43 protein-coding genes and 1 pseudogene are annotated in these 47,516 nt (G+C 72.7%); 34 read left to right on the forward strand and 10 right to left on the reverse strand.

Annotated features, from left to right (window positions below):
* Positions 1-141 precede the first annotated feature (141 nt).
* A complete protein-coding gene (locus tag CCO04_RS25955; RefSeq protein ID WP_215817085.1) occupies positions 142-1,677 on the forward strand; it encodes a PucR family transcriptional regulator in 1,536 nt (511 codons plus the stop codon).
* Position 1,678: 1 nt separating this feature from the next.
* On the opposite strand, the gene CCO04_RS25960 is transcribed toward CCO04_RS25955, so the two are convergent.
* Positions 1,679-3,055: a glycoside hydrolase domain-containing protein gene (locus CCO04_RS25960; RefSeq protein WP_215817086.1), complete on the reverse strand. Its 1,377-nt coding sequence runs from the start codon at positions 3,053-3,055 to the stop codon at positions 1,679-1,681.
* 280 nt (positions 3,056-3,335) lie between these two features.
* Between CCO04_RS25960 and purL the strand changes: the two genes are divergently transcribed.
* Entirely contained in the window at positions 3,336-5,609 is a 2,274-nt protein-coding gene (gene purL, locus CCO04_RS25965; RefSeq protein ID WP_215817087.1) for a phosphoribosylformylglycinamidine synthase subunit PurL, read from the forward strand.
* A 4-nt stretch (positions 5,610-5,613) separates the two neighbouring features.
* Here the strand turns inward: purL and CCO04_RS25970 are convergent, their stop codons facing one another.
* Together CCO04_RS25970 and CCO04_RS25975 are read right to left on the reverse strand one after the other, a co-directional pair.
* Positions 5,614-6,654 (reverse strand): hypothetical protein, encoded by a 1,041-nt coding sequence (locus CCO04_RS25970; RefSeq protein WP_215817088.1) that lies wholly within the window; start codon positions 6,652-6,654, stop codon positions 5,614-5,616.
* A 71-nt stretch (positions 6,655-6,725) separates the two neighbouring features.
* The gene (locus CCO04_RS25975) at positions 6,726-7,985 is read right to left on the reverse strand and encodes an MFS transporter (RefSeq protein ID WP_215817089.1); all 1,260 of its coding nucleotides are present in this window, start codon (positions 7,983-7,985) and stop codon (positions 6,726-6,728) included.
* A 68-nt stretch (positions 7,986-8,053) separates the two neighbouring features.
* Between CCO04_RS25975 and CCO04_RS25980 the strand changes: the two genes are divergently transcribed.
* Both CCO04_RS25980 and CCO04_RS25985 read left to right on the forward strand, forming a co-directional pair.
* Complete coding sequence (locus tag CCO04_RS25980) at positions 8,054-8,653, forward strand: helix-turn-helix domain-containing protein (protein ID WP_215817090.1); 600 nt, start codon at positions 8,054-8,056, stop codon at positions 8,651-8,653.
* The gene (locus CCO04_RS25985; RefSeq protein ID WP_215817091.1) at positions 8,653-9,018 is read left to right on the forward strand and encodes a sterol carrier family protein; all 366 of its coding nucleotides are present in this window, start codon (positions 8,653-8,655) and stop codon (positions 9,016-9,018) included. The genes CCO04_RS25980 and CCO04_RS25985 overlap by 1 nt, the downstream gene beginning before the upstream one ends.
* Here CCO04_RS25985 and CCO04_RS25990 read toward each other — a convergent pair.
* Positions 9,005-9,649, reverse strand: a complete 645-nt coding sequence (locus CCO04_RS25990; RefSeq protein ID WP_215817092.1) for a hypothetical protein — start codon at positions 9,647-9,649, stop codon at positions 9,005-9,007. The two genes, CCO04_RS25985 and CCO04_RS25990, sit on opposite strands and share 14 nt — an antisense overlap.
* A 44-nt stretch (positions 9,650-9,693) precedes the next feature.
* Here CCO04_RS25990 and CCO04_RS25995 point away from each other — a divergent pair, with 44 nt between their 5' ends.
* The 5 genes from CCO04_RS25995 (at position 9,694) to CCO04_RS26015 (ending at position 15,420) form a co-directional block, all read left to right on the forward strand.
* Positions 9,694-11,046 (forward strand): dipeptidase, encoded by a 1,353-nt coding sequence (locus CCO04_RS25995; protein WP_215817093.1) that lies wholly within the window; start codon positions 9,694-9,696, stop codon positions 11,044-11,046.
* A gap of 65 nt (positions 11,047-11,111) precedes the next feature.
* Entirely contained in the window at positions 11,112-12,503 is a 1,392-nt protein-coding gene (locus CCO04_RS26000; RefSeq protein WP_215817094.1) for an FAD/NAD(P)-binding protein, read from the forward strand.
* 33 nt (positions 12,504-12,536) lie between these two features.
* A complete protein-coding gene (purF, locus tag CCO04_RS26005) occupies positions 12,537-13,997 on the forward strand; it encodes an amidophosphoribosyltransferase (protein WP_257752460.1) in 1,461 nt (486 codons plus the stop codon).
* A gap of 27 nt (positions 13,998-14,024) precedes the next feature.
* On the forward strand, positions 14,025-15,086 hold the full coding sequence (purM, locus tag CCO04_RS26010; protein WP_215817095.1) for a phosphoribosylformylglycinamidine cyclo-ligase: 1,062 nt from the start codon (positions 14,025-14,027) through the stop codon (positions 15,084-15,086).
* A gap of 142 nt (positions 15,087-15,228) precedes the next feature.
* On the forward strand, positions 15,229-15,420 hold the full coding sequence (locus CCO04_RS26015) for a DUF3073 domain-containing protein (RefSeq protein WP_215817096.1): 192 nt from the start codon (positions 15,229-15,231) through the stop codon (positions 15,418-15,420).
* 40 nt (positions 15,421-15,460) lie between these two features.
* On the opposite strand, the gene CCO04_RS26020 is transcribed toward CCO04_RS26015, so the two are convergent.
* Positions 15,461-16,786 (reverse strand): hypothetical protein, encoded by a 1,326-nt coding sequence (locus tag CCO04_RS26020; RefSeq protein WP_215817097.1) that lies wholly within the window; start codon positions 16,784-16,786, stop codon positions 15,461-15,463.
* A 288-nt stretch (positions 16,787-17,074) separates the two neighbouring features.
* On the opposite strand from CCO04_RS26020, the gene CCO04_RS26025 reads away from it, so the two are divergent.
* From CCO04_RS26025 to CCO04_RS26035, 3 genes are read left to right on the forward strand one after another with little or no spacing between them, the layout of a single operon-like run.
* On the forward strand, positions 17,075-17,827 hold the full coding sequence (locus CCO04_RS26025; RefSeq protein WP_215817098.1) for an ABC transporter substrate-binding protein: 753 nt from the start codon (positions 17,075-17,077) through the stop codon (positions 17,825-17,827).
* The gene (locus CCO04_RS26030) at positions 17,824-18,720 is read left to right on the forward strand and encodes an amino acid ABC transporter permease (RefSeq protein ID WP_215817099.1); all 897 of its coding nucleotides are present in this window, start codon (positions 17,824-17,826) and stop codon (positions 18,718-18,720) included. Before CCO04_RS26025 ends, CCO04_RS26030 begins: the two co-directional genes overlap by 4 nt.
* Positions 18,717-19,478: an amino acid ABC transporter ATP-binding protein gene (locus tag CCO04_RS26035; RefSeq protein ID WP_252373935.1), complete on the forward strand. Its 762-nt coding sequence runs from the start codon at positions 18,717-18,719 to the stop codon at positions 19,476-19,478. Before CCO04_RS26030 ends, CCO04_RS26035 begins: the two co-directional genes overlap by 4 nt.
* 78 nt (positions 19,479-19,556) lie before the next feature.
* Here CCO04_RS26035 and CCO04_RS26040 read toward each other — a convergent pair whose 3' ends face one another.
* Positions 19,557-20,693: an FAD-binding oxidoreductase gene (locus CCO04_RS26040; protein WP_215817100.1), complete on the reverse strand. Its 1,137-nt coding sequence runs from the start codon at positions 20,691-20,693 to the stop codon at positions 19,557-19,559.
* Between the two features lie 130 nt (positions 20,694-20,823).
* Between CCO04_RS26040 and fdxA the strand changes: the two genes are divergently transcribed.
* Genes fdxA through CCO04_RS26060 form a run of 4 tightly spaced genes read left to right on the forward strand, consistent with a single transcriptional unit; the run spans position 20,824 to position 24,902 of the window.
* Positions 20,824-21,162, forward strand: a complete 339-nt coding sequence (gene fdxA / locus CCO04_RS26045) for a ferredoxin (RefSeq protein WP_215817101.1) — start codon at positions 20,824-20,826, stop codon at positions 21,160-21,162.
* A 14-nt stretch (positions 21,163-21,176) separates the two neighbouring features.
* Positions 21,177-22,436: a Gfo/Idh/MocA family protein gene (locus CCO04_RS26050; RefSeq protein WP_215817102.1), complete on the forward strand. Its 1,260-nt coding sequence runs from the start codon at positions 21,177-21,179 to the stop codon at positions 22,434-22,436.
* Positions 22,423-23,640 carry a hypothetical protein gene (locus CCO04_RS26055; RefSeq protein WP_215817103.1) on the forward strand — a complete coding sequence of 406 codons (1,218 nt, stop codon included), beginning with the start codon at positions 22,423-22,425 and terminating at the stop codon, positions 23,638-23,640. Before CCO04_RS26050 ends, CCO04_RS26055 begins: the two co-directional genes overlap by 14 nt.
* Positions 23,637-24,902 carry an amidohydrolase gene (locus CCO04_RS26060; protein WP_215817104.1) on the forward strand — a complete coding sequence of 422 codons (1,266 nt, stop codon included), beginning with the start codon at positions 23,637-23,639 and terminating at the stop codon, positions 24,900-24,902. The genes CCO04_RS26055 and CCO04_RS26060 overlap by 4 nt, the downstream gene beginning before the upstream one ends.
* An 8-nt stretch (positions 24,903-24,910) precedes the next feature.
* On the opposite strand, the gene CCO04_RS26065 is transcribed toward CCO04_RS26060, so the two are convergent.
* On the reverse strand, positions 24,911-25,627 hold the full coding sequence (locus CCO04_RS26065; protein ID WP_215817105.1) for a GntR family transcriptional regulator: 717 nt from the start codon (positions 25,625-25,627) through the stop codon (positions 24,911-24,913).
* A 160-nt stretch (positions 25,628-25,787) separates the two neighbouring features.
* On the opposite strand from CCO04_RS26065, the gene CCO04_RS26070 reads away from it, so the two are divergent.
* Both CCO04_RS26070 and CCO04_RS26075 read left to right on the forward strand, forming a co-directional pair.
* Positions 25,788-27,128 (forward strand): MmgE/PrpD family protein, encoded by a 1,341-nt coding sequence (locus tag CCO04_RS26070; RefSeq protein WP_215817106.1) that lies wholly within the window; start codon positions 25,788-25,790, stop codon positions 27,126-27,128.
* A 58-nt stretch (positions 27,129-27,186) separates the two neighbouring features.
* Positions 27,187-28,464, forward strand: a complete 1,278-nt coding sequence (locus CCO04_RS26075; protein WP_215817107.1) for an FAD-dependent oxidoreductase — start codon at positions 27,187-27,189, stop codon at positions 28,462-28,464.
* Here CCO04_RS26075 and CCO04_RS26080 read toward each other — a convergent pair.
* Entirely contained in the window at positions 28,443-29,168 is a 726-nt protein-coding gene (locus CCO04_RS26080) for a GntR family transcriptional regulator (RefSeq protein WP_215817108.1), read from the reverse strand. The two genes, CCO04_RS26075 and CCO04_RS26080, sit on opposite strands and share 22 nt — an antisense overlap.
* 442 nt (positions 29,169-29,610) lie before the next feature.
* Between CCO04_RS26080 and CCO04_RS26085 the strand changes: the two genes are divergently transcribed.
* The 7 genes from CCO04_RS26085 to CCO04_RS26115 all read left to right on the forward strand — a co-directional run bounded on the left by CCO04_RS26085 (position 29,611) and on the right by CCO04_RS26115 (position 37,797).
* Positions 29,611-30,666: an aromatic ring-hydroxylating dioxygenase subunit alpha gene (locus tag CCO04_RS26085; protein WP_215817109.1), complete on the forward strand. Its 1,056-nt coding sequence runs from the start codon at positions 29,611-29,613 to the stop codon at positions 30,664-30,666.
* Between the two features lie 10 nt (positions 30,667-30,676).
* A complete protein-coding gene (locus CCO04_RS26090; RefSeq protein ID WP_215817110.1) occupies positions 30,677-31,711 on the forward strand; it encodes an L-2-amino-thiazoline-4-carboxylic acid hydrolase in 1,035 nt (344 codons plus the stop codon).
* Positions 31,712-31,734: 23 nt separating this feature from the next.
* A complete protein-coding gene (locus CCO04_RS26095) occupies positions 31,735-33,021 on the forward strand; it encodes an alpha/beta hydrolase domain-containing protein (protein WP_215817111.1) in 1,287 nt (428 codons plus the stop codon).
* 188 nt (positions 33,022-33,209) lie between these two features.
* Complete coding sequence (locus tag CCO04_RS26100; RefSeq protein ID WP_215817112.1) at positions 33,210-34,205, forward strand: BMP family protein; 996 nt, start codon at positions 33,210-33,212, stop codon at positions 34,203-34,205.
* A gap of 2 nt (positions 34,206-34,207) precedes the next feature.
* Positions 34,208-35,776: an ABC transporter ATP-binding protein gene (locus tag CCO04_RS26105; protein ID WP_215817113.1), complete on the forward strand. Its 1,569-nt coding sequence runs from the start codon at positions 34,208-34,210 to the stop codon at positions 35,774-35,776.
* Entirely contained in the window at positions 35,769-36,863 is a 1,095-nt protein-coding gene (locus CCO04_RS26110; RefSeq protein ID WP_215817114.1) for an ABC transporter permease, read from the forward strand. Before CCO04_RS26105 ends, CCO04_RS26110 begins: the two co-directional genes overlap by 8 nt.
* Before the next feature lies 1 nt (position 36,864).
* Complete coding sequence (locus CCO04_RS26115) at positions 36,865-37,797, forward strand: ABC transporter permease (protein ID WP_215817115.1); 933 nt, start codon at positions 36,865-36,867, stop codon at positions 37,795-37,797.
* A 94-nt stretch (positions 37,798-37,891) separates the two neighbouring features.
* Here CCO04_RS26115 and CCO04_RS26120 read toward each other — a convergent pair whose 3' ends face one another.
* Both CCO04_RS26120 and CCO04_RS26125 read right to left on the reverse strand, forming a co-directional pair.
* Positions 37,892-38,494, reverse strand: a complete 603-nt coding sequence (locus CCO04_RS26120) for a TetR/AcrR family transcriptional regulator (RefSeq protein WP_215817116.1) — start codon at positions 38,492-38,494, stop codon at positions 37,892-37,894.
* Positions 38,491-39,090 carry a TetR/AcrR family transcriptional regulator gene (locus tag CCO04_RS26125; protein ID WP_215817117.1) on the reverse strand — a complete coding sequence of 200 codons (600 nt, stop codon included), beginning with the start codon at positions 39,088-39,090 and terminating at the stop codon, positions 38,491-38,493. Before CCO04_RS26125 ends, CCO04_RS26120 begins: the two co-directional genes overlap by 4 nt.
* 233 nt (positions 39,091-39,323) lie before the next feature.
* On the opposite strand from CCO04_RS26125, the gene CCO04_RS26130 reads away from it, so the two are divergent.
* From CCO04_RS26130 to CCO04_RS28960, 9 genes and pseudogenes are all read left to right on the forward strand, one after another.
* Entirely contained in the window at positions 39,324-40,181 is an 858-nt protein-coding gene (locus tag CCO04_RS26130; RefSeq protein ID WP_215817118.1) for an SDR family NAD(P)-dependent oxidoreductase, read from the forward strand.
* Between the two features lie 34 nt (positions 40,182-40,215).
* Positions 40,216-41,049, forward strand: a complete 834-nt coding sequence (locus tag CCO04_RS26135; protein WP_215817119.1) for a mycofactocin-coupled SDR family oxidoreductase — start codon at positions 40,216-40,218, stop codon at positions 41,047-41,049.
* A 42-nt stretch (positions 41,050-41,091) separates the two neighbouring features.
* Positions 41,092-42,345 carry a PLP-dependent aminotransferase family protein gene (locus CCO04_RS26140; protein ID WP_215817120.1) on the forward strand — a complete coding sequence of 418 codons (1,254 nt, stop codon included), beginning with the start codon at positions 41,092-41,094 and terminating at the stop codon, positions 42,343-42,345.
* A 102-nt stretch (positions 42,346-42,447) separates the two neighbouring features.
* A complete protein-coding gene (locus CCO04_RS26145; protein ID WP_215817121.1) occupies positions 42,448-43,593 on the forward strand; it encodes a sugar ABC transporter substrate-binding protein in 1,146 nt (381 codons plus the stop codon).
* A gap of 28 nt (positions 43,594-43,621) precedes the next feature.
* Positions 43,622-45,145 (forward strand): sugar ABC transporter ATP-binding protein, encoded by a 1,524-nt coding sequence (locus CCO04_RS26150; protein WP_215817122.1) that lies wholly within the window; start codon positions 43,622-43,624, stop codon positions 45,143-45,145.
* Positions 45,108-46,145: an ABC transporter permease gene (locus tag CCO04_RS26155; RefSeq protein WP_215817123.1), complete on the forward strand. Its 1,038-nt coding sequence runs from the start codon at positions 45,108-45,110 to the stop codon at positions 46,143-46,145. The genes CCO04_RS26150 and CCO04_RS26155 overlap by 38 nt, the downstream gene beginning before the upstream one ends.
* A gap of 42 nt (positions 46,146-46,187) precedes the next feature.
* Complete coding sequence (locus tag CCO04_RS26160; protein ID WP_215817124.1) at positions 46,188-47,021, forward strand: mycofactocin-coupled SDR family oxidoreductase; 834 nt, start codon at positions 46,188-46,190, stop codon at positions 47,019-47,021.
* Positions 47,018-47,404 carry a RidA family protein gene (locus tag CCO04_RS26165; protein ID WP_215817125.1) on the forward strand — a complete coding sequence of 129 codons (387 nt, stop codon included), beginning with the start codon at positions 47,018-47,020 and terminating at the stop codon, positions 47,402-47,404. The genes CCO04_RS26160 and CCO04_RS26165 overlap by 4 nt, the downstream gene beginning before the upstream one ends.
* Positions 47,401-47,516, forward strand: a pseudogene (locus tag CCO04_RS28960) (pyridoxal 5'-phosphate synthase lyase subunit PdxS); the annotation flags it as partial. The gene CCO04_RS26165 and the pseudogene CCO04_RS28960, both read left to right, overlap by 4 nt.

Consider the following 47,516-nt stretch of genomic DNA (forward strand, 5'->3'; position numbering starts at 1 on the left):
TCGTCGGTGATCATCCTGCGTCCTCCCAACGGGAAGTGGGGTCTACGTGTCGCCGATCACACCACCAGAGGCGGACCTGCCCGACAAGGGACATACTGTCCGGCATGAGGTGCATTCTGACTGACACCATGGACGACTGACGTGGGCGCGAGCCTGGCCGAGGTGCTCTCGCTGCCGTCCTTCCGGGCCGCCGGGACCGAGGTCGTCCACGGGGACGTCGGCCGGGTCCAGGTGCGCTGGGTGCACTCCTCGGAGGTCTTCGAGATGGGCTCGCTGCTGGCCGGCGGCGAGGTGCTGCTGACCTCCGGGCTGGGCCTGCACGGACGCACGGCCGAGCACCTCGCGGCGTACGTCGACCAGCTCGCCGATGCCGGCGTCGCCGCGATCGGGCTCGAGGTCGGCCGGACGTTCTTCACCGTCCCCGACTCGATCCTGGAGGCCGTCCGGCGCCGGGACGTGCCGCTCCTGGTCTTCCACCGGGTGGTGCCCTTCGAGCGGATGGTCGAGGACTTCCACGAGTTGCTGGTACGCCGCAAGGTCGAGGCCGGCACCGGGGACGCCGGGTGGCGGGCGCTCACCCAGACCGTGATCGAGGGCCGGGGCCTGCGCGCCCTGCTCGACGAGACCTCCCGGCTGGCCGGGTGCGCGGTCGAGCTGCGCGACCCCGAGGGGCAGACCGTCGAGCGCAGCCGGATCGCGTCGGTCAGCGGCGAGGCCGGCGTCCAGGTGCAGGTACGCGGTGAGGCCGGTGTGCACGGCACCCTGCGCCTGCTCGGCGCGGAGACCTCGCACCGGGTCCGCGTCGCCGAGGCGGCCGGGATCGCGGTGGCGCTCGAGCTCGCCCGCGGCACCGGGGGAGGGCACCGGCCCGGCCTCGCCCAGTCGCTGGTCGCCGACCTCGCGGCGGGCGTGGTGGTCTCGCGCGCGGACGTCCTGCACCGGCTCGGCGACCTGGGCTGGCCGCCGCTGGAGGGGCGTCACCTCATCGTCGCCGCCGTCGAGGTCGACGCCGCCGTCCCGCTCACCGACGCGGCCGCCGCCACCGAGCAAGCCCTCCTGGACGACGGCCGCGCCGACCCCGCCGTCCTCGTCGGCACGAGCGGCGGGCACGTCGTCGTGGTGCACCGCGGGGGACGCCGGGCGGTGCCGGCCCAGGTCCGCGACGACCTCACCGCGGCGGCCGAGCGGATCGCCGCACGGCTGCCGGGTCGGGTCCTGCTCGGCGCGGCCACGCCGGTCGCGGACCCCGGTGACCTGTCCGCCGCGGTGGGGCGGGCACGCCAGGTGGTGCGCACCGCGCGGCGCTACGGCCGTCGTACCGGGGTCGTGATGGAGCGCGACGTCGCCCCGCACCGGCTGGTCACCCGGGCCATCGACCCGCAGGTGCTCAGCGACTTCGTGCACGAGCAGATCGGGCCGCTCATCGACCACGACCGCGAGCACCGCAGCGAGCTGCTGCGCACGCTCGACGCCTACCTGGCCTGCTCGCTGTCGAAGGCCCGGACCGCCGACCTGCTCGGGCTGCGCCGGCAGTCGCTCTACGACCGGCTGGCCCGGATCGAGCGACTGCTCGGCGTCTCGCTCGACGAGGCCGACCACCGCACCGGGCTGGGACTGGCCCTGCTCGGCTGGCGGATGCGGACCGGGCTCGATCCGCAGGTCGGCTTCGGCGGCTGACTCAGCGGGCTCCGGCGGCCAGCTTGGCCCAGGTGGCGCTGTGCACGACGCCGTACGCCGGCAGCCCGACCTGCTTGCGGTAGGCGGTCACCGCCGAGGCCATCGTGGCGTCGTACACGCCGTTGACGACCACGCGCGAGCCCGGCACCGCGATCTGCAGCGCCCGCTGCACCCGCCGTACGTCGCTGCCGCGCGAGCCGATCTTGAGGACCGGGCGGGCGCCGGCGGCGTGGAGGCTGATCCAGTCCTTCTTGCGCCAGCTCGTGCTGACGCCGAGGCCCGAGGAGCGCTGCCAGGCCTGTGCCGAGGCCCGCGTCTTCTTGTTGAAGTTGCCGGTGAGCTTGCCGGCGTACCCGGCCTTCTCCTTGAGCAGGCACTGCAGCGCCTTCACCAGCGTCGGGTCCGCACGGTAGGAGCCGGTGCGCGGCATCACCTTGCGGTAGGCGACGTCGACGCGCACGCCGCCGCAGTGGGTCTCGGCCGCGGGGGTGGAGTTGCCGAGGTCGAGGTAGTTGCGGTCGATGTTGATCGTCACGCCGCCCCAGGTCTCGTTGTGGCCGCCCTGGTACTGCTTCATCCGGCGGCCGGGGAGCCACCCGTCCGAGCGCAGGTACGACGTCGAGGTGTTCGCGACGTTGTCCCACCGGGCGACCCAGATCTGGTCGGGCACGACGACGTCGGTACGCCGCGCCGCGCGGGCGTCGTCGAGGATCTTCATGCCGGAGCCGGCGCTGGAGTAGACGCCCGAGACGTAGCCGCGGTTGCGGATCCGCTGGGTCCACTTGGTCAGGAAGGCCAGCGCGGACTCGCGGCAGGTCGCGTTCTTGTAGTTGGACCAGCCCTCCAGGTCGTACCAGAGCGTGCTGCCCGGGACGATGCCCAGCGCCTGCGCCGCGGCGACGGCCGTGTCGGCCTCGGCCTTGCCCTGCGCGCGGGCGGCGGCGTAGCTGTTGGTGCTGGAGTTGCTGATCGTCGGGTCGATCTTGGCGCCGTAGCGCGGGAACCGGCCCACGCAGCTCGACTGCGGGCCGAGCGAGATCGGCAGCAGCCGCCAGCCCTTGGTGAGCTGGGTGCGCACCCAGGTGGGGGTGAGGTTCGGCTGGCTGCGGCAGGCGCGGGAGTTGCCGGAGATGTAGATGCCGACCGCCAGGAACGGCGAGTGCTCGAGCCAGGCGTCCATCTTCTTCTGGCTCGGCGCCAGGCACTGGTCGAAGCCGTAGCCGGTGAAGTTGCCGGGCGTGACCGGGTTCGTGCTCTTCGCGCTCAGGTCGACCGGGGCGTCCGTCGTGGGCGCGGCGTCCGGGCGCAGCGGCCCGAGCAGGGCGAGCGTGACGACGATCGCGAGGGCGCCCGTGGTGAGCGTGACGACGCTGGCCAAGGACGCTGGGAAGCGGCGGTGGGGACGAACGGTGACGGGCCGGGCAGGCATCGGAGATCTCCAGGGGAAGGTGGGGCGGTCCGGTGAGTGCCGAGTCACGATAACCACAACATTCACACGAGTAACAGGGGTTCACTTGAACTACAACCGTGTAATTCAGTCCTGGCCGAAGATCCTCCGGTCAGGGTTCCGATCGACCGGTCGGTCCCCGGACTGAGGTGAGCGGTCTCATGGGGGAGCGGCGGCGGCCCCGCGGAGCCGGAGCGATAGATTTGCCCCCGTGGCCGACACCGCTTCCGCACCTGCCCGTTCCACCCTCGACACCGTGGCCGTGGCGGCCGGTGACCCGGAGCGGGAGCAGCCCTGGGCCGAGCTCGGGCTCAAGGCCGACGAGTACGACCGGATCAAGGAGATCCTCGGTCGCCGTCCCACCAGCTCCGAGCTCGCGATGTACTCGGTGATGTGGAGCGAGCACTGCTCCTACAAGTCCTCCAAGGTGCACCTCAAGCAGTTCGGCGAGATCCCCCAGGAGACGCCCATCGGCCCGATGCTCGCGGGCATCGGCGAGAACGCCGGCGTCATCGACATCGGTCAGGGCTACGCGGTCAGCTTCAAGGTCGAGTCGCACAACCACCCGTCGTACGTCGAGCCGTACCAGGGCGCCGCGACGGGCGTGGGCGGCATCGTGCGCGACATCATCGCGATGGGCGCCCGCCCGGTCGCCGTGATGGACCCGCTGCGCTTCGGCCCCCTCGACGCCGACGACACCCACCGTGTGCTGCCCGGGATCGTGGCCGGCGTCGGTGGCTACGGCAACTGCCTCGGCCTCCCCAACATCGGCGGCGAGGCGGTCTTCGACGAGACCTACCTCGGCAACCCGCTCGTCAACGCGCTCTGCGTCGGCGTCCTGCGCCACGAGGACCTGCACCTGGCCAAGGCGTCCGGCACCGGCAACCGCGTCATCCTCTACGGCGCCCGTACCGGCGGCGACGGCATCGGCGGCGTCTCGGTGCTCGCCTCCGAGACCTTCGACGCCGACGGCCCGGCCAAGCGCCCCAGCGTCCAGGTCGGCGACCCGTTCATGGAGAAGCTGCTCATCGAGTGCACGCTCGAGCTCTTCCGGGCCGGCGTCGTCAACGGCATCCAGGACCTCGGCGGCGCGGGCCTGTCGTGCGCCACCTCCGAGCTGGCCTCCGCCGGTGACGGCGGGATGCGCTGCGAGCTCGACCGGGTCCCGCTGCGCGACTCCACGCTCTCGCCCGAGGAGATCCTCATGAGCGAGAGCCAGGAGCGGATGATGGCCGTCGTCGAGCCCGGCGACGTGGCTGCCTTCCTCGCGATCTGCGCCAAGTGGGACGTCGAGGCCGTCGACATCGGCGAGGTCACCGACACCGGCCGCCTCGAGATCACCTGGCACGGCGAGATCGTCGTCGACGTCCCGCCGCGGTCCGTGGCGCACGACGGGCCGACGTACCAGCGCCCGTTCGCCCGGCCCGCGTGGCAGGACGCCCTCCAGGCCGACGGCGCCGAGGCGCTCGCCCGGCCCGGCACCGGCGACGAGCTGCGCGCGACCCTGCTCCAGCTCGTGGCCAGCCCCAACCTGTGCGACAAGTCCTGGATCACCGACCAGTACGACCGCTACGTCCAGGGCAACACCGTCCTGGCCCAGCCGGCCGACTCCGGCATGGTCCGCGTCGACGAGGAGACCCACCTCGGCGTCTCCGTGTCCACCGACTGCAACGGTCGCTTCGCCAAGCTCGACCCCTACGCCGGCGCCCAGCTCGCGCTCGCCGAGGCCTACCGCAATGTCGCCACCGGCGGCGCCCTGCCGCTCGCGGTCAGCGACTGCCTCAACTTCGGCTCGCCCGAGGACACCGACGTGATGTGGCAGTTCGCCGAGGCCTGCCGCGGCCTCAAGGACGCCTGCCTCGAGCTCGGCATCCCGGTCACCGGCGGCAACGTCAGCCTCTACAACCAGACCGGCGAGACCGCGATCCTGCCGACGCCCGTCGTCGCCGTGCTCGGCGTGATCGAGGACGTCCGCCGGCGCACGCCGTCGAAGTTCCAGGCCGCCGGCGAGCGGATCGTGCTGCTCGGCACCACCCGCGAGGAGCTCTCCGGCTCCGAGTGGGCCCATGTCGTCCACGGCCACCTCGGCGGCACCCCGCCCCAGGTCGACCTCGCCGCCGAGCGCGCCCTGGCCCGCCTGCTCAAGGACCTGGTCGGCGTCGCCACCAGCGCCCACGACCTCTCCGACGGCGGCCTGGCCCAGGCGCTCGCCGAGGCCGCGATGGTCTCCGGCATCGGCGCCACCGTCGCCCTCGAGGGCGACGCGTTCGTCGGCCTGTTCGCCGAGTCGGCCGCCCGCGCGGTCGTCACCGTCGCGGCCGGCGACCTCGACGAGCTGCGCGCCCTGTGCGCGCGCCACGACGTCCCGCTGACCGAGCTCGGTACGACGGGCGGCGAGGCGCTGGTCGTCGAGGGGGCGTTCGACGTACCGCTGGCGGAGCTGCGGGACGCCTGGACGGCGACCCTGCCCGCCGCTCTGGGCTGAGGCCCTACTTCAGCGTGGTGGTCGCGGTCACCGGCAGGTCGAGGTTCTGCTCGGTGTCGGTGCCCGTGCCCCACGCGGAGGTCAGCAGCAGCGTGTAGTCCTGCTCGATCCGCAGCTTCTTGGGCGCCTTGTCCCCGACCGGGAAGATCACGTGGAACTCGGTCGTGCAGCTGCCGCTGGTCGTGCTCGGGCAGGTGGTCTCGCCGTTGTCCTGGTAGGCCTGCGCGGCCTCGACGTCGCCGAGGCGGAAGCTGCCCACGACGCCGGTGGCGTAGTAGACGCCGCCCGACTTGAGGTCCTTGGCGACCTCGTTCCAGCGGCCGAGCGTGGTGCGGACGGTGACCGCGAGCCAGCCCTGGCCGTCCTCGGCCCAGGCGTCGCCGGCGTAGGGCAGGCGCACGGGGCGGGTGACCGAGCAGGTGAACGTCGAGGAGCCGACGAGCTTGCGGCCGTACTCGATGGCGCCGGTGCAGTCGGTGCGCTTGGTCTTGGGGGAGGGCAGGTCGTAGAGGGCCTCGGCGGCGCCCGCGTCGCGGTCGCCGGTGGTGAGGTCGACGGTCTGGGTGACGCCGTCGAAGTCGATCTTGAGGCTGGGGTCCTTGCCAGGGCCGCCGACGACGACGTAGAAGGACGTCGAGCCGGTGCCGGAGTCGTCCGGCGGGGGGATCCGGTAGGTCGCGCCGTCGGCGATCAGGTCGACGTCGGGGGTGGCTTCGGTGTCGATGAAGTCGGCGTAGCGGCCGAAGGAGCTCGCGTCGTACTGCCAGGTGATCGGGACGAAGGTGCCGCCGTCGGGGGCGTCGATGGCCTCGGCCTGGCGGGTGTCGTCGGCGCTGAGCTTGTCGGTCGGCTTGCCGAGGGTGATCTCGAGGCTGCCGATGGGCAGGGCGACGATGGACTCGTTGCCGGCGCCGGAGAATTGCGCGTCGTCCCGAGCCGGTACGACGTCGCCCACCGCCACGCCCGTGTCTCCCCCGCACGCGACGAGAGCAGGGGCGAGGGCGATCAGGCCGGCAACGGCCACGGCGCAACGGCGAGGGAGCATGGGCCCCATTGTGACGGGCGGAGCCCGGCGGCGTGCGGAAGCGTCCGGGAAAGCCGTGGTGTCCGGGTCGGTCAGGGGCCGGCGAGGGTGAGCGTGTCGTCGTACCGGGGCCATGCGGAGGGGCGGGGGACCGACCGCACCGAGCGCGACAGCGTCGGCGCGAGCGCGGCCAGCCCGGTCAGGACGGCGAGGGTGAGGATGGCGTCGCGGCCGCCGAGCCCGGCGAGCAGCAGGCCGGCCAGGACCGGCGCGAGCGGCATCGAGATCATCGAGACGAACTGCATCGCCGACTGGACCCGGCCGATGAGCGCGGGCGGCGTGGTCGCCATCCGGTAGGCGCTGACGCCGGCATTGCCCGCGGGGTTGAGGAACATCCCGAGCGCACCGGCCAGGGCCATGCTCAGCGGGTGGTTCCACAGCGCGAGCGGGATCGCCAGCGGGACCCAGCTCCACGCGACGAGCACGGTCAGGGTGCCGGTGGCGAAGCGCTCGACCAGGACCGGCGCGACGATCGCGCCGAGGACGCCGAAGCCGCCGATCGCGGCCTGGGTCAGGCCGATCTGGGGTGCGGAGAAGCCCGCCTCGATCAGCCGGAGCAGGGCGACGAAGAAGAGCGCGTTGATGGTGAGGTTGACCGTCGGCGACCAGAACAGCAGCACCCGCAGGAACGGCCGGCGCCACACGAACCGGATCCCCTCGCCGACGTCGCGCAGCGGGCGGGGTCGGTCGCGGTCGGGGTCGGGGCGTGCGGAGAGGTCCGCGCGCACCCGCCCGAGGAGCAGCCAGCCGAGTGCGTAGGTCACCGCGTCGGCCGCGAACGGCGCCCAGCGGGCGATGCCGAACAGGGCGCCGCCGAGGGGCCCGCCGAGCAGGGCCGCGACGTGCTGGCGCGCCTGCTGCTGGCTGAGCGCGGTCGGCAGCTGCTCGTCGCTGACGATCTCGCGGATGGCGGCGTACTCGGCCGGCCCGAACAGGCCGGTGACCACGCCGGTCACGAACAGCACGGCCAGCAGGTGGGGGAGGGTGAGCATCCCGGCCGCGCCGGCCACGGCGAGCGAGGCGTAGAGCGCGAAGCCGGTGCCGAGCGAGAGCCGCATCAGCCGCAGCCGGTGCCAGCGGTCGGCGAGCACGCCGGCGGGGAGCAGGGCGCCGACCATCCCGACGAGGAAGACGCCCTCGGCGGCGGCCGCCCACAGTGCCGACCCGGTGAGCGCGTAGGCGACGAGCGGCGCGGCGAAGATCGTCACCCGCGAGCCGAGCTCGGCCACCGTCGCGCCGACCCAGAGGGCGGTGAAGTCGTGGTTGCGGGCGAGGGCGCGGAAGGCGGGCACGATCCGCACACTATGTTGCGCAACGTATGTTGCGCAATAGGTGCTGCGCATTCCGCTAGGCTCGCCCCATGGTGATGTACGACGACCCGCGGATCCTCCGCGCGATCGCGCACCCCACCCGCAACCGGGTGCTCCACGAGCTGTCCGCGGCCGGCTCGCTGCGGGCCGCCGACATCGCCCGGCGCATCGACATCCCGGCCAACCAGGCGAGCTTCCACCTGCGCCAGCTCGCCAAGTACGGCCTGGTCGAGGAGGACCCCGACGCCGCCCGCGACCGCCGGGACCGGGTCTGGCGGATGGTCGACCCCGACGGGATCCGGTTCCGCACCTCCGACATGCTCGCCCAGCCGGGCGGCCGCGCGGCGTACGCCGTCTTCCAGCGCAACGCCGTCGAGTGGGGCCAGCACCTGCTGGAGCGGGCCTATGCGCCCACGGGGGCCGACGAGCCCGGCCGCAGCATCTCCGAGTGGGCGCTGCTGCTGACGCCCGCCGAGGCCGAGGAGCTGATGCACGAGATCGCCGTGCTCGTCGAGCGCCGCCGTGCCGCGGCCCAGGGCCCGGGGGCCGGGGGCAGCGACGACGAGCGCGCGACCTACTCCGTCTTCCAGCTCATCCAGCCCTATCCCGAGCTGCCCGTCGACCCGACCCCCGAGGACCAGGACCACTGATGCCCGCGCGCCTGCGCCCTGCCGATCCCGCCCTCGTCGCCGAGGCCCTCGCCCGGGTGGCCGCCGACGCCGCCGAGCGCGGCGACCTGCGCCTGCTCACCAAGCACTTCCTCGCGGTCCTCGAGACCCGCGCTCCGGGGCGCTCGGTCGAGGTCCGCGTCCCGCCCTACGCCGCGGTCCAGGTGATCGAGGGCGTGCGCCACACCCGGGGCACCCCGCCGGCCGTCGTCGAGACCGACGCCGCCACCTGGATCGCGCTCGCCACCGGCGAGCTCGGGTGGGACGCGGCTCTCGACGGCGGGCGCGTGCAGGCGAGCGGCGAGCGGACCGACCTGACGCCGTACCTGCCGCTCAGCGCTTCGTGAGCTGGGCGGCGATCTCGTCGGCCTGGTCCTGCGTGAACGTGCCGCCGATCTGGACCTTGCCGTCCTCGACGGCGTCCTGGATCACCGGCGCGGTGAGCACCTGACCGTCGAGCACGACCGCGAGCAGCGTGTTGGTGCCGGCCAGCTCGCGGGTCATCGTCGCGAACTTCGGCGTGGCCTGGTTGTCGAAGCTCAGCGCGACGACCCAGTCGGTGAGGTTCGCGGGCTTCTCGGCCTCGGCGGCCTCGACGCCACCGGTGATCTCGGCCGGCGCGAGCCGGTAGACGATGCCCGACTCGTCGCACGCGATCGCCTCGGCGGCCGGCTTGGGCTGACCGGCCGGGACGTCGCTGCAGTCCTCGGGCAGGGGAGAGGTCGCGGCGCCGTCGGCCGGGATGCCGGTCGCCTCGATCACCCGGCGGAACTGGACCGGGCCGCTGGGCGCCGCGTCGCCGGAGGCCGTCGTACCGGTTGAGGGGGCGTCGGTGGGGGCCGTGGTGGAGCTGGTGCTGTCGGTGGTGGCGCCGTCCTTGTCGGCGGCGTCGCCGTCGTCACCGCCGCCGCAGGCGGAGAGCGCGAGGGCGAGCGTGGCGGCAGCGGTCGTGGCCTGGAGCATCCGAGAAAGTGCCATGCCGCGATCATGCCTGACGGGGGTTCCGCACTAGGTTGGGGGCCATGACCGGACCTGTCTCCACCACTGACCTGCGCGCGCGCCTCGCCGAGCTCCTGCCCGGCGTCCGATCGGACCTCGAGGCCCTCGTTCGCATCCAGTCCGTCAGCGCCGACCCCGACCGCCTCGACCAGGTCGAGGTGAGCGCGCGGGCGACCGCCGACCTCTTCGCAGCCGAGGGGGTGGACGTCCAGATCGTGCGCGCCTTCGACGGTGCCCCGCCCGCCGTGATCGGCGAGAAGAAGGGGCCCGAGGGTGCGCCCACGGTGCTGCTCTACGCCCACCACGACGTGCAGCCCGAGAACGACCACGCCGAGTGGGACAGCGCGCCGTACGAGCCGACGGAGCGCAACGGCCGCCTCTACGGCCGCGGTGCCGCCGACGACAAGGCCGGCATCATGACCCACGTCGCCGCGCTGCGGATGCTCGGCGACGCGCTGCCCGTCACCGTGCGCCTGTTCATCGAGGGCGAGGAGGAGGTCGCCAGCGCGACCCTCCCGCAGCTCCTCCAGAAGTACGTCGAGGAGCTGCGCTCCGACGTCATCGTGATCGCCGACTCCGGTAACTGGGACATCGGCGTCCCCGCGCTCACCACGAGCCTGCGCGGCCTGGTCCGGGTCAACGTCGAGGTCCGCACGCTGACCCACGCCGTGCACCAGGGCATGTGGGGCGGTCTCGTCCCCGACGCGCTGATCACGCTCTCCCGCCTCATCGCGAGCCTCCACGACGACGCCGGCAACCTCGTGGTCGCGGGTCTGCACTCCGGCCCGGCCGCCGACGTCGACTACCCCGAGGAGCGGCTGCGCGCCGAGTCCGGTGTCGCCGAGGGCGTCCAGTGGGTCGGCACCGGCCCGGCCGTCGAGCGGCTCTGGACCCAGCCGGCGCTGTCGGTGATCGGTCTCGACGCCCCCAAGGTCGACGGCTCCTCCAACACGCTCATCCCGTCGGCGCGGGCCCGCCTCGCGCTGCGCACCGCGCCCGGCGAGACCTCCGAGAACGCCGTCGCCTGCCTGCGCGCCCACCTCGAGAAGCACGTCCCGTGGGGCGCCCAGCTCTCCATCGAGGTCGTCGACACCGGCGAGCCGATCGCGCTCGAGGTCACCGGCCCGGCGTACGACGCCGCGCGCTCGGCGTTCACCGAGGCCTGGGACGGCACCGCGCCGGTCGACATGGGCGTGGGCGGCTCGATCCCGTTCATCGCGGAGTTCCTCGAGAGCTTCCCCGACGCCTCGGTGCTGGTCACCGGCGTCGAGGACCCCGACACCCGCGCCCACGGCCCCAACGAGGGCCTGCACCTGGCCGAGTTCGAGAAGGTCCTGCTCGCCGAGGCGCTGCTGCTGCGCAACCTCGGCGCCTGAGGCCCGAGGCGGCCGACCGCGCCGCGAGGTCCGCAAAAGTGGAGTGATTCGCTAGACTCACTCGCATGACGTCGATCCAGGCCCCCGCGCCCGCCCCCGCACCTCTCACCGCGCGCACCCGCGTCGCGGTGATCGGCGGGGGCGCGAGCGGGGTCCTGACGGCGATCAACCTGCTCGTCCGCTCCGACGACCCGGGCCTCGAGGTCGTCATCCACGAGGCCAGCGGGATCGTCGGGCGCGGCATCGCCTACGGCACCAACGACCGGCGGCACCTGCTCAACGTCCGGGCCCGGCACATGAGCGCCTTCCCCGACGCGCCCTCCGACCTGCTCGACTGGGCGCTGCGGACCGGCCGGGGGAGCGACCCCCAGGCCTTCCTGCCCCGGGCGGACTTCGCGATCTACCTCCAGGACCGCCTGGCCGACGTCGCCGACGACCGGCTCCGGATCCGGGCCGGCCGGGTGCAGGACGTCATCCCGACCGCGACCGGCTTCGACGTCGTCACCGAGCGCTCGACGGCCCCGGCCGACGCCGTCGTCCTGTGCCACGGCAACCAGCCGCCGCGCCCGCTCGCCGGGCTGCCCGACGCCCCGTGGCACATCGGCAACCCGTGGGAGCTCGGCCGGCTCCGCGCCCTGCCCGCCGACGCCCGGGTGGTCGTGGTGGGCACCGGCCTGACCGCCGTCGACACCGTCATCACGCTCCTCGAGGACGGCCCCGAGCGCCACGTCACCATGCTCAGCCGCAGCGGCGTGCTGCCCAAGCCGCACGTCGAGCAGGCGCACACCGCGTGGGTCACCAAGGTCCCCGAGGACGCGGTCACCGCCGACGCCGTCGCCGCGGCGGTCGCCGACGAGTGTCGCGCCGCGGCCGAGCGCGGGGTCGGCTGGCGCGCGGTCGTCGACGGCCTGCGCCCGCTCACCCAGGAGCTCTGGCGCCGGATGCCCCTCGACGAGCGGCGCCGCTTCCTCGACGTCCACGTGCGCGACTGGGAGATCCGCCGGCACCGGATGGCGCCCGAGGTCGCGCTGCGCCTCCAGCGCTACCGCTACGACGGCCGGCTGACCATCCGCCCCGGCCAGCTCCACGAGGTCGCCGACCTCGGCGAGCGCTGCGCGGTCACCCCCGCGACCGGCGCCGAGCCGTTCGAGGCCGACGCCGTGGTCAACTGCACCGGCCCCCTCGCCGACGTACGGCGCAGCGCGGACCCGCTGATCCAGGCGCTCGTCGCGCGCGGCACGGTCGCCCCCGACCCGCTCGCGCTCGGCATCGACAGCACGGTCGACGGCCGGGTCGTGAGCGCCTCCGGTGCGGTCGTCGACGGCCTCTACGTCGTCGGCCCGCCGCGCAAGGGCACCCTGTGGGAGTCGACCGCGATCCCGGAGATCCGGGCCCAGGCGGCGCAGGTCGCGAGTGCCGTGGTGCAGCGCACGTCTCGGCCGGTCGCCGCCAACTGAGCGGATCGGCGCTTCGCCGGTAGGCTGGAAGCCGTGTGCGGAGTCTTCGGCGTATGGGCCCCGGGTGAGGACGTCGCCAAGCTGACCTACTTCGGCCTCTACTCCCTGCAGCACCGGGGACAGGAGTCAGCCGGTATCTCGGTCAGCAACGGTCGCCAGATCCTCGTCTACAAGGACATGGGACTCGTCTCCCAGGTCTTCGACGAGAACACCCTCGAGTCGTTCGCGGGTCACCTCGCGGTCGGTCACTGTCGCTACTCGACCACGGGCGCGAGCACGTGGCAGAACGCGCAGCCGACCTTCCGGCCCACCGAGGACGGCTCGATCGCGCTCGGCCACAACGGCAACCTGATCAACACCGCGGCGCTCGCCGAGATGGTCAAGGGGCTGCCGAGCGACGACGGCGAGCTCGACATCCACGCCCGTGACCTCGAGGCGTCGACCAACGACACCAGCCTGGTCACCGCGCTGCTCGCGCACCACCCCGACCAGTCGCTCGAGGCACGTGCGCTCGAGCTGCTGCCGCAGGTCCAGGGCGCCTTCTCGTTCGTCTTCATGAACGAGAACACGCTCTACGCCGCCCGCGACCCCGAGGGCATCCGCCCGCTGGTGCTGGGCCGCCTCGAGCGCGGCTGGGTCGTCGCCAGCGAGGACGCCGCCCTGGCCACCACCGGCGCGAGCGTCGTGCGCGAGGTCGAGCCGGGTGAGCTCATCGTCATCGACGAGGACGGCCTGCGCTCCCACAAGTTCGCCGAGCCGCGCCGCAAGGGCTGCGTGTTCGAGTACGTCTACCTCGCCCGCCCCGACGCCCGGATCGCCGGGCGCAGCGTCCACGAGGCCCGCGTCGAGATGGGCCGCCAGCTCGCCCGCGAGTTCCCCGTCGAGGCCGACCTCGTCATCCCGGTCCCCGAGTCCGGTACGCCGGCCGCGTCCGGCTACGCCCTCGAGAGCGGCATCCCGTTCGGCCAGGGCTTCGTCAAGAACGCCTACGTCGGCCGGACCTTCATCCAGCCCAGCCAGACCCTGCGCCAGCTCGGCATCCGGCTCAAGCTCAACGCGCTCGAGCACATGATCCGCGGCAAGCGCATCGTCGTCGTCGACGACTCGATCGTGCGCGGCAACACCCAGCGCGCCCAGGTGCGCATGCTCCGCGAGGCCGGGGCGCTCGAGGTCCACGTCCGGATCTCCAGCCCGCCGGTGAAGTGGCCGTGCTTCTACGGCATCGACTTCGCCACCCGGGCCGAGCTCATCGCCAACGGCCTCGACGTCGACGAGATCGCCGCGTCGGTCGGTGCCGACAGCCTCGGCTACATCTCGCTCGACGGCATGGTCGAGGCGACCGGCCAGCCCCAGTCGACCCTGTGCACCGCGTGCTTCACCGGCGCCTACCCGATCGAGCTGCCCGACGAGAGCCTGCTCGGCAAGCACCTGCTCGAGGCGACGCTCACCCCGAGCACGCACGGCGAGGCGCTGCCCGTCTTCAACAACCCGTGATCGAGACCAGAGGGACCAAGGGGAATCGTGGCTGACAACGCCTATGCCCGTGCCGGCGTCGACATCGAGGCCGCGGACCGCGCCGTCGACCTGATGAAGGAGTGGGTCGAGAAGGCCCGCCGCCCCGAGATGCTCGGTGGCCTCGGCGGCTTCGCCGGCCTCTTCGACGCCTCCGCGCTGCTGGCGTACAAGCGCCCGCTGCTCGCGACCTCGACCGACGGCGTCGGCACCAAGGTCGCCGTCGCGCAGATGATGGACAAGCACGACACCATCGGCTTCGACCTCATCGGCATGGTCGTCGACGACCTGGTCGTCTGCGGCGCCGAGCCGCTGTTCGTCACCGACTACATCGCCACCGGCAAGGTGGTCCCCGAGCGGATCGCCGCCATCGTCAAGGGCATCGCCGAGGCGTGCGTCGAGGCCGGCTGCGCGCTGGTCGGCGGCGAGACCGCCGAGCACCCGGGCCTCCTGGCCCCCGACGAGTACGACGTCGCCGGCGCCACCACCGGTGTCGTCGAGGCCGACGCCCTGCTCGGCTCCAACCGGGTCCGCGAGGGCGATGTCGTCCTCGCGATGGCCGCCAGCGGCCTGCACTCCAACGGCTACTCCCTGGCCCGCCACGTCTTCTTCACCCAGGCCGGCTGGACCGTCGACCGCCACGTCGACGAGCTCGGCCGCACCCTCGGCGAGGAGCTCCTCGAGCCGACCCGGCTCTACACCAAGCCCTGCCTCGCGATCGCCCGCGAGACCGAGACCCACGCGATGGCCCACGTCACCGGCGGCGGCCTGGCCAACAACCTCGCCCGGGTGATGCCGCCCGAGCTCAAGGCCACCCTCGACCGCGGCACCTGGACCCCCGCGCCGGTCTTCGACGTCGTCCGCCGTCTCGGCGACGTCGCCCAGCCCGACCTCGAGGCCACCCTCAACTGCGGCGTCGGCATGGTCGCCCTGGTCGCCCCCGACGCCGTCGACGCCGCCCTGGCCCGCCTCGGCGAGTTCGGGATCGACGCCTGGGTCGCCGGCGACGTCGCCGTCGATCCCGACCAGAAGGGCACGGTCGAGCTGGTCGGCCAGCACCCCGGTTGGTGATCTCCGCCTCAGCCACACGCCGGGGGTCACCCTGACGTGCGGGAACACCCATGCGCCATGTACCGTTGGACCCACGAGACTCTGATTCAGCAGTCCGGGGCCCGGAGGGTCCCCGGCCAAGTGTGCGAGGGGGCTGGACCCTATGGGCCGCGGCCGAGCGAAAGCCAAGCAGACGAAGGTCGCACGCGACCTGAAGTACCGCACTCACGACACGGATCTCAGCGCCCTTGCGCGCGAGCTCCACGGTGAGCCGGACGACGTGGGCACGACCGATGAGGTCGATGCCGATGTCGATGTCGACAAGTGGTCGGACTACGCCGACCGTCGCGACTGAGCTGGTCTGGCGCGAGCCCGTCCCACGCACTTCGGCGGGGCTAGTGCTCGCGCATCACGACGACATCGCCGTGGGTGCCGTAGCCGGCCAGTGAGCCGCCGTACGGGTGGCCGTTGAAGGTGACGAGCCGCCAGGTGTCGCCACCGACCTCGGGGTCGGGCGGGACGACGGTGGGCCAGGGGATGTTCGTCGGGTACGGCGCGTCCACGGTGCCCTGCTCGCGCAGGGCGGTGTCGAAGATCGGGAACCTGCCGCGGGTCGCCCGCCGGTTGTCCCGGCCGTCACCGGCCAGCACCCGCCAGGTGTCGCCGACGCGCAGGAGCGTGGTGCCCTCGGTGGCGCGGCGATCGGTCGCGGCGCCGTGCAGGGTGAGGTCGTCGAGGCTCGGGCCCGCGGCCAGGACCGGGTGGAAGTCGAAGAACCGGCGGGCGCTGACGTAGCCGACCAGCCAGGTGCCGGTCGCCGGGTCGCGCACGAGGTGCGGGTCCCAGGTGCCGACGCTGGGGACGCCGGGCGCGGTGGGCAGGGCGAGCTCGCGGGTGGCGAGCACGTGCCGGCCGGTGGTGAGGTCGGCGCCGGACTCCGCGAGGGTGACCCGCAGCGCGCCGGGCACCCGCTCCTTCTTGTCCGCGGGGAAGTCCGACCAGGTGCTGGTCGCGACCAGCCAGCGGTCTCCGTCACGAAGCAGGTGGGTCGCATGGTCGCCGTACACGCCGGGGCGGTCGGGGCGCCCGAAGAAGAGGTCGGCACGGTGCTCGACCCGGTCGTCCGGGGTCAGCGCCCACAGCGAGGTGTGGGCCGTGTCGAAGAAGCCCGGTCCCGCGCTCGTCGCGGTGAGCAGCACCGCGCCCCCCGTCCGGTACGGCGTCCCGTCGGCGTGCGAGACCATCCGGATGTCGCGCAGCCCGAGCTGGCCGAAGGGCCCCGTGCGGACGCCGGTCACCGCGCCGGAGCCCGCGCCGCGCAGCGCTCCGATCCAGTCGGCGTCGCGGGTGTCGGGCCCGCCGGACGTGCGCAGGTCGATCCGGCCGCGCACCACCCAGCGCTCCTTCTCGTGGGTGAGCACGGCGAGGTGGCTCCCGGTCAGGGTGAGCCCCAGCCGGTCGGGCGGTACGCCGGTGCGCCCGTGCCGCCGGCTGCGCGCGGTCTGCTCGGTGCCGTCGGCCCGGCGGACCGCGAGCGCGGTGCGCCCGTCGTCGAGCCGTACCGTCAGGCAGGTGCCGTCGGGGTGGGCGAGGGAGAGGGCGCCGCGGGTCCCGGTGAGCGTCGCCTCGACCGCGGCGTACGGCGCGAGGAGGGGTGCGTCCGGGCTGGTGACCAGGGCGATCGGGCGGTGCCGGGCGACGATCTCGAACGGCGGAAGCACCCGCGCACCCTACGCGGTCGGGCGTGTCCCGGGCGCTCGGACCGGCGTGGGGAGCGCCGGTGAGGCCGACCTAAATTGGATATTGCCTCTTGCCTCCTGGATCCAATCAGTGATTCACTCCCTCCTGTCCGGCAAAGAATTGAAGGAATGGTGCTCATGCGACGGTTCAGTCATCGCCGCGGCTCGATGGCAGCTGCAGTGCTCGTGGGAGCGCTCGCGCTCCTGACCGCCTGCGGCAGTGGGTCGAGCTCGAACGACTCGGACGGAAAGCCGCAAGGCGAGTACGGATTGCCCTCGGGGGTCAGCACGGTCAAGATCGCGACGGCCGTCGGCCTCGCGCCCTACGAGGTCTTCGGCTCCGACGGCAAGACGATCGAGGGCTACGAGCCCGACATCCTCAACGAGATCGCCAAGCGACTCGGCGTCAAGCTCGAGTGGACCGCCGCCAAGTTCGAGACGATCATGCCGGGCGTCAACGCCGACCGGTACGACATCGCGATCAACGGCATCTTCTACACCGAGGAGCGCGCGGCGCAGTTCAGCCTGCTCAGCTACTTCGGTGACTCCGCGACGGTCCTGGTGCCCAAGGGCAACCCCGAGGGCATCGCCACGCCCGCGGACCTGTGCGGCAAGAACGTCGCGGTGCAGACGGGGACCATGTACCCCGACGCGATCACCAAGCTCTCCAAGGAGAACTGCGAGGCGAAGGACCTGCCCGCGATCAAGCAGGTCGTCTACGGCGACTCCGCCGGTCACGTGCTCCTGATGAACCAGGGCCGGGCCGACGCCACCGCCACCGCGCGCCTCGTCGCCGATTACGCGTCGCACGCCGGTGACAGCGACCTCGAGACCGTCCCCGGTCTCGACTTCGAGAAGGCCACGTACGCGATGGTCTTCAAGAAGGACAGCAAGCTGGTCGCGCCCTTCCAGAAGGCGCTGCAGTCGATGATCGACGACGGCACCTACGGCAAGATCGCGGACGAGTGGGGTCTGAGCCAGAGCCAGATCTCCGACGCGTCCACGGACGCGCCGACCCCGTGACCGTGTCCGACCTGCGCCCCGACGAGCAGTCGGCGGCACCCGTGGCTGCCGGCGAGCGAACCATCGCTCGCCGGCAGTACGGCCGTTGGGTCGCGGCCGTCGTCATCGTCGCGCTCGCGGCGGTCGTCGTCCGCCAGTTCGCGGTCGCCGACATCGACTGGGGGGTCATCCCCGACTACCTGACCTCGGGCACGATCCTGCGCGGGCTGTGGGGCACGGTGTGGCTCACCGTCCTGGCGATGGTCGTCGGCATCGTGGTCGGCGTCGTCGTCGCGGTCATGGGGCTCTCGGACAACCCCGTGATCAAGGCGGCCGCCAACTTCTACCTCTGGTTCTTCCGGGGGATCCCGGCGCTGGTGCAGCTGCTGCTGTGGTTCAACATCGCGCTGGTCATCAAGGACGTCCACCTGCCGCCCTTCTACGAGGGGACGACGAACGACCTGGTCACGCCGCTGCTGGCGGCGGTGCTCGGTCTGGGTCTCTCCGAGGGCGCGAGCATGGGGGAGATCGTGCGCAGCGGCATCCTCTCGGTCGACCCCGGCCAGGCCCAGGCGGCCAAGGCGCTCGGGTTCACCCAGGGCCAGACGATGCGGCGCATCGTGCTGCCGCAGGCGATGCGGGTGATCGTGCCGCCCACCGGCAACGAGGTCATCAACATGACCAAGTACACCTCGCTCGCCTTCGCGGTCTCCTACTCCGAGCTGCTGAGCAGCGCGACCGGCATCTACTCGATGAACTTCAAGGTCGTCGAGCTGCTGCTCACCATCACCATCTGGTACCTCGCGCTCACCACCGTGCTCATGGTCATCCAGGGCTGGATCGAGCGCCGGCTGGCGCGGAGTCGAGGCGCCGGTCCCGCACGAGCGGGTCGCCGCAAGGAGGTCAAGGCATGAGCGCGCTGGTCCAGGTCAGCGGCGTCCGCAAGAGCTACGGGGCGCACGAGGTGCTGTCGGGCATCGACCTCCAGGTCGAGCAGGGCAGCGTGCTGTGCATCATCGGGCCCTCGGGCTCGGGCAAGTCGACCCTGCTGCGGTGCGTCAACCACCTCGAGAAGGTCGACGCGGGCCGGATCGAGGTGTGCGGCGAGCTCATCGGGTACGAGCGCCACCGCGGTCACCTGCGGGAGATGCGCGAGCGCGACGTCGCCCGGCAGCGCCGCAAGATCGGCATGGTCTTCCAGAACTTCAACCTGTTCGCGCACCGGACGGTCCTCGAGAACGTCATCGAGGCCCCGGTCCGGATCAAGGGGGAGTCGCGGAGCGAGGTGGTCGCCCGCGCGGTCGAGCTGCTCGACCGGGTCGGCCTCAAGCACCGCCAGGACGCCTATCCCTCGCAGCTCTCGGGCGGTCAGCAGCAGCGGGTCGCGATCGCGCGCGCCCTGGCGATGCGTCCCGAGCTGATGCTCTTCGACGAGCCCACCTCGGCGCTCGACCCCGAGCTGGTCAGCGAGGTCCTCGCGGTGATGAAGGACCTGGCCGAGTCCGGCATGACGATGCTCGTGGTGACCCACGAGATGGGCTTCGCCCGTGAGGTCGCCGACGAGGTGGTCTTCATGGACGGCGGCGTCATCGTCGAGAAGGGTCCGCCGGACCAGGTCATCGGCAACCCGCAGGAGCCGCGCACGCGTGCGTTCCTCGGGCGCGTGCTCTGAACGCCGGCGCGCACGAACGCTGAAACGACAAGATCCCGGGTGCCGCGAGGCACCCGGGATCTTTCGCGTTCCCCGTGGTCAGTGGTGGCTGCCCGAGCGCATCCACTCCAGCGTGGTCGGGGTGCGCCACGGGTCGAAGGCGGCGGCGTCGATGCGCGGGTCCGGGTCGGTGCCGCCGGTCATCAGCCGGGCCAGGAACTCCGCGAACGGCGGGCCCATCATCGTGCCGTGGGCGTCGAAGCCGCTGAGCACCCACAGGTCGTCCTCGACCTGGCCGGCGAAGGGCTGGCCGTCGCCCCCGGTGGCGTCGGCGTAGGTCGTCGTCGTGGCGTGGACGTCGGCCTCGGTGAAGACCGGCGCGCGCACCTCGGAGGCCTCGGCGAACTCCTCGAGCATGTCGAGCGCGGAGTAGGTCTCCGGCGTCCGGCTCGACGCGATCGTGAAGCAGACGCCGTCCTGCTCGCGCTCCACCTCCCAGCCGCTGTCGAGGTCGATGGTCAGCGGCAGGGGCTGGTCGCCGAGCATCGGCGTGGTGAAGCCGGTGTGGATCTTCATCGGCGTGATCGGCAGGTCGAGGCCGAACGCCTGCGCGAGCGCCGGCGAGCCCAGGCCCGCGGCGATCACGACCCGGCGGGCTGAGCCGACCTCGGTGCCCTCCAGACGCCACCCGCCCGGCGTCCGCACGATCGCGGAGACCTTCTGGTCCTGCTCGAAGCGGACGCCGAGGCGGCGCGCCGCGCGCACGAGGCCCTGGAGCCCGTCGGTCGGGTTGGTCCGGCCGTCACCCGGCGTCCAGCTGCCGCCGAGCAGACCCTCGGGGGAGAGCCACGGGACGATGCCGGGCAGGTCCGCCGCGGCGACCAGCTCGACGGTGGCCGCGCCGGCCGCGCGCTGGACGTCGGCCGCGGCGCGCAGCGCGTCGTACTTGCGCGGGTCGCCGGTGACGAGGAGGTAGCCGTCCTCGTGGAAGGGGCACGGCCAGTCGAAGACGTCCTCGAAGGTCTTCCAGAACCGCAGCCCGCGCAGCCCGAACTCGACCGCCTGGGGCGTGCTGAACTGCTGGCGGACGCCGCCGAAGGAGCCGGCGGTCGCGCCGCTCCCGAGCGTGCGCTCCTCGAGGACGACGACGTCCTCCTCGCCCTGGCGCGCCAGGTAGTAGCCGAGGGCCACGCCCGCGATCCCGCCGCCGATGATGACGGTTCCCGCTGTGGTCATCGCCGTCCGTCCTTTGTGCTCATCCGGGTGCTCACGCCTCCTGCATGGTCCCTTTGACAGAAGCGTAGAGCAATGTACATTGGATCCAATAGCCATGCGCCAGACTGATTTCGCCTGAGGGGGCCCCTGGATGACCTTCGCCATCGGCAGCGGTTGCGTCGACGTACGAGACCGGTCCTGCGTCGACGTCTGTCCGGTCGACTGCATCTACGAGGGTGACCGCAAGCTCTACATCAACCCGGACGAGTGCATCGACTGCGGCGCGTGCATGACCGAGTGCCCGCAGAACGCGGTCGTCCGGCTCGGCGAGGTGCCGGCCGGTGAGGAGGAGCTCGCGCTCGACAACGCGACGTTCTTCCTCGACGTGCTGCCCGGTCGCAGCGAGCCGATCGGCGCCCCCGGCGAGGCCGCCCCGCTCGGGCGGATCGGGGTCGACACCCCGCTCGTCGCCGCCCTCGCCGGTCGATGAGGAGGAGCCCGGAGATGGAGATCAAGCCCGTAGGAATCGCCCTCGTCGGCTGCGGCGGCATGGGACTGCGCCACGTGCGCGGCTATGCGGCCCTGCGCAACGCCGGTACGCCGGGCGCGGTGCTCGCCGCGGTCTGCGACACCAACGCCGCCCGGCGCGCCGAGGCGGTCGAGCTCTACCGGGCGCTGACCGGCGAGGTCGTCCCGGCCGTGGCCCGGATGGAGGATCTGACGGCCCTGCGCGACGTGGTCGCGGTCGACGTGGCCGTGCCGACGGCGTACCACCTGCCGCTCGCGCTCGAGGCCTTCGGCCGCGGCCTGCACGTCATGGTCGAGAAGCCGATCGCGCTCACCGTGCGCTCGGCCCGGCGGATGACCGAGGCCGCCGCGGAGGCCGGCCTGGTGCTGGCGGTCGCGGAGAACTTCCGGCGCGTGCCCGGCAACCGCGCCTTCCGGGCGCTGCTCGACCAGGGCGAGATCGGGCGGCCGTACTTCACCACGAGCACGCTCTCGATCCCGTCGTCGATGCTGCACCCCACCGGCGGCGAGGTCGCCTGGTACCGCGACCAGAGCCTGTCGGGCTCGCTCGTCGCGCTCGAGATGGGCGTGCACGAGATGGACCTCCTCCAGTACTGGTTCGGGCCGGCCCGCACCGTCGACGCCGTCGTCCGCACCTACGAGCCCGAGCTGGTCCACGCCGACGGCTCGACGACGACGGTGACCAGCGAGGACACCTGCCTGGCCCGGGTCGACTTCGACGACGACCTCTCCGCGCAGGTCACGCTCACGATGGCCGGGCACGGCGAGCCGCTCGGGCAGCGGCTCGTGGTCGGCTCGCGCGGCAGCGTCAGCTCGGCGTGCTGGGAGGGCTGGCAGGACGGCTGGATCGCGCTCGACGACGGCACCCGGGTGCCGGTCGAGGACCGGATCCGGGCCTGGGTCGACGGCCTCGACGCCGACGCCCGGGAGCACTGGCTGCCGCTGGGCACCTGGAACCCCGACGACATCACGCTCGACGTGCAGGACCCGGTCCGCTACGGCGTGGCCTACGAGATCCACGACTTCGCCCGCGCGGTCGCGACCGGCGGCCGGCCCGAGATCGGTGGCCCCGAGGGCACCGACGACCTCGCGGCGGCCATCGCGCTGCTCGAGTCGTCGCTGTCCGGCGGGCCGGTCCAGGTCGCCGACGTGGCCGCGGGTGTGGTCACCCGCTGGCAGGACCCGCTGGACGAGCGGCTGCTCGCCGCCGACGGGACGCGCGATGGCGCACGCTGAGGACCAGCAGACCGTCGGCACGCTGCTGCGGGGCGCACAGGTGTGCGGCCCGTCCGGCGTACCGGAGGTGGGCGACGTGCTGCTCGTCGGTACGGCGATCGCCGCCGTCGCCCGCGACCTCGGCGGCGTGCCCGGCGCGCTGCCGGTGGCGGAGGTCGACGCGGCGGGGCACCTGCTGGTGCCCTCGTTCGTCGACCAGCACTCCCACCCCACCGGGGGCGGGGGAGGGGGCGGCCCCGAGACGCTGAGCTTCCCGATCCCCTTCGAGCGGTACGCCGCCGCCGGGATCGGCACCGTCGTCGGCTGCTCCGGCAACGACTCGGTGGTCCGGCGGCCCGAGGCGCTGCTCGCCCGGGTCAAGGGGCTGCGCCGGCTCGGCCTCAACGCGCACCTGTACACCGGCGAGATCGGCTACCCGCCCGAGACCATCACCGGCTCGATCCGCCGCGACCTCGCGCTCGTCGACGAGGTGCGCGGCGTCAAGGCCGCGATCGGCGGCCGCGGCAGCATCGTGCGCCGCAGCCAGCTCGCCGACCTCGCCGGCGAGGCGGCCCGCGGCAGCCGGAGCGCCGGCCGGGCGCCGGTCCTGCACCTGCACGTCGAGCCCGACGTCGCCGGCATCCGGCTCGTCGCCCGCGCGATCGCGCACGGTGACGTCGCGCCCGAGACGGTGACCGTCACCCACGTCAACTGGAACGACGCCGTGCTCGACGAGGCGATCGGCCTCGCCGAGCGGGGCGTCAACGTCGACGTCACCGCCTGCATCCGCCCCGAGTTCTTCCCCGGGACCATCGATCCGCTCGTCGCGCTGCGCGCGCTCCTCGACCAGGTCGACGCCGCGCGCGTGACGATCTCGTCGGACGCGGGCGGCAACCACCCCGACGGCCACGGCGGCCCTGACGGCCACGGCGCGCTGGTGATGCACCAGCCGGACCTGCTGGCCGACATCTTCGCCGCGGGCCTGCGGACCGGGCTGCTCGCCGTGCCCGAGCTGGTGCGGGTCTTCGCGGCCAACCCGGCCGCGCGGCTCGGGCTCACCGACGTGGGCGCGGTGCGGGTGGGGGCCCGGGCCGACGTGCTGCTGGTCGAGGCGGACAGCGGGCGGATCGCGTCGGCGTACCTGGCCGGGCGGCGGGTGGTCGCGGCCGGTCAGCCGGTCGTGCGCGACCAGGCCCAGAACCTCCCGGCCGAGGGCTCCCGGTGACCGGGGCTCCGGGGGATGTCGTCGGCTGGCGGCGCCGGTTCCACCGGGAGCCCGAGCTGGGCTTCCTGGAGTACCGCACCGCGGCGGCGGTCGCCGAGCGCCTCGAGACCCTCGGGTACGACGTCCGCCTCGGCGCCCGCGTGCTCGACCCCGCCCTGCGGATCGGCGTCCCCGAGGACACCGAGACCGCGTGGCAGGCCGCGCTGGACGACGGCGTGCCGCGCCGCCTGCTGGACCCGATGCGCGGCGGCCTGACCGGCGTCGTGGCCCGGCTCGACGGCAACCGGCCGGGGCCGTGCGTCGCGCTCCGGTTCGACCTGGACGCGCTGCCGATCGCCGAGGCGGCGACGGCGGACCACCCTCCGGCGGCGGCCGGCTTCGCCTCGGCCCACCCCGGCGTGATGCACGCCTGCGGCCACGACGGGCACACCGCCGTCGGCCTGGCACTGGCCGAGCGGCTCGCGGACGGCGACTTCCCGGGCTCGGTGCGGCTGGTGTTCCAGCCCGCCGAGGAGGGACTGCGCGGCGCTCGCGCGATGGCGATCGCGGAGAACCTCGACCAGGTCGACCTCTGCTACGCCTTCCACCTCGGCATGGGCGCGCCGACCGGCACGGTCCACGGCGGGACCACCGGGTCGCTGGCCTCGACCAAGCTGCGGGTGACCTTCACCGGGGCCGCCGCGCACGCGGGCATGACGCCGCAGGAGGGCCGCAACGCCCTGCTCGCGGCCGCGCACGCGACGCTCGCGGTCCACTCGCTGGTGCAGCACGGGAGTGCGAGCACCCGGGTCAACGTCGGCGCGCTCGTCGCCGACGGGACCTCCAACGTCATCCCCGCGCACGCCGTGCTCCGGCTCGAGGTCCGCGCCGACGACTCCGCGGCCTGCGCCGGCCTGGAGGAGCGCGTGCTCGTCGCGATCGAGTCCGCGGCCGCGATGTTCGGCGTCGCGGTGGCGATCGAGGTGACCGGCAAGGCGCCGGCCGTGGTCTGCGACCAGGACCTCGTCGAGCACGTCGTCACCGTCGCGACGGGCGTCCCCGGTGTCACCGAGGCGCACGCGCGGCTCCACGACGGCGGCAGCGACGACGCCTCGTGGCTCATCGACGCGGTCCGGGCCCAGGGCGGGCGCGGTACCTACCTCGTCGTCGGCGCGACCCACCCCTCCGGGCACCACAGCGACCGCTTCGACCTCGACGAGCGCGCGCTGCCGATCGCCGTCGACTTGCTCGCGCGGCTGATCGGCGCCCCGCCGGCCCGATGAGGCCGGGCTCAGTCGACGTGCGTGGTGGTGGCGCGCCAGGAGGGCTCGGTGCCCTCGGGCGCGGCCAGCCGGTCGCCCAGCAGGCTCAGGAGCGAGCGCAGCTCACCGTCGCGGTGGGCGTTCTGGAGCTCGACCACCCGGCGTACGTCGCCCGCGGCGGCCGCGTCGGCGATCGCGAAGTGCTCGTCCGCGCTGGCCCGGGCGGCGTCGACGTCCTGGAGGTAGAGCGACCGGTAGGCGTCGGCGTTCCAGGCCTGCCGGATCGAGTCGACCAGGTGCTCGTGGCGCTCGGCGGTGCAGAGCTCGAAGTGGAACTCGCGGTTGGCGTAGGTCGCGGCGACCCGGTCGTTGCGGGCCAGGGCCGCGGCGGTCTCGTCGGCGGCGCGGCGGATCTTGGCGATGCGCTCGGGGGTCAGCCGCGGGACGGCCAGCGCGACCGCCTCGGTCTCGAGCAGCTCGCGGATCCGGTAGAGGTCGCTGAGGACGTCGAGGCTCATCACGGCGATCTCGTAGCCGCGGTGGGGTTCGTAGACGACCTGGCGCTCGCCCTCGAGGATGCGCAGGGCGTCGCGCACGGGTGCGCGGCTCACGCCGAGCTCCTTGGAGATCGCGTCGACGTTGAGGCGCGAGCCCACGACGTACTCACCTTCGAGCAGGGCGCGCCGCAGCTCGGAGAGCACCGCCTCCACCTGGGTGGGGGGTTTCTGGAACACGCCGGTCGTCATGGAGCTCCTCTTGCATCCAGGATCCAATGGTCGGACTGTAGCAGTGTGCACGCTAGCGGCTCGGCGCTCGCGATGGGTGGTACGTGCCACACAACGGTCTCCGCGGCCGGTCGTATCGTGGGCGCGGGCACCGGCCGGGAGCCCGAGCAGGGGGAGTGCAGTGACCATTCGTGAGGTGGCCGCCTTCGTCGCGCGCCTGTCCGTCGACGACCTTCCGCCGGCCACGCTGCGCCGGGCCCGCGAGGGGCTGCGCGACACCGTGGGCGTCGCCGTCGCCGGGTCCACGACGAGCGCGGCCCAGGCCGCGGCCCGGGCGTTCGCCGAGGACACCGGCCCCTTCCGCACGCTGGTGCCGGGAGCGCCCCGGCACGGCGCGACCGGCGCGGCATTCCGCAGCGCCGTGGCCGCCAGCGCGCTGGACTACGACGACGGCCACTACCAGGGCGGCGCCATCCACGCGGCGTCCGTCATCGTCCCGACGATCCTCGTCGCGGCCTCGACCCGGCCGGTCGACGGGGACCGGCTCGTCGAGGCGCACGTGGCGGCGTACGAGGTGGCGATGCGGCTCGCGCACCTGCTCTGGCCGCGCGACGAGGCCGTCGACCGCTGGTACTGCACCGGGACGGCGGCCGCGGTCGGCGCCGCTGCCGGTGCGGCCAAGGTGCGCGGCGCCGACGAGGACGGCATCCGCCGCGCCCTCCAGATCGCCTGGGCGCACGCGCCGATGGCCGCGCTGCAGTGGCCGATGGTCAAGGAGGCGATCGGCTGGTCGGCGGTCACCGCGCTCAACGCGTGCCTGCTCGCCGAGGCCGGCTTCATGGCGGGCACCGGGCCGGGGCCGGTCCCGGACGCGCCCGCGATCTTCCCCCCGACGCCGTTCGACGAGCCGCGGGCGGCCGACGACCCGTTCGTCACCTCGCTGGGCACGACCTTCGAGATCGAGCGCTCCTACCTCAAGCCCTATCCGGCCTGCCGCTACACGCACACCGCGCTCGACGTGGTCGGCGAGCTGCTGGCCGACGGCCTCGCTCCCGGCGAGGTCGACCGGATCACCGTGCGCACCCACCGGTGGGCGACCTTCCTCGACTACCGCCGCCCGCCGAGCCTGGAGCACGCGCAGTACAGCTATCCCTTCGTGCTCGGCACCCTGCTGACCCACGGCCGGGTCACGCCGGTGGAGATGAGCGACGCGGCGATCGCCGACCCGCGGGTGCTCGCCCGGGCCGACCGGGTCGAGGTGGTCCACGACCCGGCGCTCGACGCGCACCTGCCCGACCACTACGCCACCCAGGTCGAGGTGACCCTGACATCGGGCCGGCGGATCGTGTGCCCGCCGCGGCTCGACGCCCGCGGCGACCTCACCCGGCCGCTGCCCGAGGCCGAGCTGCGCGCCAAGCTCCTCGCCTGCGTGGGCCCGCACCTCGGGGACGCCGCCGAGCCGCTCGCCGACGCCTTCGCCGCGGGCGCCGGGTCGGAGCGGCTGTGGGAGCTGCTGGGCTAGGTCCCGCAACATCGCATCCTGTACATTGGATCCAATAACGGATTCAGAGGAGCGGGTCATGCGCACGTTGAATGTCGCGGTCATCGGGGCCGGACCGGCCGGGGCCTACGCCGCCGAGGCGCTGCTCAAGGCGGACGTCGCCGAGCTGGCGGCCACGGTCGACGTCATCGACCGGCTGCCCACGCCGTGGGGCCTGGTCCGCTCGGGCGTGGCTCCGGACCACCCGCAGATCAAGTCCGTGACCCGGGTCTTCGAGCGGATCGCCGACCGGCCCGGCTTCCGGTTCGTCGGCGGGGTGCGGGTCGGGGCCGATATCGCCCACGACGAGCTCCTGGAGCGCTACGACGCGCTCGTCTACTGCCTCGGCGCCGAGGCTCCCCGGCACCTCGGGGTGCCGGGCGAGGCGCTGGCGGGCGTCGTACCGGCGATCGATCTGGTGCGCTGGTACAACGCGCACCCCGACGCGGCCGGTTCGCCGCTGCCCGCGGGAGCCCGCCGGGCGGCCGTGATCGGCAACGGCAATGTCGCGCTCGACTGCGCGCGGATGCTCATCCAGGACCCCCGGCGCCTGCACGCCACCGATGCCTCGGTCACCGCCGTCGCCGCCCTCGCGGAGAGCCCGGTCGCCGAGGTCGTCGTGGTCGGCCGGCGAGGCGCCGCCGACGCGTCGTTCACGCTGGCCGAGCTGCAGGAGCTCGGCGGCCTCGACGACGTCGAGATCGCCGTCGAGGGCGACGACCTGGTCGGCGACGAGCCGGCGGTCGCGCTGCTGCGCACCTACGCCGAGCGCCCCGCCCGCCCGGGCGCGCGCCGGCTGGTGTTCCGCTTCCACGCCGTGACGGTCGGGATCGCCGGCCAGGGCGCCGTCACCGGCCTCCAGGTCGTGCCGAACGGCGAGGGCGTGGCGACGATCCCGTGCGACGTCGTCGTCCCGGCGATCGGCTTCGAGGTGCGCGCCCCCGAGGGCCTGCCGCTCGACGAGCGGGGCGTCGTCGTCCACGAGGACGGCCGGGTCGCCCCCGGCGTGTACGTCGCGGGCTGGGCCAAGCGCGGCCCCTCCGGCGTGATCGGCACCAACCGCCGCGACGCGGCGCAGACCGTCGCCGTCCTGCTCGCCGACGTGGCGAGCGGCGCGATCGCGGCCGGGCTGCGCACCGACGGGATCGACGACCTGCTGCGCGAGCGCGACGTCGTACCGGTGCCGCTCGAGGGCTGGCGCGCGATCGACGCCGCCGAGCGCGAGGCCGGCGAGCGGTCTGAGCGCCCGCGGGTCAAGCTCGCGACGTACCCGGACCTGCGCGATGCCGCCGCCGGTCAGCGCTTGCGCGGCCGGTAGCTCAACGCCGAGTGCCAGGGCGTCCCGGCCGCCGCCTCCTCCGCGGGATCGCTCAGGTGGGCGAGGAGCACCGCGAGCTCGTGGTCGCGGTGCTCGTTCTGGAGCTTGATCACCGCGCCCGCATCGCCTGCGGCCGCCGCATCGGCGATGCCCGCGTGGTCGGCGGCGATGCTCAGCGCGGTGTCGAGGTCGCGCAGGTAGAGCGACCGGTAGGCGTCGGCGTTCCACATCCCGGTGATCGCCACGACCAGCTGCTCGTGGCGCGGCGCCCGGAACAGCCCGAAGTGGAAGTCGCGGTTGGCGTACGTCGCCGCCACCCGGTCACCGGCCAGCAGCGCCGAGGTGATCGCCGCCGCCTGCTCGCGCAGGGTCGCGACCGCCGCGGCCGACAGCGTCGGTACGGCCAGCGCGACGGCCTCGGCCTCGAGCAGCTCGCGTGAGCGGTAGAGATCGAAGAGGGCGTCCATGCCCATCTCCGGCACGAGGTAGCCGCGGTGCGCCTCGTAGACGACCTGCTGCTCGCCCTCGAGGATGCGCAGGGCATCGCGCACCGGCGCCCGGCTGGTGCCCAGCTGCTTGGAGATCGCGTCGACGTTGAGCCGCGCGCCGGCGGGGTAGTCGCCCTCGAGGAGCGCCCGGCGGAGCTCGATGAGCACCGCCTCGACCGTGGTCATGGGTTTGTGGAAGGACCCTGCTCCGGGCACGCGTGGCTCCTCTCGGTGGCGGTCAGGGTACTCCGAGTGGGGTGCTTGGTGGGTGAGCGTTGTTGCGGTGGCGGCCGCGCTTAGCCGACCGTCCCCCGCCGTCAAGGCCCTCCGCTTCGCTCCGGCCGCTGCGCGGCGGGCTTCGCCCGGCCTTGACTGCGGGGCCCTGACGGCCGGCTGGGGGCGCGACAACGGCACGGGCTCCGCCCGCGCCGCCGCTGTGCGGCCGCCACCTTCGCCGCCCCTGCCGCGTCCGCCGCCTCGTCGGCTTCGCCGCCTTGGCGGCTTCCGTCGCCGCCCTCGCGGCCTCCGGCGCTCCTGGGGCCTGGCCTGGCTGGGCGGGCGGGCGAGCTGCCCTGCGCGTCGCTCGGGGTGGCCAGGGCTTGACATAGGATATTGGCTATTGCATCGTGGATCCAATACTGGATCTTGGAGGTAATACATGTCGCGTCCCGACCCTGAGGCGATCGAGCGCTACCGGGTGGCCATGGAGAAGTTCTGGCACCCCGTGTCCCGGTCCGAGGATCTCCTCGACCAGCCGGTGAAGGTCGAGATCCTCGACCAGAGCATCACGATCGTGCGTCTCGACGACGAGGTCGCCGCGTTCCCCGATGTCTGCCGTCACCTCGGTGCCGCGCTGTCGCTCGGGGACGTCGTCCAGGGTGGTCAGGCGCTGCGCTGCCGCTACCACGGGTGGTCCTACGACAAGTCGGGTCAGTGCGTGGACATCCCGCTGCGGGCGTCGGAGAAGATCCCCGCCCAGGCCCGGGTACGCCGCTACCTGACCCAGGAGCGCTACGGCCTGGTGTGGGTGTGCCTGGCCGAGGAGCCGGCGGCCGACCTGCCGCCGTACCCGGAGTTCGACGACGAGGACTACTACAAGAACGAGCTCGTGGTGCACGAGGAGTGGGCGGCCAGTGCGCCGCGCCTGGTGATGGCCGCGCTCGACGACACGCACTTCGCGTGGGTGCACCCGGGGACGCTCGGGGTGGCCGAGCAGCCGACGATGCCGCAGCGGGTGGGGGACATCCCGGTCAAGGTCGAGGGTGCCGAGCTGACCTCGCAGTACCGGACGGTGCTGCCGGCCGGGCCGCTGGCGGGGGTCATGGCCGAGGAGGGCGACGGGGCGGTCGCGACCGAGGTCGAGGTGGCCGACGTGGAGTTCATCAACACGGCGACGCCGAACTCGATGAAGAACGTCCTCGTCTCCGAGCACGGGACGTCGGTGACGTGGAACGTCTACCTGCCGATCTCCTACAACCGGACGCTGACGTTCACCCAGCTCTCGCGCACGTACGACAAGGACCCGCGCTTCGACGCCGAGATCGAGGAGTTCAACCTCGGGGTCAAGCAGGAGGACAAGGCCATCGTCGAGAGCCAGCAGCCGTGGCTGCTGCCGCCGCTCAAGGCGCAGATGATCCTCTACGTCCGCCCCGAGGACGTGCCGCTCATCGAGTTCCAGAAGATGGTCGAGCGCCACGGCATCCCGCAGGTCTGAGAGGTACGCCGTGACGACCGACGAGCGGACCCGGCCCGAGCTCGACTCCAAGGCGCTGCTGACCTCCATCCTCCAGGCGGGCGCGCGGATCTACATGCACATCGCCGAGGCGACCCTGGAGTCCGGGGCGCCGCAGGCCGAGGCCGCCGTCCGCGCGCACCTGCGCGGGTACGGCGGCTGGCGGGGCCAGGAGATGCGCCAGGCGCACGTCGCGCTGGGCGGGACCGTCGACATGCAGACGCTGATGCAGCGCTGGGACAGCGCGAGCACCTACGTCGTCAAGGACGAGATGGAGGCCGACGGCACCTACACGCCCGGGGACGTGCAGTTCGACGTGCACTACTGCCCGGCGTCGTTGGCGTGGAAGGAGGCCGGCTTCCACCGGTGGGGCCACGTCTACTGCGACGAGGTGCACCAGTCGATCGCCGGCAGCTACCACCCCGACGGGGTCGTGGTGATCCCGCTCAACCTGATGAAGGGCGACAGCCACTGCGCCTTCCGCTGGGTGCTGCCGCCGACGGCCCGCACCGTCGAGCAGGAGGTGACGCCGCTCGGGCGCGAGCTCGCGCAGATGTACCCGGACGCCGACACCGGGCCCGAGGACGGCGCCCGGCTCGCCCAGACGCGGACCTCGCGGCTCATCGCCGGGCGGTTCCTCACCTTCGCGCGGGCGCTCGAGGAGCACGACGTGCCCGAGAGCGTCCTGGTCGAGGGGATGCGGCGCTGGGCGACCCACCGCGGCACGCTGCTGGCCGAGGCGATCACCGGGCGGTCCGCGTACGCGTTCCTGGCCAACCTCGACCTCGCGCCGCTCACGGTGTGGCGCCACGAGCTGGTCGAGACGGGGTCGTCGCTGGTGGTGCGGGTCGCGGGCACCCCGATCGACGACATGTTCGGGCACTACGAGGTGGGCGAGCGGGCGCGGGTGTTCTGGGACGCGTTCCCGCACCTGGTGCGGGCGTTCGACCCGAGCCTGGAGTGCGAGGTCCGGCTCAGCGACGCCGCGACGCCGGCGCTGCGGGAGATCGAGCTCCGCACGACCTGAGCCCCGGGCGGTAGGTTCCGCGCATGTCCGTCACCCTCCAGCCGCTCACGGGCGGCAACGGCATCGCGCTGACCTCCGCCCGGCCCGGGCCCGACCTCGCGGCCGCGGGCTGGACCGAGGTGGAGTACGCCGCCTCCGGCACCGCACGCGCGGCCGATCCCGCCCTGGGGTCGGCCGCGTTCAGCACCCGGGTGGTTGTCCGGCGGCCGGAGTCGGTGCCCGCGAGCGGCACCCTGGTCGTCGAGTGGCTCAACGTGAGCAGCGGCGCCGACGCGGCGCCGGACTGGACCTACCTGGCCGACGAGCTCGTCCGCCAGGGCCATGCCTGGGCGGGCGTCTCGGCCCAGTACAACGGCATCGCGAGCGGCGCGGCCACGGTCGCCGTCGAGGGCGTCGCGCTCCAGGGGCTCACCGGCGTCGACCCCGAGCGGTACGGCGGCCTGCGCCACCCCGGCGACGCCTTCGCGCACGGGATCTTCACCGAGGTCGCCCGGGCGCTCGCCGCGCAGACCGGTGCCGAGCGGGTGCTGGCGATCGGCGAGTCGCAGTCGGCGTACCTGCTGACGACGTACGTCAACCGGGTGCACGACACGGAGCGCTTCTTCGACGGCTTCCTGATCCACAGCCGCGGCGACGTCGCCGCGCCGCTCGGCGAGGCCGGCCGCGGGATCGACCTCGTGGCGGCCCGGGAGAACCGGGAGCCGGAGCCGCTGCGCGACGACCTCGACGTGCCGGTGATCGTGCTGCAGGCCGAGGGCGACCTGCTCGGGCGGCTGAACTTCCTGCCCGCCCGGCAGCCCGACCACGCCGGGCTGCGGGTCTGGGAGATCGCGGGCGCGGCCCACGTGGACCTCTTCCAGATCGGCGAGTTCGAGGCCTTCCTCGGCTGTGCCGACCCGGTCAACCGCGGCCAGCAGGCCTATGTCGTCCGGGCCGCGCTCCGCCACCTCGACCGCTGGGCGCGCGGGGGAGCGCCGGCCCCGTCCGCGCCGCCGCTGGAGATCGCCGGCGGTGCGTTCGTGCGCGACGAGCTCGGCATCGTCCGCGGCGGCGTGCGGACGCCGGTGGTGGACGCGCCGGCCGACGTCCCGTCCGGGCAGGCCGGGCCCGGGGCGTCGGTGATCTGCGAGCTGTTCGGGCGGACCCTGCCGCTGCCGGACGGTGCGTGGGAGCGGCGCTGGGCGAGCCGCGCGGACTACCTCGCGGCGTACGAGCGCGCCACGGACGCGGCGATCGCCGCGGGCTTCGTCGTACCGGAGGACCGGGCGGCGGTGCTGGCGGAAGCACGTCCCCAACCTCAAGGAACCTAGAGCACGCGTGCCGCCGACTACCCGGTCACTTCTTTACCAAGTGCCACCGGGCCCTTGGGCAACGCTCGCCGGTGCTGGCGTATAGCACGCGGCACCAAACTCCTCCGAAAGTGACGCCCGACACACCCGCTGCGGGCGGATCCTGCACACCGGTTGTCGGGCGAGGGACGCACCTCGAAGGGGCAATCATGCGTGGACTGATTCGTGTGCTCACCGGTCTGGTGGCGGTGATGCTGGTGGCGGCCGGCTGCGGTGGCGGCGGGGGCGGCGCCGACGACGGGAAGACCCGCATCGCGGCGATCTTCTCCGGACCGACGACCGACGCCGACTACAACGCGCTCGGCCTGGAGGCGCTCAAGGCGGCCGAGAAGGACGGCGCCGAGGTGTCGTACTCCGAGAGCGTCGCCGTTCCCGACATCGAGCGGGTCCTCCAGGAGTACGTCGCCGACGGCTTCAACGTGATCTGGACCCACGGCTCGCAGTTCTACGAGGCCACGGCCAAGATCGCCGAGCAGAACCCCGACGTGCGCTTCATCGGTGAGTTCGACGGCGAGCCCGAGGGCCAGCCGGACAACGTGTGGGTCATCGACCGCAACTTCCACACGGTCTTCTACCCGATCGGCGTGCTGGCCACGAACCTCACCAAGAAGGGCGAGGTCGGCTACCTGGGCGGCCTGAGCCTGCCGTTCTCGTACTCCGAGGTCCACGCCGTCGAGCAGGCGATCAAGGACAGCGGCAAGGACGTCGAGCTGAACCCCGTGTGGAGCGGCGACTTCAACGACACCGTCAAGGCCCAGCAGCTCACCAGCCAGCTGATCTCCGGCGGCGCCGACGTCATCATCACCTCGCTCAACCTCGGCGTGGTGGGCGCCTTCAAGGCCGTCAACGACACCGCTCCGGGCGCGGCCTGGGTGACGGTGAAGTACACCGACAAGTCGCAGAACGGCCCCGACCACTACGCGGCCACCGTGCTCTACGACTTCAAGCTGCCGCTGACCGAGATCCTCGCGGACCTCGACAAGGGCACCACCCAGGGCCACTACGTCATCGGCTTCGGCAAGGGCGCCAGCGTCGACGTGGGCGACAACGTCCCGGCCGAGGTCAAGGCGGAGGTCGAGAAGGCGGTCGCCGGGATCACCGACGGGTCCATCAAGGTCGAGCTCGACCAGGCCGAGGTGAAGTGACCATGGAGAACCCGCGTCTGGAGATGCGGGGGATCGTCAAGACCTTCGGACCGGTCACCGCGCTGGACTCCGTCGACCTCGTGGTCGGGCGGAACGAGGTGCACGGTCTGCTCGGTGGCAACGGCGCCGGCAAGACGACGCTGATGAACGTCCTCTACGGGCTCTACCGGCCCAACGCCGGCGAGGTCCTCCTCGACGGTCAGCCGGCCAGCATCGGCTCGCCCCGGGACGCCATCGCGGCCGGGGTCGGCATGGTCCACCAGACGTTCCTCCAGGTCGACAACTACACCGTCACCGAGAACATCGTGCTCGGGACCGACGTACCGGGAGCGCTCCGGCTCGACCTCAGCGAGGCGCGGGAGCGGATCCGCGAGCTGAGCGAGCGGTTCGGGCTCACCGTCGACCCCGACGCGGTCGTCGAGGAGCTGCCGGTCGGCGTGCGCCAGCGGGTGGAGATCCTCAAGGCGCTCTACCGCGGGGCCAAGGTCCTCATCCTCGACGAGCCCACCACCAACCTCACCCCGCAGGAGGTCGACGACCTCTTCGGCTCGATGCGGGCGATGGTGGACGACGGGATGAGCGTCGTGCTCATCACCCACAAGATCCGCGAGACGCTCAGCGTCTGCGACCGGATGACGGTGATGCGCGACGGGCGCCGGGTCGAGACGATCGAGCGCGCGGACACCGATGCCGAGCACCTCGCCGAGAAGATGGTCGGCAGCACCACGGACCCGGGAGCCGCGGTCGACGCCGCGGCCCTCGGGGCGGTCGACGCCGACAAGGTCGAGGAGTCCCTCTCGTCCGTCGGTACGACGACCGCCGTCGCCGTGCGCGACCTCGTCGTGGTCAACGACCAGGGCCACGAGCTGATCCAGGGCTTCGACCTGGAGCTGCGCGAGGGCGAGATCGTCGGCATCGCCGGCGTCGCCGGCAACGGCCAGGTCGAGCTGGCCGAGGCGCTCGCCGGTGTCCGGCCGCTGCGCGCGGGAACGGTGGAGGTCGGGGGTCGCGCCATGGGCGGGCTCGCCACCTCGGCCTGGCTCGAGCACGGCGTGGCCTACGTCCCCGAGGACCGGCACCGCGACGGCATCCTGCCGACGGCGAGCATCACCGAGAACCTGGTGCTCGGCTCGCAGCGCAGCCCGAAGGTGCGCCGGATGGGGCTGATCGACTGGGGTGCCGCCAAGCAGCGGGCCGTCGAGGCGATCGCCGAGTTCTCGGTGCGCGCCAACGGTCCCGGCACGCTGGTGGGCGACCTGTCGGGCGGCAACATCCAGCGGGTGATCCTGGCCCGGGCGTTCGCCCGGCAGCCGCGGATGCTGATCCTGCACAACCCGACCCGCGGTCTCGACATCGGCTCGACGCGGTTCGTCTACCAGCAGGTCCGCACGGCCACGGCGGCCGGCTGCGCGGTCCTGCTCATCTCCGAGGACCTGGACGAGGTGATCGCCCTGTCCGACCGGGTGATCGCGCTCTACCAGGGGTCGCAGGCCGGTGCGTGGCCGCACGGCTCGGTGGATGCGTACGAGGTCGGCCGCAGCATGACCGGACTGGGAGAAGCTCGTGTCTGAGACGACGATGACCGCTCCGCCGTCGGCACCGCCGGCGGCCCCCGAGGCCCGCGGCTCGCGCCGCGTCGCCGACGCGCTGTGGCTGGTGGTGCCGTACGTCCTGTCCGTGGTGGCGGCATTCGCCGTCGGCGGCCTGATCATCCTCGCCCTCGGGCAGGACCCGGTCGCCGCGTTCGAGTCGGTGCTCACGACGAGCTTCAACACCCGGTTCGGCACGGTCGAGACCCTCCACAAGTGGGTCCCGGTGCTGCTGTGCGCCTATGCCTTCGCGATCCCGCTCGCGACCGGCAAGTTCAACATCGGCGCCGAGGGGCAGCTGCTCGTCGGCGCGACCGGAGGTGTCGCCGTCGGCATCCTCTGGTCGGACCTGCCGATGATCGTGCTGCTGCCGTGCGTCCTGCTCGCCGGTGCCCTCGCGGGCGCGGTGTGGTCGGGCATCGCGGCGTTCCTCATGGTGAAGTTCAACGTCAACGAGATCCTCAGCACGGTGGTGCTGAACTTCATCTCCTTCCAGCTCATCGACTACGTCGCCAGCCACGTGTGGCCCGACCGGGGTGCCGGTCACCCCGCGACGGTCCGGGTGGGGGAGGGCGCGCTGCTGCCGGGCATCGGCCAGGCGCCGCCGCTGCACTCGGGCGTGATCATCACGCTCGTGCTGGTGGTCGTCATCGCGATCTTCATGCGTCGTACGTCGACGGGCTTCGAGATGCGCGCGGTCGGCGCCAACCTGCGGGCCGCGCAGGTGCACGGCATCCGGACCTCCCGGCTCGCCGGGGCGGGTCTGGTCGTCGGTGGTGCGGTGGCCGGCCTGGCCGGTGCGATCGAGGTGGCCGGCGTGCACGGCAAGATGCTCGAGGGGATGCAGTCCAACTTCCTGATCCTCGGCATCATCGTGGGCCTGATGGCCCGCGGCAGCATGATCGCGATCCCGTTCATCGCCTTCGGCATCGCCGTCCTCGAGGTCGGCGCCGGGTCGATGCAGCGCACCGCGCAGGTCCCGGTCGAGATGGTGCTCATCATCGAGGCGCTGATTCTGCTGTTCCTGCTCCTGTCCGACATCGCCCGCGCCAAGCTCAGGAGGAACTGACATGGGAGAGATCACCGAGCTCCTGACCCTGATGATCCCGGCGATGGTGCCGTTCCTGCTCGCCGCGCAGGGCACCGTCCTGAGCGGCCGGGCCGGCGTCTTCAACGTCTCGCAGGAGGGCCTCATGGTCCTCGGCGCGGCGGTCGGCTTCCTGGTCAGCTTCAAGGTCGGCAGCAACACCGTCGGCATGGCCGCTGCCTTCGCGATCGCCGGTGTCTTCGGCCTCGTGCTGGCGTACATGACCACCCAGCTGCGGCTGGACCAGTTCGTCGTCGGCCTGGCGCTGTACTTCGCCGCGCTCGGCGCCGCCGGTCTGCTCTACCGCGAGGTGATCGGCGTGACCATGGAGCCGCCGCTCATCCCGACGCTGGAGGACAAGCCGATCCCGCTGCTCTCGGACATCCCGTTCCTGGGAGAGGTGCTGTTCGACCACGACCTGGTCGTCTACCTCGCGTTCGCGATCTCCGTGGGCATCTGGTGGTTCATGTACAAGACCCGCAGCGGGCTGGCGTTCCGCTCGATCGGCGAGAACCCCAAGGCGGCCGACAGCCTCGGCATCAACGTCACCTGGGCGCGGACCTGGTCGACCGTCGTGGGCTCCGGCCTCGTCGGCATGGCCGGTGCCTACCTGCCGATGGTCTACACGGGCCTCTACACCGAGGGCATGGTGGCCGGTCGTGGCTGGCTGGTCATCGCGCTGGCCTTCCTCGGCGGCTGGCGTCCGCACCTGGTGATCGCCGGGGCGGCGTTCTTCGCCGGCATGGAGGTGCTCGCGCTGCGGGCCCAGGTCGCGGGGATCGGCATCCCGCACCAGTTCGTCCTGATGCTGCCGTACGTCGCCACGCTGCTGGTGATGGTCTTCGCGTTCCGCTGGGCGCGGCAGCCGTCCTTCCTCGGCCGCAACTACGACCGGGAGAGCCGCCTGGTGGGCTGATCCACGCTCAGCTCCACCAGGAGACGGAGAACCAGGGCGGTGACCTCACCAGGTCGCCGCCCTGGTTCACGTCCGGGCCTCCGCCGAGCGCGCGTCAGGCGAGCCCGAGGTAGTTGAGCCAGAGCCGGGTCAGGTCCTCGGTCGCCTGGTCGACGTCCTCGCGGTGGCCGAAGACGTACCAGAGGTAGGCCAGGCGCTCGGTCATCGCGCCGAGCAGGAACGCGGCCGTGGCCGGGTCGACCTCGGGCGCGACCTGGCCGGCCGCCTGCCAGCGGGCGATCGCGCGCTCGGTGCGGCTGCGGTAGTAGCGGTTGCGCTCGGCCAGGACGCCGGGCACGTCGGGCTGCTCCAGCGCGGCCGCCTCGACGCAGGTCCAGAAGGCGGCATTGCGCTTGAACGCCGTGAGGTAGAGGCGGTTGGTCTCGCGGATCCGCTGCGCGGGGTCGACCGCGCCGGGCTCGGCGGGCACCAGCTCGCCGTAGACCTCGTCCTCGACGGTGATGAGCAGCTGGCGGAACAGGTCGTCCTTGTTCTCGAAGTGCAGGTAGAACGTGCCGACGGAGACGTCGGCCTCCTTGGTGATGTCGGAGATGCGGGTCTTGTGCAGACCCTTGCGCTCCAGCACCCGCCGTCCGGCGCGCAGCAGCGCACCGCGCGTCCGGCTGCCCTGGGTCGTGGCCGCGGCCCGCTCGCTCATCGGCCCGCTCCTCGTGGCGGCATCCGCAGCAGCGCCGTCCAGGCGTCGGCGACGGCGGCCGTCGCGGCCTCGACGTCGAACCCGTCGCCCTCGTGGGACCACTGCTGCACGGCCTGCTCGGTCAGCGCGATGAGGGCGTCGACCACGACGGCGCTCGCGACGCCCGGGTCGATCCACCCCTGCTCGGCCCAGAAGCCGAGCTCGTCGGTGAGGGTGCGCGTCAACGGGTCGGGCTGGTCGCGCAGCGCGGTGGCGACCTGGACGTTGCCGAGCGCGGCGGCGTTGATCATCCGCCAGGTCGCGGCGCCCTCGGCGAGGCGGCCGACCTGGAGCCGGACCACCTCGTGCAGCCAGGCCCGGGCGCTCTCGGCATCGGAGAACCGGGCCCGCGGGACCTGGGCGGCCAGCTCGTGGCGGGCCTGCTCTACGACCTCGAGGAAGAGCCCCTCCTTGGTGTCGAAGTAGGTGTAGAAGCTCCCCGCCGCGACGCCGGCGCGCTTGGTCACGTCGATCACCCGGGCGCCGTGCAGGCCCTTCTCGGTGAAGACGTCGACGGCAGCGTCGACCAGCGCCTGCCGGGTCGGAGGGAGGGTCACCGGGCCGCCTCTCGGGGACGTGGTTGGTCGATCGGACTGCCCGAAGGCTAGCCAGTGCATCGGCGGGACGCCAGAAATGAACACCAATTCAGAGCATCTGAATTTCGCGTCACCACCTGTGGCATCGAGTGCCGAATTGCCGTTTCCCGCCTGGGCAGGCGGGATTCTCTGTGCCTGGATCGACCTCCTGTGTCCCTTGACACACCTTCCGGCGGCGCGATAGGACTACCCACATGAACGGAAATTCAACGCGCTTCGAGGGCCGTCGGGTGCTCGTCACCGGTGGTGCCCGCGGGCTCGGCGCCGCGATCGCCGCGTCCTTCGTCGCGGCCGGCGCCCGGGTCGCGGTGTGGGACGCGCCCGCTCCGATGGAGCTCGGCTACCCGCTCGCCGGGAGCGCCGAGCTCGACGCGGCCCGGGCCGCGGTCGGCCCCACCGGTCACGTCGCGGCGGTCGACGTCCGCGACGTCGCGCAGGTCCGCGCCGCCGTGCCCGCGACCGGCGCCGCGCTCGGCGGCGGGCTCGACGTCGTCGTGTGCGCGGCGGGCGTGCGCACCGCGGCCACCGCGGCCACGATGACCGACGCCGCGTGGGATGCCGTCGTCGACACCAACCTGCACGGGACCTACCACGTGCTGCGCGAGTCCCTCGCCCACCTGGAGGAGTCCGGCCGTGGCCGGATCGTCGTGGTCGCCGCCGAGGAGGGACGCCGCGGCGCCTTCGGGCTGAGCCACTACGCGGCCGCCGCGTGGGGTCAGATCGGGCTGGCCAAGTCGCTGGCCCACGAGGTCGCCGGGCACGGCATCGCGGTCGGGGTCGTGTGCCCCGGCGTGATGGACACCGCGATGAGCGACGACCCGTCGTACTGGGCGGTGCTCCAGGCGGGGCGCGACGGCTCGCAGGCCGTGACCGGTCCCGACCGCGCCGCGGCCGAGCACGCGCTGCGCGTGCGCCACCCCAGCAGCACGACGTACGTCGACGTCGACGCGGTCGTCCGCGCCGTCGAGCAGCTCGTCGCCGAGCCCGGCCTCGACCGCACCGGCGCCGTCGTCGACGTCTCGGCCGGCCTGGCCGCCACCAACACGGCCTGAGCCGCCGACCGACCACGACATCGAGGAGACAACGATGAGGAATTTCGACGGCCGGACCGCCCTGGTCACCGGCGCCGCCAAGGGGCAGGGCCGCTCCCACGCGATCGCGCTCGCGCAGCGCGGCGCCAACGTGGTGCTGGTCGACATCGCCGCGCAGATCCCCTGCGCGTCGCGGATGGGCACGCCTGAGGAGCTCGACGAGACCGCACGGATCGTCGAGTCGCTCGGCGCGCCCTGCCTGACCCTCAAGGCCGACACCCGCAGCCCCGAGCAGATGCGCGACGTCGTCGCCGCCACCGTCGACCGGTTCGGGCGGGTCGACGTGCTGCTCGCCAACGCCGGCATCGCCGCCTTCGGCCCGGTCCGGGAGATGGCCGACGACGTGTGGCGCGACGTCGTCGACGTCAACCTGGGCGGTGTGGCGGCCAGCATCCGCGCCGTCGCGCCGGTGATGGCCGAGCAGCGTGCGGGCCGGATCGTGGCGACCGCCTCGGCGGTCGGTCGCGAGGGCGGTCCCAACAATGCCAACTACGCGGCCTCGAAGTGGGGTGTGATCGGACTCGTGAAGTCCGTCGCGATCGAGCTGGCGCCCTACGGCGTGACGGTCAACGCGATCTCGCCCATGTCCGTGTCCACCGACATGTGCCACAACGACCTCACCTACGGCCTCTTCCGTCCCGACCTGGCCGCGCCCACCACCGACGACGTCCGCGACACCTTCGCCACGCTCAACCCGATGGCCGTGCCGTGGCTCGAGGTCGGCGACGCCACCGAGGCCGTCCTCTTCCTCGCCTCCGACGAGGCCCGCTACATCACCGGTACGGCGCTCGACGTCGCCGGTGGCTGGAACGCCTTCCACAGCGCCTGACGCGCACCCGCTGCACGAACCCGACTACCCAGGAGCCTCCCCGTGACCTTCGACCCGACCGACAAGCTCTCCGACCTCGCCGCCGGTGGCCCGGCGCTGTTCTTCCCCGACCCGCCGGCCCAGGTCACCTTCAACTTCGACCAGGGCATCGCGGCCGAGGAGACCTTCCCGCTCGACGACTTCCGCCGGCTGATGGGCGAGGTCCTCGACCGCGACGGTGGCCGGGCCCTGGAGTACATCTCCTTCGGCTACGAGGAGGAGACCGACCAGATCGTCTACCTGCCGTCGTACATCGAGCTGATGCTGGGCCACACCGGGCTGCGCGAGAAGGTCGCCGCCTGGATCTCCCGGACCCAGGACGTGCCGGACCTCGGCGCCGACAACCTGATCCTGACCTCCGGTTCGGTGCAGGCGATCGCGCTCGCGGTCAACGCGCTGGTCAACCCCGGTGACGGCGTCCTGGTCGAGAAGGCGACGTTCCCCTACGCCATGCGCTTCATGCAGATGCGCGGCGCCGACCTGCGCACCGTCGAGATCGACGAGCACGGCCTGGTCATCGAGTCGCTGGTCGAGCGGCTCGAGGAGATGCGCCGCGACGGCGTGACGCCCAAGCTGCTCTACGTCATCCCGACCTTCCAGCTGCCGACCTGCGTGGTCATGCCCGAGGACCGCCGGCGCCGCCTGCTCGAGGTCGCCGAGGAGTACGACTTCGTCATCCTCGAGGACTCGATCTACGCCGACCTGCGCTACGGCGGCGACCCGGTCCCGTCGCTGCTGAGCATGGACACCAACGGCCGGGTGATCCAGAGCCACGGCTTCTCCAAGGTGCTCGCCCCCGCGCTGCGGATCGGCTGGATCACCGCACCGGAGCCGCTCATCCACGCGCTCGCGTCGGTCCGCCAGGACCTCGGCGTCAGCCAGTGGATCTGCCGGATGCTCGAGCAGTACCTCGAGGAGGGCCTGCTCGACCCGCACATCGAGCGGGCCAACGCGGTCTACCGCCGCAAGCGCGACCTCGCCGTCAAGGCGGTGCGCGAGCACTGCGGCGGGCTGGTCAGCTTCGACGTGCCCGACGGCGGCTACTACCTCTGGCTCAAGATCGCCGAGAACGTCGACTGGGAGAAGGCCCAGCACGAGGCCGCGATGGCCGGTGTCTTCTGCCGTCCCGGCGAGAAGTTCCTCGGCCAGGAGGCCGGCCAGGGCTACCTGCGCCTCGCCTACAGCCACGCGCCCGACCACGAGCTCGAGCGCGGCATCAAGGCCCTCGGCGAGGCGATCGTCGCGAACGCACGCTGACCGGCCGCTGACCCACCCCCACCTGCTGTTCCCGGCGCCCGCGCCGGGGACGGAGCTCGGGCGCCCGAAAACACCCGACCCAACCCCACGAGAGGAATGCCCGTGCCTTCCAACAACCTCCCTCGCGCACGCCGCCGCCGCGGCGCCGCGATCGCCGCCCTGGTGGTCGCTGCCACCGTGGCGCTCGCCGGCTGCAACAGCTCCGACTCCGGTTCCGACGACGGCCCGGCGGCCAGCGGTCCCTGGCTGGACGAGGCCAAGGCCGCCGCCGAGACGGCCGTGCAGGTGCCGACCGAGATCGCCGTCAAGGCGCTCGGGCCGGTCGAGCCGCCGGCGTCCATGACCGTGTACTTCGTCGGCTGCGACCAGTCGATCCCGGGCTGCGTGGCCCAGGTCGAGGGCGTGCGCCAGGCCACCGACGCCCTCGGCTTCGACCTGGAGGTCTGCGACGCCAAGAGCGACGTCGCTTCGTTCCAGAACTGCATGAGCCAGGCGGTCAACGCCAAGCCCGACGTCATCGTCAACAACGCCCGGCCCTCGGCCGACGCGTCCGAGGCCTACGCCAAGGCGCACGAGCTGAAGATCCCGGTGATCGGCCAGTTCACCGCGCAGCTCCCAGACCCCGCGAAGGGCAACACCGTCGAGGTCGGCAACGTCTGCCAGATCGAGGGCGAGCTGCTCGGGAACTACATCGTCTCGGAGTCGGGCGGCAAGGCGAACGTCGCGATCTTCGCCGACACCGTCTACCAGTGCAACGGCCAGCGGGCCGACGGCGTCAAGGCCGCGCTCGACAAGTGCCCCAGCTGCAAGGTGAGCGTCGACCGGTTCAGCGTCGCGACCGCGCAGACCGACCTGCCGCCGGCCCTCCAGGCCAAGATCCAGTCGAACCCGCAGCTCAATTGGGTGGTCAGCACGCCCGGCTTCTCCGGCGTGATGGCGGCGGACGCCGTGCGCCAGGCGGGCAAGGAGGACGGCATCTCCGTCGGCACCTTCGACGGTGACGAGCCCACCCTCGCGCTGGTCCGCCAGGGCGACATCATCAAGGCCGACGTGGCCTCCGGCGTCTACGAGAACGGCTGGACCGTCGTCGACGCGGCGCTGCGGCTCAAGGCGGGGCAGACCATCCCGGACAACATCGAGAACCCGACCCAGCTCCTGATGACCCAGGACAGCGCGCCGAAGAGCGGCACCTACGAGGGCGCGGACGGCTTCCGCGACCAGTTCAAGGCGCTCTGGGGCGTCAGCTGAGTCCTGGGTGAGGAGAGCGGAGACCACGATGACCACGGACGACACGGCAGCCCTGGAGCTGCACGGGATCGTCAAGACGTTCCCCGGGCAGCGGGCCCTCGACGGCGTCGACTTCACCGTCGCGCGCGGCGAGATCCACGCCCTGCTGGGCCACAACGGCTCCGGGAAGTCGACCCTGATCAAGGTGCTCTCCGGGTTCCACCACCCCGACGACGGGCGCTGCTCCGTCGCCGGATCGCGACTGCGGTTCGGCGACGGGGTGGCGGTCAGCCGGGCCGGCGTCCGGATCATCCACCAGGACATCGGCCTGGTCGACGAGCTGTCGGTGCTGGAGAACCTCCGGCTCGGCGTCGGCACCTACCGGGCCGGGACGCTCGGGGCGATCCGCTGGCGCGGGGAGCGCTCGGCGGCCCGGGCCCGGCTCGACGACCTCGGGCTCGGGCACCTGGACCCCGACGCCGAGGTGGCCGGACTCTCCGCGGTCGAGCGCACCGAGGTCGCCATCGCCCGGGCCATCGACGACCCCGACGCGATCCGGGTCCTCGTCCTCGACGAGGCCTCGGCGGCGCTGCCCGAGGAGCAGGTCCAGCACCTCTTCCGGCTGGTCCGCACGCTCGCCGCCCGCGGCGTCGGTGTCGTCTACGTGACCCACCGGCTGGAGGAGGTCATCGACCTCGCCGACCGGGTGACCGTGCTGCGCGACGGCGCGGTGGTGCTCCAGGAGAGCGTCTCCACGCTCACTCGCGAGGACCTCGCCCGGGTGATCGCGGGCAGCGAGGTCGGCGCCGTGCACGCGAGCGACCGCGCCGCCGGTCGTACGACGGGCGCCCCGGTGCTCGAGCTCGACGACGTCGTCGCCGGGCGCGAGCTCGCCGGTGCCAGCCTGTCCCTGCGCGAGGGCGAGGTGCTCGGCGTGGCCGGCCTGGCCGGATCCGGCGTGCACGAGGTGGTCCGCCTGCTCCAGGGCAGGGCGCCGCTGCACCGCGGCCGGGTCACGGTCGCCGGCGCGCCGGTGCCGCGGCCCGGCGTCCGGTCGCTGCGGCGGCTCGGCGTCGCGGTGCTGCCCGGCGAGCGCGACCAGAAGCGGATCACGGGCATGACCGTGGCCGAGAACATCACGATCGCCGACCTGTCGCCGTACTGGCGCGGGGGGCGGTTCCGGCACCGTGCCGAGCGCGCGGACGCCGTCGCCCTCGTCGAGCGCTACCGGATCCGGCCGCCCGACGTGCAGCGGCCGATCGAGCTGCTCAGCGGCGGCAACGCCCAGAAGGCCTACGTGGCGCGCCTCCTGCGCACCGCACCGCGCGTGCTGGTGCTGGAGGAGCCCACCCACGGCGTCGATGTCGGCGGTACCGCCGAGATCCTGCGCCTCCTCGTCGAAGCGGCACGCACCGAGGGCACCGCCGTCCTCCTGTGCTCCTCCGACACCGACGACCTCGCCGCCACCTGTGACCGCGTCCTGGTGCTGCGCGACGGCGTCGTCGCCGACGAACTGACCGACAAGGAGATCACCCGTGAGCGAATCGTTGAGCTCTGCTACGCAGCAGGCTGAGGAGGTGCCGGCGGCGCGGCCCGCCGAGCACCGGGCGGGCCGGCTCGGCCTCGACCTGCTCGACCGCTGGGCCGGGCCGCTGCTGCTCGTCGCCATGATCGTGGCGTTCACCATCGCCTCGCCCGGCGTCTTCCTCACCAGCAGCAACCTGCTGGCGGTCGTCAACAACCAGACGATCACCGCGGTGGTCGCGCTGGGGCTGCTGTTCCCGCTCGCCGCCGGGGTCTTCGACATCTCCATCGGCGGTGTGCTCACGTTGTCGGTGATCACCTCGGCCTGGACCTTCCAGCAGACGGCCGGCTCGATGCCGGTGCCGCTCGCCATCTTGATCACCCTGGCGGTCGGCTCGTGCGCGGGACTGGTCAACGCGCTGCTCGTGGTGCGGCTCAGCATCGACCCGTTCATCGTCACGCTCGGGTCCGGCTCGATCTTCCTCGGGGTCTCCCAGCTGGTCGCCAACGGACAGGTCGTCTCGCGCGACATCCCGACGTCCTTCACCGACCTCGGCCGCGGTGAGCTGTTCGGCATCCCGAACCCCATCGTGCTGGTCGTCGTGCTCGCGCTGATCGTGTTCTACGTGCTGGAGATGACCCCGCTGGGCCGGATGATCTACGCCACCGGCTTCGGCCGCGAGCAGTCCCGGCTGGCTGGCGTACCGACCAACCGGATCCTGGTGCTGGCGTTCGTCGTCTCCGGCTTCTGTGCCTCGCTCGCCGGTCTCGTCTACACCTCCCGCATCGGCACCGGGCAGCCGGACGTCGGCGCGCAGTACCTGCTGCCGTCGTACGCCGCGGCGTTCCTCGGCTCGACGATGATCAAGCCGGGCCGGTTCAACGTCCCGGGCCTGCTGGTCGGCCTGGCGATCCTCGCCATCGGCATCAACGGCCTGCAGCTGCAGGGGATCCCGTTCTGGGTGATCTCCACCTTCCAGGGCGGCGCGCTCATCCTCGCCGTCGTCCTCACCAAGCTCCGCAAGCTCTCGGTGCGCGCGGACGGCTGACGCCGCCCGCCGCCGTACCGACCACCTGACAAGGAGAACGACATGGGCAAGCTCGACGGCAGGACCGCGCTGATCACCGGCGCCGCCCGCGGACAGGGACGCTCCCACGCCCTGGCCCTCGCCGCGGAGGGCGCGAACGTGGTCGCGGTCGACCTCTGCGCCGACCTCGCGACCATCCCGTACCCCCTCGCCACCCCCGAGGACCTCGCCGAGACCAAGGCGCAGGTCGAGGCGCTCGGCGTCGTCTGCCACACGGTGCGCGGCGACGTCCGTGACACCGACGCGATCGAGGCGGTCGTCGCCGACGCGGTCGAGAGGTTCGGCTCGCTCGACATCGCCGTCGCCAACGCGGGCGTGTGCGGCTTCGCGAAGTTCTGGGACCTCGACGACGCGGCCTGGGACGAGATGATCGGCGTCGACCTGACCGGCGTCTTCAAGACGATGCGCGCCGCGGTGCGGCCGATGCTCCGCCAGGGACACGGCCGGATCGTCGCCACCTCGTCGATGGGCGGCCGGATGGGCAATCCCAACCTCGCCCACTACGTCGCCGCCAAGTGGGGCGTGATCGGCCTGGTCAAGACGCTCGCCCTGGAGGCGGCCTCGTCGGGGATCACCGTCAACGCGGTCTGCCCGGCCACGGTCGACACCGGGATGGTCCACAACGACGCGCTCTACGGGCTGTTCTGCCCCGACCTCGACGCCCCGACGCGCGAGCAGGTCGAGCCGGCGTACGCCGCGATGAGCCCGATGGGCGTGCCCTGGGTGGCGCCCGAGGACATCTCGAAAGCCGTGCTCTACCTGGTCTCCGACGACGCCCGCTACGTCAGCGGGACGACGATCGACATCAGCACCGCCGCGTCCGCGGGCATGCCGTGAGGGGCTTCAACCCGCCGCACCTGCGGTTCGACGGGATGTCCCAGGCCGTGCGCAGCGGCGACTTCGTGGTGCTCTCGGGCCAGGTGGCGCTCGACGCCTCGGCGCAGATCGCGACGGACGATCCGTACGAGCAGGCCCGGCAGTGCTTCGAGAACATCGGGCTCGCCCTCGCCGAGGCGGGCGCGACACTGGCGCAGGTCACCAAGCTCGTCTGCTACCTGACCGACGCGGCGCACTTCGCGTCGTACAGCAGGGCGAAGGGGGAGGCCTTCACGTCCGGCTCCGCCCCCGCCAGCACGACGGTCGTCGTCTCCGCACTGCTCGACCCGCGGATGCTGCTGGAGGTCGAGGCGTGGGCGTACGTCGGGGAGGCCTCGGCGTGAGCACCGGGACGACCCGGGTCAAGCGCGGCATGGCGGAGATGCTCAAGGGCGGTGTGATCATGGACGTGGTCACCCCCGAGCAGGCCAAGATCGCCGAGGACGCCGGCGCGGT

Origin of the sequence: Pimelobacter sp. 30-1 (assembly GCF_018831735.1) — a bacterium.
In the GTDB taxonomy this organism is placed as follows: Bacteria; Actinomycetota; Actinomycetes; order Propionibacteriales; family Nocardioidaceae; genus Nocardioides.

Excerpts from the sequence above, each read along its gene's own strand:
- CCO04_RS25970 (WP_215817088.1), bottom strand. The coding sequence starts at position 6,654 with ATGCTCCCTCGCCGTTGCGCCGTGGCCGTTGCCGGCCTGATCGCCCTC.
- CCO04_RS25980 (WP_215817090.1), top strand. The coding sequence starts at position 8,054 with ATGGTGATGTACGACGACCCGCGGATCCTCCGCGCGATCGCGCACCCC.
- CCO04_RS25985 (WP_215817091.1), top strand. The coding sequence starts at position 8,653 with ATGCCCGCGCGCCTGCGCCCTGCCGATCCCGCCCTCGTCGCCGAGGCC.
- CCO04_RS25990 (WP_215817092.1), bottom strand. The coding sequence starts at position 9,649 with ATGGCACTTTCTCGGATGCTCCAGGCCACGACCGCTGCCGCCACGCTC.
- CCO04_RS25995 (WP_215817093.1), top strand. The coding sequence starts at position 9,694 with ATGACCGGACCTGTCTCCACCACTGACCTGCGCGCGCGCCTCGCCGAG.
- CCO04_RS26000 (WP_215817094.1), top strand. The coding sequence starts at position 11,112 with ATGACGTCGATCCAGGCCCCCGCGCCCGCCCCCGCACCTCTCACCGCG.
- CCO04_RS26015 (WP_215817096.1), top strand. The coding sequence starts at position 15,229 with ATGGGCCGCGGCCGAGCGAAAGCCAAGCAGACGAAGGTCGCACGCGAC.
- CCO04_RS26035 (WP_252373935.1), top strand. The coding sequence starts at position 18,717 with ATGAGCGCGCTGGTCCAGGTCAGCGGCGTCCGCAAGAGCTACGGGGCG.
- CCO04_RS26040 (WP_215817100.1), bottom strand. The coding sequence starts at position 20,693 with ATGACCACAGCGGGAACCGTCATCATCGGCGGCGGGATCGCGGGCGTG.
- fdxA (WP_215817101.1), top strand. The coding sequence starts at position 20,824 with ATGACCTTCGCCATCGGCAGCGGTTGCGTCGACGTACGAGACCGGTCC.
- CCO04_RS26050 (WP_215817102.1), top strand. The coding sequence starts at position 21,177 with ATGGAGATCAAGCCCGTAGGAATCGCCCTCGTCGGCTGCGGCGGCATG.
- CCO04_RS26055 (WP_215817103.1), top strand. The coding sequence starts at position 22,423 with ATGGCGCACGCTGAGGACCAGCAGACCGTCGGCACGCTGCTGCGGGGC.
- CCO04_RS26065 (WP_215817105.1), bottom strand. The coding sequence starts at position 25,627 with ATGACGACCGGCGTGTTCCAGAAACCCCCCACCCAGGTGGAGGCGGTG.
- CCO04_RS26075 (WP_215817107.1), top strand. The coding sequence starts at position 27,187 with ATGCGCACGTTGAATGTCGCGGTCATCGGGGCCGGACCGGCCGGGGCC.
- CCO04_RS26085 (WP_215817109.1), top strand. The coding sequence starts at position 29,611 with ATGTCGCGTCCCGACCCTGAGGCGATCGAGCGCTACCGGGTGGCCATG.
- CCO04_RS26095 (WP_215817111.1), top strand. The coding sequence starts at position 31,735 with ATGTCCGTCACCCTCCAGCCGCTCACGGGCGGCAACGGCATCGCGCTG.
- CCO04_RS26100 (WP_215817112.1), top strand. The coding sequence starts at position 33,210 with ATGCGTGGACTGATTCGTGTGCTCACCGGTCTGGTGGCGGTGATGCTG.
- CCO04_RS26105 (WP_215817113.1), top strand. The coding sequence starts at position 34,208 with ATGGAGAACCCGCGTCTGGAGATGCGGGGGATCGTCAAGACCTTCGGA.
- CCO04_RS26115 (WP_215817115.1), top strand. The coding sequence starts at position 36,865 with ATGGGAGAGATCACCGAGCTCCTGACCCTGATGATCCCGGCGATGGTG.
- CCO04_RS26120 (WP_215817116.1), bottom strand. The coding sequence starts at position 38,494 with ATGAGCGAGCGGGCCGCGGCCACGACCCAGGGCAGCCGGACGCGCGGT.
- CCO04_RS26130 (WP_215817118.1), top strand. The coding sequence starts at position 39,324 with ATGAACGGAAATTCAACGCGCTTCGAGGGCCGTCGGGTGCTCGTCACC.
- CCO04_RS26135 (WP_215817119.1), top strand. The coding sequence starts at position 40,216 with ATGAGGAATTTCGACGGCCGGACCGCCCTGGTCACCGGCGCCGCCAAG.
- CCO04_RS26150 (WP_215817122.1), top strand. The coding sequence starts at position 43,622 with ATGACCACGGACGACACGGCAGCCCTGGAGCTGCACGGGATCGTCAAG.
- CCO04_RS26160 (WP_215817124.1), top strand. The coding sequence starts at position 46,188 with ATGGGCAAGCTCGACGGCAGGACCGCGCTGATCACCGGCGCCGCCCGC.